55 protein-coding genes and 1 tRNA gene (2 of these 56 only partly in view) are annotated in these 55,983 nt (G+C 66.9%); 33 read left to right on the top strand and 23 right to left on the bottom strand.

From position 1 onward, the window contains the following. A protein-coding gene (locus FS388_RS01575) for an alpha/beta fold hydrolase (RefSeq protein ID WP_146339057.1) crosses the window boundary here: on the bottom strand, positions 1–88 show its 5' end (the start). Its footprint begins 704 nt before the window's first position; 88 of the gene's 792 nt are visible here — the first part of the coding sequence; it begins with the start codon at positions 86–88; its stop codon lies off the left edge, out of view. 4 nt (positions 89–92) lie between these two features. After that, complete coding sequence (locus FS388_RS01570) at positions 93–749, bottom strand: VOC family protein (RefSeq protein ID WP_146339055.1); 657 nt, start codon at positions 747–749, stop codon at positions 93–95. Between the two features lie 115 nt (positions 750–864). Between FS388_RS01570 and FS388_RS01565 the strand changes: the two genes are divergently transcribed. The 6 genes from FS388_RS01565 to FS388_RS01540 all read left to right on the top strand — a co-directional run bounded on the left by FS388_RS01565 (position 865) and on the right by FS388_RS01540 (position 9,079). After that, entirely contained in the window at positions 865–1,734 is an 870-nt protein-coding gene (locus FS388_RS01565; RefSeq protein WP_146339053.1) for an SURF1 family cytochrome oxidase biogenesis protein, read from the top strand. After that, positions 1,727–2,257 carry a DUF3817 domain-containing protein gene (locus tag FS388_RS01560; protein ID WP_146339051.1) on the top strand — a complete coding sequence of 177 codons (531 nt, stop codon included), beginning with the start codon at positions 1,727–1,729 and terminating at the stop codon, positions 2,255–2,257. Before FS388_RS01565 ends, FS388_RS01560 begins: the two co-directional genes overlap by 8 nt. Positions 2,258–2,309: 52 nt before the next feature. Next, positions 2,310–3,911: a glutamine-hydrolyzing GMP synthase gene (gene guaA / locus FS388_RS01555; RefSeq protein ID WP_146339049.1), complete on the top strand. Its 1,602-nt coding sequence runs from the start codon at positions 2,310–2,312 to the stop codon at positions 3,909–3,911. Between the two features lie 47 nt (positions 3,912–3,958). Next, the gene (locus tag FS388_RS01550; protein WP_146339047.1) at positions 3,959–7,894 is read left to right on the top strand and encodes a DUF4011 domain-containing protein; all 3,936 of its coding nucleotides are present in this window, start codon (positions 3,959–3,961) and stop codon (positions 7,892–7,894) included. After that, the gene (locus FS388_RS01545) at positions 7,891–8,094 is read left to right on the top strand and encodes a hypothetical protein (RefSeq protein ID WP_146339045.1); all 204 of its coding nucleotides are present in this window, start codon (positions 7,891–7,893) and stop codon (positions 8,092–8,094) included. Before FS388_RS01550 ends, FS388_RS01545 begins: the two co-directional genes overlap by 4 nt. Before the next feature lie 340 nt (positions 8,095–8,434). Continuing rightward, the gene (locus FS388_RS01540; RefSeq protein ID WP_168198556.1) at positions 8,435–9,079 is read left to right on the top strand and encodes an RcpC/CpaB family pilus assembly protein; all 645 of its coding nucleotides are present in this window, start codon (positions 8,435–8,437) and stop codon (positions 9,077–9,079) included. Here the strand turns inward: FS388_RS01540 and FS388_RS01535 are convergent, their stop codons facing one another. From FS388_RS01535 to FS388_RS01525, 3 genes are read right to left on the bottom strand one after another with little or no spacing between them, the layout of a single operon-like run. Beyond that, positions 9,080–9,403, bottom strand: a complete 324-nt coding sequence (locus tag FS388_RS01535) for an FmdB family zinc ribbon protein (protein WP_146339041.1) — start codon at positions 9,401–9,403, stop codon at positions 9,080–9,082. Between the two features lie 23 nt (positions 9,404–9,426). Beyond that, on the bottom strand, positions 9,427–10,131 hold the full coding sequence (locus FS388_RS01530; RefSeq protein WP_146339038.1) for a 5-formyltetrahydrofolate cyclo-ligase: 705 nt from the start codon (positions 10,129–10,131) through the stop codon (positions 9,427–9,429). Next, the gene (locus tag FS388_RS01525; protein ID WP_246836258.1) at positions 10,101–11,723 is read right to left on the bottom strand and encodes a dolichyl-phosphate-mannose--protein mannosyltransferase; all 1,623 of its coding nucleotides are present in this window, start codon (positions 11,721–11,723) and stop codon (positions 10,101–10,103) included. Before FS388_RS01525 ends, FS388_RS01530 begins: the two co-directional genes overlap by 31 nt. 19 nt (positions 11,724–11,742) lie before the next feature. On the opposite strand from FS388_RS01525, the gene rsmI reads away from it, so the two are divergent. From rsmI to FS388_RS01510, 3 genes are read left to right on the top strand one after another with little or no spacing between them, the layout of a single operon-like run. Further along, positions 11,743–12,693 (top strand): 16S rRNA (cytidine(1402)-2'-O)-methyltransferase, encoded by a 951-nt coding sequence (gene rsmI, locus FS388_RS01520; protein WP_210410215.1) that lies wholly within the window; start codon positions 11,743–11,745, stop codon positions 12,691–12,693. Between the two features lie 58 nt (positions 12,694–12,751). Next, a complete protein-coding gene (locus FS388_RS01515) occupies positions 12,752–14,635 on the top strand; it encodes a long-chain fatty acid--CoA ligase (protein WP_246836257.1) in 1,884 nt (627 codons plus the stop codon). Between the two features lie 28 nt (positions 14,636–14,663). Continuing rightward, positions 14,664–15,560 carry a VOC family protein gene (locus FS388_RS01510; RefSeq protein ID WP_146339034.1) on the top strand — a complete coding sequence of 299 codons (897 nt, stop codon included), beginning with the start codon at positions 14,664–14,666 and terminating at the stop codon, positions 15,558–15,560. Here the strand turns inward: FS388_RS01510 and FS388_RS01505 are convergent. The 5 genes from FS388_RS01505 to FS388_RS01485 all read right to left on the bottom strand — a co-directional run bounded on the left by FS388_RS01505 (position 15,557) and on the right by FS388_RS01485 (position 20,102). Then, positions 15,557–16,615 carry a 4-(cytidine 5'-diphospho)-2-C-methyl-D-erythritol kinase gene (locus FS388_RS01505; protein WP_146339032.1) on the bottom strand — a complete coding sequence of 353 codons (1,059 nt, stop codon included), beginning with the start codon at positions 16,613–16,615 and terminating at the stop codon, positions 15,557–15,559. The genes FS388_RS01510 and FS388_RS01505 overlap by 4 nt on opposite strands. A 70-nt stretch (positions 16,616–16,685) precedes the next feature. After that, positions 16,686–17,657 carry a 16S rRNA (adenine(1518)-N(6)/adenine(1519)-N(6))-dimethyltransferase RsmA gene (rsmA, locus tag FS388_RS01500; protein WP_146339030.1) on the bottom strand — a complete coding sequence of 324 codons (972 nt, stop codon included), beginning with the start codon at positions 17,655–17,657 and terminating at the stop codon, positions 16,686–16,688. Beyond that, entirely contained in the window at positions 17,654–18,610 is a 957-nt protein-coding gene (locus FS388_RS01495; protein ID WP_246836256.1) for a TatD family hydrolase, read from the bottom strand. The genes rsmA and FS388_RS01495 overlap by 4 nt, the downstream gene beginning before the upstream one ends. A gap of 47 nt (positions 18,611–18,657) precedes the next feature. Beyond that, positions 18,658–19,413, bottom strand: a complete 756-nt coding sequence (locus tag FS388_RS01490; protein ID WP_168198555.1) for a sulfite exporter TauE/SafE family protein — start codon at positions 19,411–19,413, stop codon at positions 18,658–18,660. Next, positions 19,410–20,102, bottom strand: coding sequence for an MBL fold metallo-hydrolase (locus FS388_RS01485; RefSeq protein WP_146339024.1), 693 nt, complete (start codon positions 20,100–20,102; stop codon positions 19,410–19,412). Before FS388_RS01485 ends, FS388_RS01490 begins: the two co-directional genes overlap by 4 nt. Positions 20,103–20,199: 97 nt before the next feature. On the opposite strand from FS388_RS01485, the gene FS388_RS01480 reads away from it, so the two are divergent. Further along, the gene (locus tag FS388_RS01480; RefSeq protein ID WP_146339022.1) at positions 20,200–22,011 is read left to right on the top strand and encodes an ABC-F family ATP-binding cassette domain-containing protein; all 1,812 of its coding nucleotides are present in this window, start codon (positions 20,200–20,202) and stop codon (positions 22,009–22,011) included. Positions 22,012–22,014: 3 nt separating this feature from the next. On the opposite strand, the gene FS388_RS01475 is transcribed toward FS388_RS01480, so the two are convergent. Beyond that, positions 22,015–23,094: a glycoside hydrolase family 26 protein gene (locus tag FS388_RS01475; protein WP_246836255.1), complete on the bottom strand. Its 1,080-nt coding sequence runs from the start codon at positions 23,092–23,094 to the stop codon at positions 22,015–22,017. A 443-nt stretch (positions 23,095–23,537) separates the two neighbouring features. On the opposite strand from FS388_RS01475, the gene FS388_RS01470 reads away from it, so the two are divergent. The 3 genes from FS388_RS01470 (at position 23,538) to FS388_RS01460 (ending at position 26,067) form a co-directional block, all read left to right on the top strand. Further along, a tRNA-Gln gene (locus tag FS388_RS01470) sits at positions 23,538–23,608 on the top strand. Between the two features lies 1 nt (position 23,609). Continuing rightward, positions 23,610–25,094 carry a bifunctional UDP-N-acetylglucosamine diphosphorylase/glucosamine-1-phosphate N-acetyltransferase GlmU gene (glmU, locus tag FS388_RS01465; protein ID WP_256369556.1) on the top strand — a complete coding sequence of 495 codons (1,485 nt, stop codon included), beginning with the start codon at positions 23,610–23,612 and terminating at the stop codon, positions 25,092–25,094. After that, positions 25,087–26,067: a ribose-phosphate diphosphokinase gene (locus FS388_RS01460; RefSeq protein ID WP_146339020.1), complete on the top strand. Its 981-nt coding sequence runs from the start codon at positions 25,087–25,089 to the stop codon at positions 26,065–26,067. The genes glmU and FS388_RS01460 overlap by 8 nt, the downstream gene beginning before the upstream one ends. A 12-nt stretch (positions 26,068–26,079) precedes the next feature. Here FS388_RS01460 and FS388_RS01455 read toward each other — a convergent pair whose 3' ends face one another. The 3 genes from FS388_RS01455 to FS388_RS13165 all read right to left on the bottom strand — a co-directional run bounded on the left by FS388_RS01455 (position 26,080) and on the right by FS388_RS13165 (position 28,675). Further along, complete coding sequence (locus FS388_RS01455; protein WP_146339018.1) at positions 26,080–27,276, bottom strand: 4-hydroxybenzoate 3-monooxygenase; 1,197 nt, start codon at positions 27,274–27,276, stop codon at positions 26,080–26,082. Between the two features lie 122 nt (positions 27,277–27,398). Further along, complete coding sequence (locus FS388_RS01450; protein ID WP_246836254.1) at positions 27,399–28,478, bottom strand: MFS transporter; 1,080 nt, start codon at positions 28,476–28,478, stop codon at positions 27,399–27,401. Positions 28,479–28,522: 44 nt separating this feature from the next. Further along, entirely contained in the window at positions 28,523–28,675 is a 153-nt protein-coding gene (locus FS388_RS13165; protein WP_246836253.1) for a hypothetical protein, read from the bottom strand. A gap of 203 nt (positions 28,676–28,878) precedes the next feature. Here FS388_RS13165 and FS388_RS01445 point away from each other — a divergent pair, with 203 nt between their 5' ends. From FS388_RS01445 to FS388_RS01400, 10 genes are all read left to right on the top strand, one after another. Beyond that, positions 28,879–29,652, top strand: coding sequence for an IclR family transcriptional regulator (locus FS388_RS01445; RefSeq protein WP_246836252.1), 774 nt, complete (start codon positions 28,879–28,881; stop codon positions 29,650–29,652). Between the two features lie 83 nt (positions 29,653–29,735). Continuing rightward, positions 29,736–30,539 carry a protocatechuate 3,4-dioxygenase subunit beta gene (gene pcaH / locus FS388_RS01440; RefSeq protein WP_146339016.1) on the top strand — a complete coding sequence of 268 codons (804 nt, stop codon included), beginning with the start codon at positions 29,736–29,738 and terminating at the stop codon, positions 30,537–30,539. A gap of 2 nt (positions 30,540–30,541) precedes the next feature. Continuing rightward, complete coding sequence (pcaG, locus tag FS388_RS01435) at positions 30,542–31,141, top strand: protocatechuate 3,4-dioxygenase subunit alpha (protein WP_146339013.1); 600 nt, start codon at positions 30,542–30,544, stop codon at positions 31,139–31,141. After that, positions 31,141–32,511, top strand: a complete 1,371-nt coding sequence (locus FS388_RS01430; RefSeq protein WP_146339011.1) for a lyase family protein — start codon at positions 31,141–31,143, stop codon at positions 32,509–32,511. The genes pcaG and FS388_RS01430 overlap by 1 nt, the downstream gene beginning before the upstream one ends. Continuing rightward, positions 32,508–33,305, top strand: coding sequence for an alpha/beta fold hydrolase (locus FS388_RS01425; protein ID WP_146339009.1), 798 nt, complete (start codon positions 32,508–32,510; stop codon positions 33,303–33,305). The genes FS388_RS01430 and FS388_RS01425 overlap by 4 nt, the downstream gene beginning before the upstream one ends. After that, positions 33,302–33,724 (top strand): 4-carboxymuconolactone decarboxylase, encoded by a 423-nt coding sequence (gene pcaC, locus FS388_RS01420; protein WP_146339007.1) that lies wholly within the window; start codon positions 33,302–33,304, stop codon positions 33,722–33,724. Before FS388_RS01425 ends, pcaC begins: the two co-directional genes overlap by 4 nt. 52 nt (positions 33,725–33,776) lie before the next feature. Further along, positions 33,777–35,231: a benzaldehyde dehydrogenase gene (locus tag FS388_RS01415; protein WP_146339005.1), complete on the top strand. Its 1,455-nt coding sequence runs from the start codon at positions 33,777–33,779 to the stop codon at positions 35,229–35,231. Positions 35,232–35,298: 67 nt separating this feature from the next. Then, positions 35,299–36,507, top strand: a complete 1,209-nt coding sequence (locus FS388_RS01410) for a thiolase family protein (protein WP_146339003.1) — start codon at positions 35,299–35,301, stop codon at positions 36,505–36,507. A gap of 3 nt (positions 36,508–36,510) precedes the next feature. Continuing rightward, on the top strand, positions 36,511–37,218 hold the full coding sequence (locus tag FS388_RS01405) for a 3-oxoacid CoA-transferase subunit A (RefSeq protein WP_146339001.1): 708 nt from the start codon (positions 36,511–36,513) through the stop codon (positions 37,216–37,218). Beyond that, positions 37,215–37,853 carry a 3-oxoacid CoA-transferase subunit B gene (locus tag FS388_RS01400; protein WP_146338999.1) on the top strand — a complete coding sequence of 213 codons (639 nt, stop codon included), beginning with the start codon at positions 37,215–37,217 and terminating at the stop codon, positions 37,851–37,853. The genes FS388_RS01405 and FS388_RS01400 overlap by 4 nt, the downstream gene beginning before the upstream one ends. Here FS388_RS01400 and FS388_RS01395 read toward each other — a convergent pair. Both FS388_RS01395 and FS388_RS01390 read right to left on the bottom strand, forming a co-directional pair. Continuing rightward, the gene (locus FS388_RS01395; RefSeq protein ID WP_146338997.1) at positions 37,843–38,421 is read right to left on the bottom strand and encodes an MFS transporter; all 579 of its coding nucleotides are present in this window, start codon (positions 38,419–38,421) and stop codon (positions 37,843–37,845) included. The two genes, FS388_RS01400 and FS388_RS01395, sit on opposite strands and share 11 nt — an antisense overlap. Next, a complete protein-coding gene (locus tag FS388_RS01390) occupies positions 38,391–39,074 on the bottom strand; it encodes an MFS transporter (RefSeq protein ID WP_168198554.1) in 684 nt (227 codons plus the stop codon). The genes FS388_RS01395 and FS388_RS01390 overlap by 31 nt, the downstream gene beginning before the upstream one ends. A 131-nt stretch (positions 39,075–39,205) precedes the next feature. Here FS388_RS01390 and FS388_RS01385 point away from each other — a divergent pair, with 131 nt between their 5' ends. The 4 genes from FS388_RS01385 to FS388_RS01370 are packed head-to-tail and all read left to right on the top strand — an operon-like array spanning position 39,206 to position 43,070. Then, the gene (locus FS388_RS01385; protein ID WP_246836251.1) at positions 39,206–40,021 is read left to right on the top strand and encodes an ABC transporter permease; all 816 of its coding nucleotides are present in this window, start codon (positions 39,206–39,208) and stop codon (positions 40,019–40,021) included. Then, a complete protein-coding gene (locus tag FS388_RS01380; RefSeq protein WP_210410213.1) occupies positions 40,018–40,806 on the top strand; it encodes an ABC transporter permease in 789 nt (262 codons plus the stop codon). Before FS388_RS01385 ends, FS388_RS01380 begins: the two co-directional genes overlap by 4 nt. After that, the gene (locus tag FS388_RS01375; protein WP_146338989.1) at positions 40,796–41,641 is read left to right on the top strand and encodes an ABC transporter ATP-binding protein; all 846 of its coding nucleotides are present in this window, start codon (positions 40,796–40,798) and stop codon (positions 41,639–41,641) included. Before FS388_RS01380 ends, FS388_RS01375 begins: the two co-directional genes overlap by 11 nt. A 25-nt stretch (positions 41,642–41,666) precedes the next feature. Further along, on the top strand, positions 41,667–43,070 hold the full coding sequence (locus tag FS388_RS01370; RefSeq protein WP_146338987.1) for an aminomethyl transferase family protein: 1,404 nt from the start codon (positions 41,667–41,669) through the stop codon (positions 43,068–43,070). A gap of 66 nt (positions 43,071–43,136) precedes the next feature. On the opposite strand, the gene FS388_RS01365 is transcribed toward FS388_RS01370, so the two are convergent. Together FS388_RS01365 and FS388_RS01360 are read right to left on the bottom strand one after the other, a co-directional pair. Then, positions 43,137–44,159 (bottom strand): ABC transporter substrate-binding protein, encoded by a 1,023-nt coding sequence (locus FS388_RS01365; RefSeq protein ID WP_246836250.1) that lies wholly within the window; start codon positions 44,157–44,159, stop codon positions 43,137–43,139. A 96-nt stretch (positions 44,160–44,255) separates the two neighbouring features. Beyond that, complete coding sequence (locus FS388_RS01360) at positions 44,256–45,065, bottom strand: IclR family transcriptional regulator (protein ID WP_146338985.1); 810 nt, start codon at positions 45,063–45,065, stop codon at positions 44,256–44,258. A gap of 166 nt (positions 45,066–45,231) precedes the next feature. On the opposite strand from FS388_RS01360, the gene FS388_RS01355 reads away from it, so the two are divergent. From FS388_RS01355 to pth, 4 genes are all read left to right on the top strand, one after another. After that, positions 45,232–46,095 (top strand): methylenetetrahydrofolate reductase, encoded by an 864-nt coding sequence (locus FS388_RS01355; RefSeq protein WP_146338983.1) that lies wholly within the window; start codon positions 45,232–45,234, stop codon positions 46,093–46,095. 72 nt (positions 46,096–46,167) lie between these two features. Continuing rightward, positions 46,168–47,046 (top strand): formyltetrahydrofolate deformylase, encoded by an 879-nt coding sequence (gene purU, locus FS388_RS01350; RefSeq protein ID WP_146341808.1) that lies wholly within the window; start codon positions 46,168–46,170, stop codon positions 47,044–47,046. Between the two features lie 128 nt (positions 47,047–47,174). Then, entirely contained in the window at positions 47,175–47,816 is a 642-nt protein-coding gene (locus FS388_RS01345; RefSeq protein WP_146338981.1) for a 50S ribosomal protein L25/general stress protein Ctc, read from the top strand. A 20-nt stretch (positions 47,817–47,836) separates the two neighbouring features. After that, positions 47,837–48,412: an aminoacyl-tRNA hydrolase gene (pth, locus tag FS388_RS01340; RefSeq protein WP_146338979.1), complete on the top strand. Its 576-nt coding sequence runs from the start codon at positions 47,837–47,839 to the stop codon at positions 48,410–48,412. 63 nt (positions 48,413–48,475) lie between these two features. Here the strand turns inward: pth and FS388_RS01335 are convergent, their stop codons facing one another. Further along, positions 48,476–48,982 carry a DUF2505 domain-containing protein gene (locus tag FS388_RS01335; RefSeq protein WP_146338977.1) on the bottom strand — a complete coding sequence of 169 codons (507 nt, stop codon included), beginning with the start codon at positions 48,980–48,982 and terminating at the stop codon, positions 48,476–48,478. A gap of 79 nt (positions 48,983–49,061) precedes the next feature. Between FS388_RS01335 and FS388_RS01330 the strand changes: the two genes are divergently transcribed. Further along, complete coding sequence (locus FS388_RS01330; protein ID WP_146338975.1) at positions 49,062–50,285, top strand: calcium/sodium antiporter; 1,224 nt, start codon at positions 49,062–49,064, stop codon at positions 50,283–50,285. 94 nt (positions 50,286–50,379) lie between these two features. Here FS388_RS01330 and FS388_RS01325 read toward each other — a convergent pair whose 3' ends face one another. The 3 genes from FS388_RS01325 to FS388_RS01315 form a co-directional block, all read right to left on the bottom strand. Beyond that, on the bottom strand, positions 50,380–51,231 hold the full coding sequence (locus tag FS388_RS01325; RefSeq protein ID WP_146338973.1) for a MetQ/NlpA family ABC transporter substrate-binding protein: 852 nt from the start codon (positions 51,229–51,231) through the stop codon (positions 50,380–50,382). An 83-nt stretch (positions 51,232–51,314) separates the two neighbouring features. Continuing rightward, entirely contained in the window at positions 51,315–51,998 is a 684-nt protein-coding gene (locus tag FS388_RS01320; protein WP_146338971.1) for a methionine ABC transporter permease, read from the bottom strand. Beyond that, a complete protein-coding gene (locus tag FS388_RS01315; protein WP_146338969.1) occupies positions 51,985–53,040 on the bottom strand; it encodes a methionine ABC transporter ATP-binding protein in 1,056 nt (351 codons plus the stop codon). Before FS388_RS01315 ends, FS388_RS01320 begins: the two co-directional genes overlap by 14 nt. Positions 53,041–53,304: 264 nt before the next feature. On the opposite strand from FS388_RS01315, the gene FS388_RS01310 reads away from it, so the two are divergent. Further along, the gene (locus tag FS388_RS01310) at positions 53,305–53,514 is read left to right on the top strand and encodes a hypothetical protein (protein ID WP_146338968.1); all 210 of its coding nucleotides are present in this window, start codon (positions 53,305–53,307) and stop codon (positions 53,512–53,514) included. On the opposite strand, the gene mfd is transcribed toward FS388_RS01310, so the two are convergent. Then, a protein-coding gene (gene mfd, locus FS388_RS01305) for a transcription-repair coupling factor (RefSeq protein WP_146338966.1) crosses the window boundary here: on the bottom strand, positions 53,507–55,983 show its 3' portion. The gene runs 1,150 nt beyond the window's last position; the window shows 2,477 of its 3,627 coding nt (coding positions 1,151–3,627); the start codon falls outside the window, past its right edge; the stop codon is at positions 53,507–53,509. The two genes, FS388_RS01310 and mfd, sit on opposite strands and share 8 nt — an antisense overlap.

The raw sequence follows: 55,983 nt of genomic DNA, 5'->3' as shown, positions 1-55,983 counted from the left end.
AGTTCTTGCCCTGGCCGAAGAGGCCGGGCAGAAACACCACGGGGGCGCCGTCGTCGCCCACCGTCTGGGTGTTCAGGGAGAACGCCATGGGTTCAGAGAGTGACCTCGCCCTTGGGCGTCTGGAAGGTGACGCTCATCAGGCCGGGAGTGCCTGAGGGGGCGACCCATTCCACGTCGACGTCGTCGAAGGGGTCTGCGTCGGGGGAGCCCAGCCAGTCGGCCACACGCTCCCGGGAGCCGGCGATGGAGAGTCGGGTCAGGCGCGCCTCGGGGGAGAGGCCGTCCTTCTCGTATGCGCGGGAGGGGTGCAGGTGGTCAGTGCCGTCGTCCCAGCGCAGGAGATAGGGCACCTGGGGATCAGCGATGAGCCCCTTGATGCCGATCTGCTCCCACGTCAGCTCCTGGCCGTCGGGGAACTTGCGGTTTCCCGGAACGGCTTTGCGTCCCAGGCGCTCCTCGAACGGGGAGAGCTCATCGACGGCGACGCACCATCCCATCCAGCCTCCGCCGACCTGTGACCTGTTGCGGACGGCCTGCCCGAAGGGTGCCTTGTCCGCGCTGGGGTGGTCCAGAACCTGCACAATCTCGAAGTATTGGCAGTTCTCCAGGGGAATGATCGCATTCGTGGTTCCGAACCGGGGGTGAATTCCGCCCTTGACGCGTTCCACGCCCAAAGCCTCGGTGATGGTGGCCACCGTGGCGTCCATCCCGTCGGGTCCAACTGCGTAAGAGACATGATCCAGCCGCATAGGCCCATCTTGGCACCGGGGGCGTGATACCCGAAATCGAGGAGCCGCAGAACGGCGCCGGCCCTTCTTCTACCGCGTGTAGAAGTGAAGGAGCGTGCGCGCGTAGAATCGACGGGTGCTCCACACCGCCCTGCAGCCGAAATGGATCGGAACGCTGATCCTCGCGCTGCTGCTGGCGACCGTCTTTGTGGTCATGTCGGCGTGGCAGTTCGGCGAGTCACGCAGCGAGGACGAGATCGTCAGCACCGAAGAGCTCAACACGCCCGTGGCGCTGACCGAGGTCTACGAGCCCCAGCGCAGCATGACGATCTACGAGGCGGACCGCATCGTCACCCTGGACGGCGAGATCGTCCCCGACACTCAGGCGCTCATCGCCTCCCGCATCCAGGGTGAGCAGGAGGGCTACTGGGTCGTGGCCGCGATGCGCGTGGACGGTGCGCCCGACGGCGAAGTCATACCGCTGGTGCTCGGATGGACCGACGACCCCCAGTGGGCCGCGGAGGCCGACGAGTTTGCGGAGGGGCAGAGCCTCCCAGAGCTGAGCGCCCAGGGGCGCCTGCTGCCGCCCGAGGCGCCGGGCCCCGGTTCGCGCGAGGGCCTGCCGCCCCGCGGCCTTCCGACCCTCTCGACCGCGGAGCTCATCAACCTGTGGGAGGAGGACTCCTACTCCGGCTTCGTGGTCGCCTTCGACATGGAGTTCGCGGGCGACGTCGTGGAGCCCGAGTCGATGGGGCTGGAGCAGGTGTGGGTGGACACCCAGCCGGAGACCTCGAACATCAATTGGCTGAACCTCTTCTACGCCCTGGAATGGACGCTCTTCGCCGGCTTCGCCTTCTTCATGTGGTGGCGACTGGTCAAGGACGCTCATCTTCGGAGGCTCGAGGAGGAGAGGCTCGACCGAGAGTGGGAGGAGAAGTGGCGCGCCGAGCAGCTGGCAGCGCTCCACGCCTCCGAGACATCACAGCAGAAGGACAGCAATGACTGAGCAGCACAGAACTGAGCCGAACGCCGCCGATCTCGGGACCCCGCCGCCTCGGCCCGGCAAGGGGCAGCGCCGCTACCTCGGCACGCACGAGCAGATTCGGAGCGCGTTCAGCTTCTACCGCGTGATGGCCTTCATCACCGGCATCTTCCTGCTCATCATGGTCGCCAAGATACTGATCAGCGGGTCCCTCTTCGGGTGGCACATGTGGCCGGGCTGGGAGATCTACATCGGAGGCACCACTCAGGCCGGCGAGAGCAACAGCATCGGATTCCACCGTCCGGACACTGTGGTCGACGCCCGGTCGGTCTCAACGCTCATCGCCCAGGCCCACGGCGTGGCCTACATCGTGTATCTGGTGGCGGGCTTCCGCCTCTGGTACATGCTGCGGTGGGGAGCAGCCCGCATGCTCCTGATCATCTCCGGCGGGCTCATCCCCTTCTTCAGCTTCTTCGTGGAGCGCAAGGTGGCGAGCCTGGTGACCAAGGATCTTAAGGAGAACCCGGACGCTGTCTCGCGATACTGAGCAGGGCCGTTCCCGGGGGAGCAGCAGGCTCTGCGGACGATAGGATGCGTGGGTGAGTTTCGAGACCCCGGCGCGGGAGCGCGCACAGGATGATGCACAGACAGTTCTGGTCGTCGACTACGGCGCCCAGTATGCCCAGCTGATCGCCCGGAGGGTCCGCGAGGCCCGGGTCTACTCCGAGGTGGTGCCGCACACCCTCTCCGCGGCCGAGATCATTGCCCGAAAGCCATCAGCCGTCATCCTTTCCGGGGGGCCGTCCTCCGTCTACTCCGACGGGGCGCCGGGAGTGGACGAAGATCTCTTCGACGCGGGCATCCCCGTGATGGGCATCTGCTACGGCTTCCAAGCCATGGCGCATGCGTTGGGCGGAGAGGTGGCCCGCACCGGCCAGCGCGAGTACGGCAAGACCGAGGTCCGTGCCACCACGGCCCCCCACGGGCTGCTCTCCGGCACGGATGAGCTTCAGACCACGTGGATGTCCCACGGCGACGCGGTCACCGCGGCGCCCGAAAGCTTCGAGGTGCTGGCCTCCTCCGAGGCCGCGCCGGTCGCGGCCTTCGCCGACGATGAGCGTCGGCTCTACGGCGTCCAATGGCACCCCGAGGTTCGGCACTCCCCGCAGGGGCAGCGCGTCATAGAGAACTTCCTCTACCAGGGCGCAGGACTGACGCCGGAGTGGACGGCCGGGAACATCGTGGAGGAGCAGGTCGCCGCGATCCGCGAGCAGGTCGGCGACGCGAAAGTCATCTGCGGCCTGTCGGGAGGCGTGGACTCCGCCGTCGCCGCGGCCCTGGTGCAGAAGGCCGTAGGGGACCAGCTCACCTGCGTCTTCGTTGACCACGGCCTGCTTCGCGCAGGAGAGGCCGAGCAGGTCGAGCGGGACTTCGTCGCCGCCACCGGAGCCAAGCTGTACGTGGCCGACGAGAAGAAGCGCTTCCTCAGCGCACTGGCCGATGTCAGCGACCCCGAGGAGAAGCGCCGAATCATCGGCCGCGAGTTCATCCGTGCCTTCGAGGAGGCGGAGCGAAACATCCTCGAGGAGGCGCAGGCCGAGGGAGCCAAGGTCGAGTTCCTGGTCCAGGGCACTCTGTACCCCGACGTGGTGGAGTCCGGAGGCGGTGAGGGAGCTGCCAACATCAAGTCCCACCACAATGTCGGCGGCCTCCCCGAGGACCTCCAGTTCAAGCTTGTCGAGCCGCTGCGCGCCCTGTTCAAGGACGAGGTGCGTGCCGTGGGAGCCGCACTGGGCCTGCCGGCAGAGATCGTGCAGCGGCAGCCGTTCCCCGGCCCAGGCTTGGGCATACGCATCGTGGGGGCGGTGACGGAGGAGCGCCTGGAGATCCTTCGGACCGCAGACCTGATCGCCCGGGAGGAGCTGACGGCGGCGGGCCTGGACCAGGACGTCTGGCAGATGCCCGTGGTGCTGCTGGCCGACGTCCGCTCGGTGGGCGTGCAGGGGGACGGGCGCACCTACGGGCACCCGATCGTGCTGCGGCCGGTCAGCTCGGAGGATGCCATGACCGCGGACTGGACCCGTATGCCCTACGACCTCTTGGCCCGCATCTCCAACCGGATCACCAATGAGGTGGAGGAGGTCAACCGAGTAACCCTCGACGTGACCTCGAAGCCCCCGGGGACCATCGAGTGGGAGTGACGGTAGCCTTCCGGACAAAGCGCGTCCGTGTTCGGGAGGAATAGCCGTTGAGCGAAGTCGACGACGTCGTCACCGAGAGTGGCGGTGATGGGGCTGAGGTGCTGAGCTGGATCGAATCCTTCGGCACCGGCACTGAGAACGACACCATGCTGCGATTCACGCCCTCGCAGCACAACGCAGTCGATCTCACCGACGCCAACTCGTCCGGGCTGATGCAGCTGCTGGGCGGGAGGCGCACGAGACTCTCGACCCTGCTGAACGATTCCGCAGTCTTCACCCCCGCGGCGAAGGCCGCGGCCAACATCCGTGCGAAGATCCGCGAGATGCGCGACGACCGCGGCATCGAGACCGGGTACATGGCATGCGGCATCGCCTCGTGGACAGAGCACGACGCCTCGGGCGGGTCCACCTTCACCGCGCCCGTCATGCTCATCCCAGTCACCCTGGGGACGCGAAGCGACAGCGGCGACTACGACCTGCAGTTCACCGGCCCCGCCCGGCTGAACCCAGCCCTGGCTCGTCACATGGCCACCGTCCACGGCGTGGTCCTCAGCCCGGAGGAGTTCTACGCCGCCGGGTACGTCACGGCGCGCTTCGACTACCAGCGCACCTCGGCGCTGCTCCAGAAGACCGTCTCAGCGGCGAGCAGCGACGAGCAGACGCAGGCTGAGGGTCCTGCCGGTGACCTCGAGTCCCTCCAAGTGTGGAACCAGATCTACGTCTCGACATTCGCCGACCTCGCCGACCTCGGCAACCCGCAGACGCTGAGCCTCGACCACCCCGTCATCTCGGCGATGGCCGCCGGTGAGCCCCTCGGCCAGCGGGACGCCGAAGAGGCCCAGGCGGCGATGCCTGCTCCTGACGACCGTGCCCCCGAGACCGAGCGGCTCGTGACCGACGCCGACGCAGACCAGCAGGAGGCGCTGGACGCGATCATGGCCGGCACGTCCGTGGTCGTCTCTGCGCCCCCCGGCACCGGTCAGACCCAGACCGCCGTCAACGCGGCCGCCGGACTGGCCTGGGCCGGCAGACGTGTTCTGGTGGTCGCGGAGCGCACAGGGACGCTGTCGGAGTTCAGCCGGCGCCTCTCCGCCGCCAAGCTGGGAACCTTGGCCGTGCACGTTCCTGCGGCAGCCGACCCCTCAGCGCTGCGGGATCAGGTCATACGAGCCATCAAACGGGCCGAACGAGCCGAGCCCCCTCGCCTCTCGGCGGTGCACAGGAAGCTGACCAGCGCGCGCCACCAGCTGAGAGATCACGTCGCGAGCCTGCACAAGGTCCGTGACCGGTGGAGCTGCTCTCCATACCAGGCCATGCAGGCACTCGCGGCGCTCACCAGCCTGAATCCGGCCCCGGCCACCTCGGTGCGCCTGCGCCGCTCCGTGCTGGACAACACGGTCGAGCGCTCGCCCGCGGCAGTCAAGCTCAAGCGGGCTGCCGAGTTGGGGGCCTTCTCGGAGTCCACGCGCACCAGCCCATGGTTCGACGCCCGTCTGAGCAACCGGCAGGAGACGAAGGACGCGCATGACCTCGTCAAGCACCTGCGCGATGAGCTGCCGGAGCTGAAGGCCCAGATGGAGAATGCGTGCCGCAGCGCAAGCATCCGTATGGGGGATTCGTTCGCGGACTGGCACGCCCAGGTCCTGCTCTTCCAGCAGGTCCAGGAGTCGCTCGGCAAGTTCAGCCATGACGTGTACGCCCGCGACGTGCATGACCTGATCGCGGCGACCGCGCCCGGCTGGTGGAGGCGCCAGCACGGTGTGGAGATGAGCTCCATGAACCGGTCACGGCTGCGCCGGGTCGCCAAGGAGTACATCCGGCCCGGTGTGTCCATCAACGATCTGCACGGCTCACTGGTCGATGTGCAGGCTGAGCGCGAAAGCTGGCTGAAGCACGCCCAAGGAGACTCGCTCCCCAAGGTGCCGCCCAAGCTGGACGCCCTGGTCGACGGCGTGGGGGAGGTGCAGACCCGTCTGCAGAAGCTCGTCTCCGGCTTGGCTCCTGCGGGTGAGGACGAGCAGACTCTCTTCGACCTGCCTGCCGAGGAGCTCTTTGCGACCGTGGAGGCTCTCGCGGAGGACGAGCGGTCCCTGCACACCCTTCCTGAGCGCACGCTTCTCACCGAGCAGCTCCGTGAGCAGGGCTTCGGGGAGCTGATCGACGACTTCGCCTCGCGCGAGGTCGAGTCCGGCCGGGTGGCCGACGAGCTGGAGCTGGCATGGTGGCAGTCCGCACTGGAGGCGATGATCTCCGGCGACGAGTACCTGGCCATGACGGCCGGCGAGAACCTGCGCACCATCGAGGCGGAGTTCGCGGAGGCTGATGCGGCGCACATCGCCACCGGGGCCCAGCGGCTCACCCACGATCTCGCCACGCGGTGGAAGGCAGCCCTCGAGGACCATCCTGAAGAGGCGGGGCAGCTGCGCGGCCTGCTGAAGAACGCAACGCCGTCCGCCGAGTCGCTGCAGCAGATTCCGGCCTCTTTGGTTCAGCCTCTGGTGCCGCTGTGGACGACGTCCCCCCTCGGGCTGGCAGAGCACCTGCCCGCCGGCTCCGCGGACGCACCGGGCTTCGACGCGGTGATCCTCCTCGACGCGGAGACCCTCGCCGTGCCGGCCGCTCTGGGAGCCATCTCCCGCGCCGATCAGGTGGTGGCGTTCGGAGACCCCGTCTCGGGTGCGCCCAAGCCCTTGGCCGTGTCCGCGGACCCCATCGCGCGGGCTGCGGAGGCGCACGTTCCCGGCTCGATCTGCACCGAGCTGGCCAGAGTGCTGCCGGTGCACCGCCTGCGCCAGGTCCATCGAGGCGTCGACCAGGAGCTCACTGCGCTGCTCTCGGACCAGCTCTACGACGGCGACCTCGTGCGGCTGCCCGATGCTTCGCAGCTGACAGGACTCAGCAGGCGCGTATCTGTGGAGCACGTCAGCGCAGCCGCCTCAGGCGGCCGCGAGACGGTGGAGTCGCCCACAGCGGAGGTCAACCGAGTGGTGGACCTCGTCTTCGAACACGTCCGTCGGAATCGAAACCGCTCCCTGGCCGTGGTCACCGGCTCGGCATGGCACGCCCAGCGAGTTGCCGATGCCATCAGGCTGCATCTGGCGAACCATGCCTGGGCATCGTCCTTCTTCGAGCACGGTGCTGCAGGCGTCCCGGGCGGATCCGGCGCCGGGGCAGCAGGCGAAGGCACAGGAGAGAGCTTCGTCGTGGCGCCGGTGGAGCGTGCCCACGCCGTCGTGCGCGACGACGTCATCTTCTCCCTGGGCTTCGGCAGAACGCCCCAGGGCAAGCCGGCAGCAGAGCTCGGCGAGCTCTCCGGACCTCGAGGGCGTGAGTACTTTGCGCAGGCGGTGACACGGGCTCGGGGCCGGCTGACGGTCGTCGTGTCCCTGAGCGCTGACGAGCTCCGCGAGACGGACCTGGACCAGGGCGCGGCCCTGCTTCCTGAGCTGCTGAGCCTGCAGACTGACTCTTCAGAGGCAGCCAGAGGCTCCGATGAGCTCACCGACCCGCTCGTGCTGGACCTGGTGGACCGGATTCGGGCGCGCGGCGGGCGTGTCGAGGACGCGTTCCGCGGGACGATGGACCTGGCCGCCTGTCCGCGAAAGATCTCGCCGGCCGCCCAGGTGACACCGGTGGCGATGATCTCGGACGGCACCGCCGCGTACGCGGCACAGTCCGTCCGCGAGCGTTCTCGGCTGATCCCGCAGCGGTTCCGGAGCCTCGGGTGGGAGTGCATGGTGCTGTGGACCATCGAGGTGTTCTCCGATCCGCGTCGCATCACCGAGTTGGTGGCCGAGAAGGTCGGCCTGTCGTCCGGACCCGAATTCGCAGAGGGCGGGCGTGCCAGACTTCCTCGACTCCGCGCCTCCGCCGGCACCGGCCCGCTGACATTCGGCGGCGCTGCGGATGCGTCGAATTCCTCCAGCCGTGTGCCGCAGCGTCAGTGGCTGAGCCCGCGGCAGCGCGGCAACCTCAGCCGATGACGGGCGATGAGGGCCGGGAGCGGCAGAGGAGGACGGGCCGCGGACGACGTCGCGTCACGGTGCCAGGCACCTCGGGGCAGTCGGAAGCGGCGGAGTCCCAGCCCTGGGTGCCGCTGACGGCAGAAGCGGTCCTGCCTGCGCGGGAGACCGATGAGCGGGCGGAAGCGCTCAAGCGCGAGCGTCCTCCCCACTGGGGCTGAGTCTTCCACCGACTCAGGTGCCGCCGCCTCGGCGCGCCGGTCGCGTCAGGAACCGGGTTCCTGCTGCGCGTGACGGCAGACGCTGCGACAGTGTGGAGCCATGATTGCCAGCTCGCGGACGCGCGTGAATGATCGCCGCACATCGCCCACGTCGGCTCGGCACGCGGCGCCTGACTCCATGCCCTTCGTGCCGCGCCGGCCGCGTGCGCCCCAGGTGCGCTCCGCTGCGATGCCCGCACCGGTCAGCCCCGCCCGCCGAGGCGTAGCGTCACCGCGCAGAGGCGGTTCGCCCAGCCCTCGCAGACCTCCACGCGTGCGACGCAGAATGCGCGGATCGGGGGTGCCGCGAGCGCTGCGACGCTTCCGCGCCCCGCTGGCCCTGCTCATGGGGGCCGCGGCGCTGGTCGCCGTGCTCATGGGCCAGCAGGGCGGGGCCTCGGACACGGTGACAGCCGTGCGGGTCACCGTCGACGTGCCGGCGGGCGAACTCCTGAGCGCCTCTATGCTGGAGGAGGATCAGGTCGACGCAGGGTCGCTGCCTGAAGGGTACGCCCACACGGCCGAGTCGTTCGAGGGGGAAGCGATGGCTGCGCCCCTGCCCGCAGGAGCGGTGCTCCACCCGGCCCAGCTGGTGGGCCCGGGCCTTCTCCAGGGCCATCCGGCCGGCACGGTGGCGGTTCCTGTCCGTCCTGCAGACACAGCAATCCTGGGCTTCATGTCCGCGGGCCAACGCGTCGATGTGCTTGCCTCATCGGACGCGCCCGAGGGCGAGTCTGCGGCTGCTCGAGTGGTCGACGCCGCGCCGGTGCTCTGGGTTCCGCAGGGAGGAGACGAGACCTGGCTCGGCAGCTCGGCCGACAGCAGCGATGTGGTCATCCTTGGGGTGGACGCTCAGACGGCAGAGGATGTCGCCGAGGCCGGATATCGCGGCAGGCTGGACCTCGTTCTCACCAGCGCCTCGGGCGAGGCCTCGGAAAGCTCCTGATCAGGAGGCAGTCGCTGCGGCCGACGAGGAGGCGGAGCTGGATGACGACGAACCGCCTGAGGACGTCTCTGAGCCGGAGCTCGAGGCGCTGGAGCCGCTGGCGGAGTCAGACTTCTCCGAGCTGGCCCCGGCAGAGTCGGAGCTCCCGCCGCGGGCGTCGTTGCGGTAGAAACCGGCGCCCTTGAAGGCGACCCCCACATTGCCGAACTTCTTGCGCAGCACCCCCGAGCATTCGGGGCATGCGGTCAGGGCATCATCCTCGAACGACTGGTAGATGTCGAAGGCATGGCTGCATTCCTTGCAGGCATAGGCGTACGTCGGCATTGAAACTCCATACTCGGCTCTCGCTAGGTGTGAGCACTCGGATTGTCCGAGTGCCGATTATATGCCTCGCCCAGCGCTTCGAGGCCCTTCTCGGTCACGGCAGCCTGCACCCGCAGATCATGGGCCTCCACAGGAAACGATCCAGCCCTGAGCAGCTCGTCGTGGTGGACGACGCCGATGACCTCGCAGCTCAGCTCAGGGTCTGCGGCGCGCAGCTGCGACAGCGAGCTGAGCGTGGTGTCGTAGAAGCCGCCGCCCTGCCCCATTCTGGCACCCGACTCATCAATGGCGAGCGCCGGCACCAGCAGGGCCACGGGGCCGGAGGCCAGGCTGGGCAGGTCTGCGAGGCTCATCTCTGATCCGGGGGGAATGTCGGGCTCGCGCAGAGGCAGCACGGGATGCTCCCGAAGGGGCGTCTCTGGGGTCCATCGCCCCCATTGCAGCTCCCGGCTCCCGTCGTGCGGGGTGAGAGGAAGAACGACGATTCCGCCACGCTCAGCATGCCGCCGGAGGAACGGAAGCACGTCGGGCTCTCCGGCGAACGGCAGGTAGCCGACAGCGAGGGCCGATGGGTCAACGTGAGACTCCAGAGCGTCGGACATCAGGCGTGCCCGTTCGGCCGTCTCCTCGTCGGTGATCTGGGCTCTGCGCGCACGCAGCCTCCGCCGGGCCTCCGCTTTGCTGTCAGAGGCGCCGCTCAGATCCATGAGTCGATCCACATCCGCCATTGCCACTCATCGTAGGGGATCAGCTCAGCCGTCCACACCGGCCAGAAGAAGATCGAGACGGCGATGCTCAGCAGCGTGAAGCAGGACACGAGCACCGTGTTGCGCTGCCGCACGGAGGGCCGCGTCGTGTCCCCCCACCTGAGGACGAGGGCCGCAAGGATGGTCACCGCAAGGATCAGGAACGGGTGGAAGCTGATCGTGTAGAAGAAGAACATCGTGCGGTCGGGGAAGAGGAGCCACACCGCATAGCCTGCGGCGAAGCCTGAGAGCACAGCTCCGCTGCGCCAGTCCCGTCGTCCGAGCCACAGAAGCAGGACAACGGCAGCGGCGACCGCTCCGGTCCACCAGATGAGGGGGTTGGCGAGGTCGACGACAGCGGAGGAGCAGCGATCTGCGCCGCAGGTCTCTCCGGTGTGCTCGTAGACCTCACCCTGCCCGACCCCCTGATAGTGCATCGAGACGGGGCGGCCCATGAAGAGCCAGGTCCAGGGAGCGGAGGCGTAGTCGTGTCCTGTCTCGAGCCCTGTGTGGAAGTCTGCGGCAGCCGCGTGGTAGTTCCACAGTGAACGCAGAGCACCGGGCACCAGCGTCGCCACCCCCTCAGCGGGGTTCTCCTCGTGCCAGTTTCTGCCCCACCCGCCGCTGGTGGCAAGCCACCCTGACCAGCTCAGAACATAGGTCAGGAGTGCCAGCGGCAGAACAGTGGCCACCGCGGGAAGCCCGTCACGCACCAGACCGCTGGCCAACCACCGCCGGACTCCCACGGTGCGGCGCGCCTCGACGTCCCAGAGCACCACCATGATGCCGAATACCGGAATGAAGGCGAGGGCTGAGAGCTTCACCGCCACGGCGCAGCCCAGCAGGACTCCAGCGGCCAGGCGCCAAGGCCGCAGGGCCAGCCGGGGCCCCCACGCACGCTCAGCAGCGCTGAGCTGCTCACGATCCCGCGAGGCCCACTCCGCCAGCCTCCGACGCGTGCTGTACCTGTCGGCCAGCAGGGCGCCGAATGCTGCCAGGACGAAGAGCATCAGAAAGATGTCCAGCAGCGCGGTGCGCGACATCACCAGGTGGTGGCCCTCCACCGCCGTGAGCAGGCCTGCGAAGCCGCCCAGGAACACGGAGCGGAACATTCGCTGCGCGATCAGGGCGATGAGCAGCACTGCCAGGGCACCCGCCACCGCGGAGGAGAAGCGCCACCCGTAGGCGGTCTCGGTGCCGAAGATCCTCAGACCGATCGCAATGAGCCACTTGCCCAGGGGCGGGTGAACCACATAGGAGCCTTCATCGGACGGGCGAGGGTCCCCGGCGATGAACTGGGCATCGTGATTCTCCGGCCAGGCCAGCTCGTGGCCTGCGGTCATGAGCGCGTACGCATCCTTGGCGTAGTACGTCTCGTCGAAGATGAGAGCCCGAGGGTTGCCGAGGTTCCACAGCCGCAGGGCACCGGCCAGCAGGGCCAGCAGCACCGGCACGACCCATCCCCACAGGCCTGGGACGTACGGCGCTGCGCTGAGCCGCTGCTCCCACAGGGCGCGCCGCCGAGCCTCCGTGCCCCCGGACGGGGGTGGTTGGGACCGGGTCAGAGCTGTCACTGTGGGTATCCTACTTTCGATGAGCATCGCTCCGGCCGACCCCGGCCACACCGACCCCGACGACCAGCTGTGGGACACCCCTGTGGTGCTCGCCGCCACCCCGATCGGAAATCTCTCCGACACCACCGACCGGCTGCGGGAGCTGATCCGCACCGCTGAGGTCATTGCCTGCGAGGACACGCGGCGCACCAGGCACCTCATCAGCGGTCTGGGCCTCAGCACACGGGCGAAGCTGGTGAGCCTCCATGAGCACAATGAGGCCGCACGGAGTGAGGAGCTCGTGCGCCAGGCAGGCGAGGGAGTCAGAATTCTTGTGGTCTCCGATGCGGGAATGCCCGCGGTCTCGGACCCCGGATTCAGACTGATCGCAGCGGCAGTGGAAGCGGATGTGGCATTCACCGTGGCGCCCGGCGCATCGGCTGTGACAACAGCTTTGGCGCTCTCGGGGCTGGCGACGGATGCGTTCACCTTCGGCGGGTTCATTCCGCGCCGAGAGTCCCAGAGGCAGCGGCTCTTCGACCGCCTCCGGTCGGAGGAGTGGACGACGGTGCTCTTCGAATCGCCGCATCGCATCTCTCGCAGCGTCGACGCGCTGGCACAGGCGCTGGGCCGTGAACGGCGCGCCGCGGTCGCTCGTGAGCTTACCAAGCGCTACGAGGAGGTTCTGCGCGGGACTCTGGGCGAGCTCTCCCGTGAGCTGGAGGAGCGCCAAAGTGCAGGCGGCATCAAGGGCGAGATGGTGCTCGTGCTCGCCGGGGCCGCGCCGGGCGACGACGGATCGGCTCAGCTGACCGAGGCGGAGCAGGTGGAGGCGCTCGCGAGCGTAGTGCTGCGTCGGTGCGAGGAGGGGACGAGGCTCAAGGATGCCGCTAAGCAGGTCGCGGCGGAGCAGCCGGCGGGCGAGCATCGCATCAGCAGCCGAGACCTGTACCAGGCCGTCCTGCAGCGGCGCGAAGCTACCGAGCAGTAACAGGCGACGGGCTGTTCTGGCCCGCCGCTGTGCGGAATCTGATGGTTAGACTGACCAGGTGAATGCGACCAGTGACGCCCCAGTGAACCCTGCTGCGCCGAAGAGCCCCATCTCTGAGGCGGCCACCGAACAGGTCGTGCACCTGCCGGACGACTCCAACGTCACCGACGGTGTGCTCGCGCTGGCTGAGCGCCGACCCGAGCATGCGGTCTACGCAGTCCGCAACGGTGCCGGCGGGTGGCTGGACATTTCGATCGCGGGCTTTCTGAGCACCGTCCGAGGTGTGGCCAGGGGCTTCATCGCGGCGGGGGTCGAGCCTGGTGACAGGATCGCGATCATGTCCCAGACCTCCTATCCGTGGGCTGTGGTGGACCAGGCCGCGTGGTTCGCGGGTGCAGTCTCCGTTCCGATCTACGAGACTGCGTCCACGCATCAGGTCTCTCATGTGCTGGCCAACTCCGGCGCCAAGCTGGTTCTCGTCGGCGAGGAGTCGCTGAGCGCGAAGGTGCGCAGCGCCGCAAACATGGTGCGCGCCGATGTGACCATCCGCTCCATGGGCAGTGTGGCTGCTCTGCATGAGCTCGCCGAGGGCGGGGCGTCGGTCACTGACGCCGAGCTCGAGCAGGCGCGCACAGCACGCACTCTCGACGACGTCGCGACGATCGTCTACACCTCCGGCACCACCGGCAAGCCCAAGGGTGCGCGCATCACGCACCGCAACCTCGCAGAAGGCGTGGCGAACCTGCTCGACTTCTCCCGAGACATACTCGGTCACGGGGAGTCCAGAACGCTGCTGTTCCTGCCGCTGGCCCATGTCCTCGCCCGCGCAGTTCAGCTGGCGTGCATCCATCGCGGCATTCAGGTCGCCCACACCGGAGACACCAGCACCCTGATTGAGGACCTCGGGACCTTCCGGCCCACCTGGCTGCTGGCTGTGCCGCGCGTCTTCGAGAAGGTGTATCACTCTGCGGCGGCCAAGGCTGAGTCCGAAGGCAAGGGCGGCATCTTCCATGCCGCTCGGCGGACCGCCATCGCCTACTCGCAGGCCCGACAGGATGAAGCCGATGGGGCGGGTCGCGGTCCCTCGGCCGCGCTGCGGGCCAAGCATGCGGTGTTCTCGAAGCTGGTCTACGGCAAGCTGCATGACCGCATGGGCGGATGCGTCACCCACTTCGTCTCGGGCGCCTCTCCGCTGAACTCCGAGATCGGCCACTTCTTCACGGGCATCGGGCTTCCGGTCCAAGAGGGGTACGGGCTGACCGAGTCCACGGCCCCGATCACGCTGAACACCCCGGGGGCGACCCGCATCGGCTCGGTGGGGCTGCCGGTTCCGGGCAACAGCGTGCGCCTGGCCGAGGACGGCGAGATCCTCCTGCGGGGCCCGGTGATCTTCGACGGCTATCACCGCGATGAGGAGGCAACCTCGGAGACCTTCGACGAGGAGGGCTGGTTCCGCTCCGGCGACCTCGGCACCTTGGATGCTGACGGGTTCCTGACGATCAGCGGACGCAAGAAGGAGCTCATCGTCACCGGGAGCGGCAAGAACGTGTATCCGACGCCGATGGAGGAGACGGTTCGCGCTGATTCGCTCGTCGCCCAGGCCATTGTGGTGGGAGACGGCAAGCCCTTCGTGGCCGCGCTCGTCTTCCCGGACCCGGACAACCTGGCGGGCTGGGCGGAGCGGCACGGATACGGCTCCGGACTGTCCATCGGTGAGGTGCTGGAGCACGAGGAGGCCGGCCCGGCACTGCGTGCCCAGGTTCAGGCCCGCGTGGATGAGGCGAACGACCACGTGTCACGAGCGGAGTCGATCAGGAAGTTTGAACTGGTGGATGCCGAGCTCACGGAGGCATCGGGGCATCTGACACCCAGCATGAAGCTCATCCGCCAGAAAGTGGTGGCGGACTACGCGGACACTGTGGAGTCCCTCTACGCGGAATGAGACACTCCGGCGAGTAAAGTGTGGTCCCGTGGATATTCAGCACCTGTACTCCGAATACATCGGCCGCGCTCAGCAGGTCCTCTCGGCCTTGGGCCTCGAGGGCGACGTCGTCCAGCTGGACACGGTCTGCCTGGAGGTGAGCAGCCACGAGCGGTACGACCAGCTCAAGGCTCAGCTGACAGAGGAGGATGCGCGCCTGCTGTCCGAGAAGGAGATCAGCGGTCGACTCATTGCTGTCTTCGCGCCCGGCGCTCCGGTCGGAGGGGCCGGCAGTCGGTGGTTCGCCAGCTTCGTGGAGATCCCGCAGCCGAAGAGCGGTGCTGAGCCGGACGCCGAGGGCGTGAAGCACGTGCAGTTCGTCACGCGCACCGGCATTGAGGCTTTTCGTGAGAAGCACGAGCACATTCGCTTTGTGGAGCGCGGCAGCTCCGCCAATCGGCTGCTGGAGACCACTCATCAGGGGACGGTTCTGCGTTTCCATGACAAGAATCTGGGGGCCGTCATCGAGCAGGAGAAGGCTGCCGCTCTTCTGCCCCCGGTGGAGTTCGCAGTCCCTGGTCCGATGAGGGAGGCTCTGGTGAGTGCCGTGGAATCCGGCGAGAAGACTGCCACGACGTCGCTGCTCGCCGAGTATCAGGCCTTCGGAGAGGCGCTTCCTGCGGTCGGGGATCGAGGTGTGGTGGTTGACTCGGACAACCAGCCGGCCTGCGTCATCGAGGTCACCGACGTGCAGGTCGTCCCGCTGAAGGACGTCTCCCGCGCCCACATCACCGCCGAGGGAGAGGGCTTCGACGATCCGGGCCAGTGGCGTGCGGCCCACCGGGAGTTCTGGGACTCGGCCGAGGTCCGCGAGCACATCGGTGAGGACCTGGAGATCAGCGAGAGCACACTGGTGGTCCTGGAGCGATTCCGCACTCTTCCCTAGGAGGCATGGGCTCCTCCCGCGCTCCTCTGCTTCTGAGTGAGGAGCCGGGCCCCGCCGGCTGGGGCAGTCACAGGAAGGGCCCACACCTCTGCGCGCTCCTCCAGCGACGTGGCGAGCTGCGAGGCGTGAGCGGCGTCGTGGGCAAGAAAGAACACAGTCGGGCCGGAGCCTGAGACGATGCCCTGCATGGCTCCCTCTGAGAGCCCCAGATCCAAAAGGTCGTCCAATTCTGGAAGCTGGCTGACGGCAGGGGCCTGGAGATCGTTGACCATCAGGGCGGAGAGCGTCTCGGCGTCCGCCTGGGAGACCGCTCGCACCAGGTCCGGGTCAAGATCGGGATCCTCGGCGCGCACGCCGGCCTGCTCGCGCATGGAGTCCAGGGTGCGGTAGACCCCGGGGGTCGAGAGCCCCACCGAGGCTGGTGCGATGACCAGATGCAGCGTTCCGCGGTGCAGCAGCGGCGAGAGCTCGTCTCCCACGCCCTGACCGGCGGCTGCCCCGCCCATCAGGGCGAAGGGCACGTCTGCGCCCAGTTCGGCACCGATCTCGGCGAGCTGCTCTTTGGACAGCCCGGCGTTCCACAGTGCCGAGCATGCGACCAGGGTGGCTGCCGCGTCCGCGGAGCCGCCCCCCATGCCCCCGGCGACGGGCACGTTCTTCACCAGGGACAGGTCGACGCCGTAGCTCGGCGGCTCGCTGCCCAGCCACGGCCCAGAGAGCACCCCTTCGCGCTGCTGCCTGACGCGATCGCGCAGCAGTGCGGCAGCCCGGTAGGCGAGATTGCGCTCGTCCAGGGGTATCTCAGCCGGCACTCGCTCACCGGTGCTCTCATCGAGCAGATCCACGCCGGAGAATACGGAGCGTTCGGAGATGCTGACAGTGATGGCCTCGTCCTCGCGAGGCGAGGCTGTGACTCTCTCGTACATAGACACCGCGCAGTAGAGGGTGGCCACCTCGTGGTACCCGTCCGCGCGCACAGGGCCCACGCGGAGGCTGAGGTTGACCTTCCCGGGGGCTTCCGCCGTCACATGCCCGAAGAGCTGACTGTCTCGCATAGTGCCCCCAACCCTAGACGCAGGGCCTGACAAGGTTCCTGACCCCACGCTGGCCCTCGGCTGGGAGAAGTCACAGCTCGCGCAGAGCGGCAGCCAGATGAGCGAAGGCTTCGACGTTCAGGGTCTCACCCCGGGCTTGGGGGGAGATGCCTGCCTTCACCAGCGCCTGCTCGGCGGCACCGGGGGAGCCGGCCAGCGAGGACAGGGCCGCACGCAGCGTCTTGCGACGCTGGGCGAAGGCCGCGTCGATGACGGCGAAGACCTCGTCGCGGCGCACCTGTGCGCTGACCGGCTCGCGCCGGTCGAAGCGCACCAGGCCGGAGGAGATCCGCGGCTCCGGCCAGAAGACACGCTTGCCGACCACTCCGACCTTCCTCGTGTCAGTGTCCCACGCGGCCTTCACGCTCGGCACTCCGTAGATCTTCGAGCCCGGCTCGGCGGCCATGCGGTCGGCAACCTCCTCCTGCACCATCACCAGCCCCTTGGTGAGCGAGGGCAGAGCCTGCAGCAGGTGGAGCACGACGGGTACGGCAATGTTGTAGGGCAGGTTGGCCACGAGCACCTCCGGCTCGCCCAGGGCCACGGGAGGCCCGGCCTCGCCGGCGGCGGCATCGCCGAAAGAGGAATGGTGACCTATCACCCTGCCGCTGAGCGTTCCTGCACGGATCTTCATCGCGTCCTGCCGCACCACCGTGAGGTGATCGGCGCTCTCGGGACGGAAGGATCGGATCGTCTCCGGAAGCTGGGCGGCGAGCTTGGGGTCGATCTCCACGGCCGTGACATGGGCGGCCTCGTCCAGGAGCCCCAGGGTCAGCGAGCCCAGGCCCGGGCCCACCTCCAGCACGTGCTCATCGCCGCGCAGGTCCGCCAGTCCGACGATGCGTCGAATGGTGTTCGGATCGATCACAAAGTTCTGGCCCCACTGCTTGGTGGGGCGGATGCTCAGCCGGGCAGCCAGCTCGCGGATGTGCGCCGCCGAGAGCAGAGGTCGGGGAGACTCGGAGGGAGCGGAGGCGACCGCATCGGCGCTGGACCCGCTCATGTCCACGTCCCGTAGGCCTGGGCGGTGTTGAGCATGACCTGCTGGCACAGCCCGGGCAGGGCAGCCTCGCGCACCTGAGCCATGCGTCGCATGGTCTGCGGAATCATGTAGGGAGCGTTGGGCTGACCGCGGTAGGGGTGCGGGGTGAGGAAGGGGCAGTCGGTCTCGACGAGGATGAGCTGGGGGTCAGCCTCGCGGAGCCCGTCCCGTATGCCTTCGGCGTTGTTGAACGTCACGGTGCCGGCGAAGCTCATGTACCAGCCGTTCGCGTTGCATATCCTGGCCAGCTCGGCGTCCCCGGAGTAGCAGTGGAAGACGACTGCCGGCGGCAGCGCCGGGGCGTCCTTCAGCACGCGGACGACATCGGCGTGCGCCTCGCGGTCGTGGATCTGGACGGGAAGCCCGCGCTGAGCGGCAAGCGCCAGGTGGTCGTAGAAGGACTCCTTCTGCGCGGCCCGTCCGGCCTCTGCGGTGCGGAAGAAGTCCAGCCCCGTCTCTCCCACAGCGACCACATGCTCGGCCTCCGCCAGGGTCGTAATCTCCTCGAAGGCGGAGGCATACTTGCCCTTCTCCGCCAGCTGCGGAGCATCGTTGGGGTGCAGGGCCACCGCGGCTTTGGCGCGCGGGTCGGTCCGAGCGGCCTCGACGGAGAAGCGTGAGCTGGCGACGTCGTACCCCACCAGCACGGCGCCGCTGACGCCGACCTGCTGGGCGGCATCGAGATGCTCTGCCACGGTCACCTGGACCTGCCCGTCCCGGAAGTCCAGGTGAGCATGGTTGTCGATTACGGGAACAGGGAGCGGCTCCGGCGCTGGAGGGTAGTCGAGGCGCCGCTTCCGGCCCGACTTCTCCTCGGCCGGCTCGCGCACCGGCCCGCGCTCGCCGAGCGGCTCCGCCGCAGCGGGACGATAGGCGGCAGGGATCTCACCGGGGGTCACAGCTGATGGGCTCACACCGCCGGAGTCTACCGAGCGGGCGGCCGCTGCCGCTTGATGAGGAGTCATACGAGCTGGACCAGCCCTGTCACCAGCGCCATGACCGCGCCGAGGAAGGCCAGCGCGATCACAAGCCTGCGCACAGTGCCCGCCGCGACGCGCCTGCTGAGATGCCCGCCGATCCAAATGCCGACCAGGATTGCTATCAGGCAGCCCAGCCATACGGTCCAGTGGAACTGGGGAGTCTGATTCCCGCTGAAGGTGAGCTTGCTGCTGAGCGCGCCCGCAGAGATGGCCACCCACAGCGGCTGGAGCGTCGCGGCCATACGGTGGGGGTTCCACCGGGCAAGCACCGCGTAGATCGTCATGGCAGGGCCGCCCACGCCGGCCAGCACGGTTCCGGCGCCTGCGCCTGCGCCGGCCAGGATGCGCGCTGCGGGGCCGTCGTGCGGCTTCCTCCCCACCCAGGAGGCAATGATTCCGGCTGAGAGTCCCAGGATCACCAAGGTGGCCACCACCACGTAGAGCACACCTACGTGGGAGCGTTCAGCGACCCATGCGAAGAGCGGGGTGACGAGAACCGCCGGCGGAACGATCCACGCGATGCGCCGCCATTCGATGTCTCTCCACACGGCGGCGAGCATGATCAGAGGCATGGCCCCGCCGAGGATGTTGGTCAGCATCACACCGGAATGGGGGCCGAGCATCACGACGAAGAAGGGGGAGACGACCATGGCGAAGCCCAGGCCGGTCACGCGCTGCAGAGCCGAGGCCACCACCACAAGCCCGACGACGGCCGCCGGTATGAGCAGCTCGCTCACCCGGAGACGAATTCTTGGGTGGAGATATCCCGTTCGGGCTCGGAGACCGTGATCTCGTAGGGGCCGCTCTCGCGCAGCCAGGTCAGCTCGTATCCGGTCAGGTTGGTGATCTGGCGGGTGAACAGTTCGCGCCCACGGTCGGCGAGGAGCTCGTCGTGAATGGGGATGACGGTCTTCAGCCCGTCGAAGCCGCGCACGAACTCCACCTGCTCCTTCATCGCCGACCAGGGGGCCATGATCGGCAGTGCGAGGACATCGATGGAGGGCGGGGTGCTCTCCAGGGCATCGCCCGGGTGGAAGAGGGTCGGCTCCTCCGGGTGGGTGATCACGTAGCCGACGTTCCTCACGCGCGGGATGTCGTCGTGGATGACGGCGTGATCTCCTCCCACGACCTGCACCTGCAGCCGGCCGACGGCGAACTTCGCCCCGGGAACCACGTGCTGGACACCGGAGAGACGGACAGCCTCGTCCGTGTCAGTGGGCGCGCGGACGGCGGCGTCCGGGTTGGCCTCCACCAGAGCGGCAGCATGCTCGGGGTCCAGGTGGTCCGGATGCCGGTGGGTGATGAGGATGCCGTCCAGCCCCTCTGTGCCGTGCCACGCATCGGAGAACGCCCCTGGGTCCAGCAGCACGCGAGTGTCTGCGGCTTCGATCAGCAGGCATGAGTGTCCCAAGTGTGTGATCTGCATACGACTGATCCTACGTGTCGGCCTGAACGTCCGCCGGGCGATGAGCTGAGTCTGGACTGATTACCGACTGCGGGCGTCGAGTCAATACCCTGTTTCTGTGGCACATCTATTGGGCGCCGAAGCCCTGCATCTTCAGTATCCGACGCACACTGTGTTCGAGTCGGTCACCATCGGGGTCAATGAGGGCGATCGGATCGGGATCGTGGGCCGCAACGGCGGAGGAAAGTCGAGCCTGATGGCGATGCTCTCGGGCCAGCTGCAGCCCGACGCCGGGCGCGTGACACGTCGCAGCGGCGTGCGCTTCGGCGTGCTCGACCAGTCCGACGATCTGAGTGCGACAGACACCGTGGGCTACTCCATCGTCGGGGACCAGGCGGACCATGAGTGGGCATCGGACGCGAAGATCCGTGATGTGATCTCCGGCCTGGCCTCGGACCTCCCGTGGGATCGTCCGGTGGCGGAGCTCAGCGGGGGGCAGCGCAGGCGGGTCGCTCTGGCGAAGCTCCTGGTCGGCGAGTGGGACCTGATGGCCCTCGACGAGCCCACGAACCACTTGGACGTCGAAGGCATCGCATGGCTCGCCGGGCACCTGAAGCGCCGCTGGGCGAAAACCTCCGGCGGACTGCTGGTCATCACTCACGATCGCTGGTTCCTCGACGAAGTGTGCACCACCACCTGGGAGGTCCACGACGGCATCGTCGAGCCCTTCGAGGGCGGCTACGCGGCCTACGTGCTGCAACGCGTGGAGAGGGACAAGCATGCCGCAGCGGTGGAGGCGAAGCGCCAGAACCTGATGCGCAAGGAGCTCGCCTGGCTGCGTCGAGGGGCCCCGGCCCGCACCTCGAAGCCCAAGTTCCGTGTGGAGGCGGCCAATCAGCTCATCAACGATGTTCCGCCCCCGCGGGACAGTGTGGAGCTGAAGAAGATGGCCACGGCGCGCCTGGGCAAAGACGTGGTCGACCTTCTCGGCGTCTCGGTGGCCTTCGACGGGCGCACCGTGCTCAACGATGTGACATGGCGGATCGCGCCGGGGGAGCGGACAGGCATTCTGGGAGCCAACGGTGCCGGCAAGTCCACCCTGCTGGGGCTCATCGCCGGAACCGTCGAGCCCACCGAGGGTCGGATCAAACGCGGGAAGACGGTGAAGGTCGGCATCCTGGACCAGCAGTTCTCCCAACTGGCTGAGATCGAAGCCGACCGGGTTCGTGAGGTCCTCGCCCGAGAGAAGACGGTTGTTGAGGTCGAGGGCAAGGAGACGACGCCCTCCCAGCTGCTCGAACGGCTGGGATTCTCCAAAGCGCACCTGTCATCGCGGGTGGGCGATCTGTCGGGCGGTCAGCGACGGCGGCTTCAGCTGCTGCTGGTGCTGCTGAGCGAGTGCAACGTCATGATCCTCGACGAGCCCTCCAACGACGTCGACCTCGACATGCTGGCAGCCATCGAGGACCTCCTGGACTCCTGGCCGGCCACGCTCATCGTCGTGTCGCACGACCGGTACCTTCTCGAACGCGCCACCGACCAGCAGTACGCGATCCTCGGCGGATCGCTGCGGCACGTGCCGGGAGGCGTGGACGAGTACCTGCGGCTCCGTGATCAGCAGCAGGCACCGTCCGCCGCCGCGGGGAGCCGCGGGGAGTCAGCGCCTCTGAGCCCCAGCGGGCCGAACCAGGAGAAGGACTCCGGCGTCTCGGGCGCAGATCGGCGAGCTGCGCAGAAGGAGTCGTCATCGATCGAGCGCAAGCTGGAGAAGCTGCAGGCCCAGGTGTCCGAGCTTGATGAGCGTCTGGCCGCTCACGACCAGAGCGACTTCGAGGGCCTGGCCGCCATCACCGCTGAGCGGCAGCAGGTCCAGGCCCAGGCCGACGAGCTGGAGAACAGGTGGCTGGAGCTCGCGGAGATCACGGGATAGTCCTCAAGGGCCCTGCGGCTCCAGGTCGTCACTGGTGAGGACCCAGTCCGGAAGGTCCGCGCGGAATGCTTCGGCAGTCGCCTCGTCGGTGGTCAGCGACCATCGCACGAGGCCATCGACCTCAGCCTCATACTTGTCCCAGTTGAACCAGCTGATCAGCCGGATGTGCTCGAAGCTCTCGTGCACCTCGTCGGAGAAGACCTGCTTCCACCAGCTGCGCTTGATCTCCAGGCTGAGGTCAGCATCAGCGTCCGCCGAGACGAACGCCGCCGTCTCAGGGATCGCCATGGGCTTGTCGCGCTCCACCGCGTACTCCGTGTAGAAGTCCGGGAAGACGGTGTCGTCTCCGCCGAGCCCGTCGTAGGAGCCGGTCAGCTGCTGCGTGAACTTGTCCGGCTCCGGCATGCTGTCGGTGCCCCAGGGGTAGGAGTCGCCCCAGTGGTAGATGGTCATGCCCACCCAGTCGACCACGTCGTCGCCGGGGTAGTAGGAGGCATAGGGGTCGTCGCTCTCGGTGAGGTCGCCGTCGCCGTCAGTGTCGAGGGCTTGGTGGTCTGCTGAGCCCGGCTGGGCTTCGTATGACCCGCCTGAGTACGGGTATCCGCCGGCGTAGTTGGGCGCCCAGAGCATCTCAGTCGCCGGGGCGGCCTGGACGGCCTCGGCGACCTCCCGGAAGCTGCGCACGTATTCCTCGGGCTGCTGCCCCCATGCATACCAGGAGCCGTTCATCTCGTGGGCGTATCTGAGCAGGACCGGCACTCCGGATTCGTTGATGCTCCGGAGTACGCTCACCAGCTCCTCGATCACCTCAGGGGTGACGGCGCCCAGACCATCGACAGGCTCCACAGTCAGCATCAGCACGCCGTTGAACTCCGCGATCTGCTCTGCTGCTGCTGTGACGTTCTCCACGTCCCCCTCGTCCCATGGGAGCTCGACGAAGGAGACCGCGGCGCCGGGTCCGACCCCGGTCGTCTCGGCGAACTCGCCGAGGGTCTCGACGCCCCAGTCAGGGTTCAGCCCGAACACAGTGCGTCCCTCGGGAAGCAGCGAGGAGGGGGGAATGGCCGAAGCATGTGTGTTCACTTCGTTCTCTTCCTGCATTGCGGCGTCGGTGTTCTCGGCCCCGGGCGTGCATGCGACGGCACAGGCCATGATGGACAGCGGCACGAGCGAGCGGCGTACGACGATGATGATCCTCCTGCTGGCGTTCTATGCGGACAAGTGCTCCGCGACAGCGGATTACATTCCACCGGGCGGTGCAGAGCAGTTTGCTCTGAGGGCCGCGGTGGCCGCTACCCTGACAGGGAGCGCATCCATACTGGCACAGCTGAGCTGGCCAGGACGTCGTCATCTGCCCCGGAGGAACTCGTGCACATCACCCCCGCCAAGCGGCTCATCGCCGTCCTGCTGGCCCTCATGCTCTTCCTCTCAGCAGGCGCAGGGCTGCTCGCCACACTGGCCGACGCCGCAGCCGCCTGAGGCCTCGGTGCGTCTGTTCCCTTGGTAGTCTTGTCGGGCTTGATTCATCCGCCATGGTGTAAGGGCAGCACACCGGTTTTTGGTACCGATAGTCTAGGTTCGAATCCTAGTGGCGGAACGTGAGAACACCAGTGCGCCCGACCGCAGTGATCGTGCTTGCCGCAGGCGCCGGCACCCGCATGAAGTCATCGCTGCCCAAGATCCTCCATCCCCTGGCCGGCACGAGCCTCATCGGCCACGCCCTGAACACCGCTCGAGCCATCGAGCCTGACCATCTCGTGGCGGTGGTCCGCCATGAGCGGGAGGAGGTCGCCAGGCACATTAGCGAGCACGACGCCGACGTGGTGCTGGCCGATCAGGATGACATTCCTGGGACCGGCCGTGCGGTGGAGTGCGGGCTGGCGGCTCTTCCTGAGGAAGCGCTGGCCGGCACCGTCGTGGTGACCTACGGCGATGTTCCGCTGCTGACCCCGGCGCTTCTGAGCGACCTCGTCTTTGAGCACGAGGGCAAGGGCAGTGCGGTCACCGTACTCTCCGCCGAGGTGCAGGATCCCACCGGGTACGGCAGGGTCCTTCGCCAGGGCGATGAGGTCGTCGGCATCGTGGAGCACAAGGATGCGGACGAGTCGCAGCGGGCCGTGCGCGAGATCAACTCAGGCATCTACGCCTTCGACGCAGCCGTCCTGACTCGGGCGCTCCAGCAGGTCTCCACGGAGAACGCTCAGGGTGAGAAGTACCTGACGGATGTGCTTGCCATCGCTCACCGGGAAGGCGGCAGAGTCTCCGCCGTCGTCGCGGAGGACCGCTGGCAGGTGGAGGGCGCCAACGACCGGGTCCAGCTGCAGGCCCTCGGCGTCGAGCTCAACCGTCGCGTCGTGGAAGCAGCGATGAGGGCAGGCACCACCGTGGTGGACCCCGCATCAACGTGGATCGAACCGACCGTCACCCTCGAGCAGGACACCACCATCCTCCCGGGCACACAGCTGCACGGCGCAACCCACGTCGCCGCCGGTGCGGCCATCGGCCCAGACACCACACTCACCGATGTCACGGTCGGGCAGGGGGCCAAGGTCATCCGCACCCACGGCGCCGGTGCGGTGATCGGCGCGGGCAGCAGCGTGGGCCCATTCACCTACCTGCGTCCGGGCACGGTGCTTGGGGAAGCGGGCAAGATCGGCGCGTTCTACGAGACCAAGAACGTCCGCATCGGGGACCGCAGCAAGCTCAGCCACCTCGGCTACGCCGGTGATGCGGAGATCGGCGAGGACTCCAACATCGGCTGCGGCAACATCACCGCCAACTACGACGGGGTGGACAAGCACCGCACCGTGATCGGCGACCACGTGCGCACCAGCTCCAACACCGTCTTCGTTGCGCCCGTAGAGCTCGGCGACGGCGCGTACACGGGCGCCGGCGCCGTGGTTCGGCAGGACGTGCCGCACGGCGCGCTGGCCATCACGGCAGCGCAGCAGCGAAATCTTGAAGGATGGGTCGAGCGAAGGAGGCCCGGCTCCGAAGCGGCACAGGCAGCGGAGAGGGCTGCTCGCGCGTCCGCCGAACAGTCAGAGAACACCGAAGGGGCAGGGGAGCACCGCAATGGATGAGATCAGGGTCCACACCGAGAAGACCATGGTCGTCGCCTCAGGCCGGGCGCACCCTCAGCTGGGGGAGGAGATCGCGGCCGAGCTGGGCACCGAGCTGCTCCCCATGGACGCCTACGACTTCGCCAACGGCGAGATCTATGTGCGATCGGCGGAGTCCGTCCGGGGCAAGGATGTGTTCCTCATCCAGTCGCATCCGGCTCCGCTGAACAACTGGCTCATGGAGCAGCTGATCATGATCGACTCGATGAAGCGGGCCTCCGCCAAGCGCATCACGGTCGTCAGCCCCTTCTACCCCTACTCGCGTCAGGACAAGAAGGGCCGCGGACGCGAGCCGATCTCCGCGCGCCTGGTCGCCGACATGTACCGAACCGCCGGCGCGGACCGGATCATGACCGTTGATCTGCACACCGCGCAGATACAGGGCTTCTTCGACGGTCCCGTCGACCACCTCTTCGGGATTCCACTGCTGGCCGACTACATCCGTGGTGAGGTCTCCGAGGACGAGGTGACGGTGGTGTCCCCGGACACTGGTCGCGTTCGGGTCGCTGAGCAGTGGGCGGACCGGCTCGGAGGAGCGCCCCTGGCGTTCGTCCACAAGACGCGTGATCTGACCCAGCCCAACCTGGCTGAGGCCAAGCGCGTCGTCGGTGACATCGAAGGCCGCACCTGCGTTCTGATCGACGACATGATCGACACCGGCGGGACCATCTCAGGTGCGGTGAAGGTGCTCAAGGACGCCGGCGCCAAGGACGTGATCATCGCAGCGACCCATGCCATTCTCTCGGAGCCTGCGGCTGAGCGGCTCGCCAACTGCGGGGCCCGTCAGGTTGTGGTCACGAACACGCTTCCGATCCCCGAGGAGAAGCGCTTCGAGAACCTGAAGGTCCTCTCCATCGCTCCCATCCTTGCCCGCGCGATCAAAGAGGTGTTCACCGACGGGTCGGTGACCACACTCTTCGACGGCCAGTCCTGAGCGTCGCGGCGGCTACGCCCAGCCGGTGTAGCCGTCCGCGAAGTAGGCGCGGCCCTCCGGGGATCCGGTGATCGCATCGAACTCTCCGCGACGCCGCCGGTACGCGAACGCGTCGTCGTTCGGCCGGTTGTGCATCAGGGAGGTGGCCCAGTAGGAGAAGTGCTGAGCTTTCCACACCCGGTCCAAAGCGGTCTGTGAGTACTGCTCCAGGGCGGCTGTGCCTCCGTCCGGCGCCGCGAGAAACTCTTCGACCCTCGGAATGAGCGCCCGCACATCCGTGAAGGCCAGGTTCAGGCCCTTGGCCCCGGTGGGAGGCACCGTGTGGCCCGCATCGCCTGCCAGCACCAGTCGCCCGTAGGTCATCGGCTCGCAGACGTAGGAGCGGAAGGGGAGCACATTCTTGCTGATGATGGGTCCGCGCTTCAGCTGCGTAGCTGACCCGAGGACGCTCTGGATGCGGTCGAAGATCGCCTCGTCGTCCCAGTCGTCCGGGTTCGTCTCCGGGTCGCATTGGAAGTACATCCTCTGCACGGTGGCGCTCCGCTGGGAGATCAGGGCGAAGCCGTCCTGGGAGTTCGCGTAGATGAGCTCCGGCGCCGTGGGAGGGGCCTCGCAGAGAATCCCGAACCATGCGAAGGGATACTCGGTGAAGTAGTCGGTCCGCACATCCTCCGGGATGCTCCTGCGGCACACTGATCGTGAGCCGTCGGCTCCGATGATCATCTTGGCCTCGATGCGCCGGGCGCGTCCGTCGCTGTCGGTGAAGTCGATGGCCGGAGTGCTGGTCGTGAGGCCGCTGACGGCTGTGTCGCTGACCGACCAGTGGACCTCTCCATCCTCCTCCTGCCACGCGCGAGCCAGGTCGGTGAAGACCTCATTCTGCGGGTAGAGCCACACCGAGCGGCCGACGGCCTCCTTGAGCGGGATGCGCACCTGCGTGCCGTCGAAGCTGAGGATCGTGCCGGTGTGCTCGTGGCCCTCCGTGAGGACGCACGAGCCGATGTCAGCCTGGACGAGCATGTCGACCGTGCCCGCCTCCAGGATGCCGGCGCGGTGTGTGGTGCGGATCTCCTGCTCGCTGCGCTGCTCGATCACAGCAGCGGTGATCCCGCGCCGGGCCAGCAGGATGGCGGACATTAGTCCGGCGGGGCCGCCGCCCACGATGCCCACGTCGACGGTGCTGATATCTTCGGTTTTCGCAGCAGACATGGGACTCCTTGCTGGACGGGGCGCTGACCTGTCCAGTCTCGAGAACAATAGTGACCCGTGCCACATGTGATCCATTCAATGGAATGGCGCACGCGGGTGCCCTGTGTGCGGATGGGCCTTGTTCAGCGCGGGGTCTCGGCGGCCGCGCGAAGCTCGGGGGTCACGGATGCGCCCGTCTCATCCCCATGCTCCGGCGCCCTCTGGGGCATCTCGAGCCGGAGCATCAGGCCGGCCCCTGCGGCGAAGAGTATGAGCAGTCCGACTCCGGTGTAGAGCGCAGCAGGGGTCCATCCTGAGTCAAGCAGGCCGCCGACGATCGTGGGTGCCAGGATGGCGCCGCACCGACCGACTCCGAGCGCCGCTCCTACTCCCGTGGAGCGCAGGGTGGGGGAATAGGTCATGGGCGCCAAGGTGTACAGACCCGAGATGCACCCGTTGACGATCATGCCCAGGCCCACACCGGTGATCAGGGCGAGCGCGTAGACGTTGGTCGAGGCGATGAAGACGACGAACATCGTCCCGGACAGGGCGGCGAAGACGGCCAGCACGGCGCGGGGATCCCATGTGGCCGTGCACACGCCGTAGAGGACTGCCCCCACGGCTCCGCCGAGCATGAGCATCACACCGCCCATGATCCCCTCCTCGGGGGTGAACCCGACCTCGGTGAGCAGCTGCGGCGTCCAGGTGTTTGCGAAGTAGAAGGCGAACATGACGATGAAGAAGACTGCCCACAGGAACAGGGTGTTCCTCCGATTCTGCGGGGAGAGCAGTGCGGCGTAGGAGCTGCCGCCCTCCTCAGCGCCGCCCTGGTCGGCGGCGCTGAGGCTCGATGTCGAATCGGCCTGCAGGCCCAGGCCTGCTGCGATGCGCTCTGCGGCCGCGTCGGCGCCGGCGATGCCGCGGCTCTTCTGAACAGCCAGAAATTCCAGGGACTCAGGCATGGCCGCGGCGGTGAGCACGATGGCCGCGACGGTCAGGGCACCGCCGAGGACGAACACCGACTGCCACCCGAAGCTCTGGATCAGCGGCATGGCCATCAGGCCGCCCATGGTGGCGATGACCGGATACCCGGCCGCGTAGATGCTCAGCGCCAGCCCTCGATGCTTCGCGTTGGAGTACTCGGATACCAGCACGGTCCCGGAGGCGAGGATGCCCCCGACTCCCAGCCCAGTGATCACGCGCCAGAGCATCAGCTCCGGCATGGAGGATGCCGTGGCGGAGAGGAAGAGGCCGGCGCAGTTGACGATCAGGGCATGTCCTGGGAGACGGCGTTGGCGGTGAATGCCATCGCCTGCACATCGTAGCCGTCCAGGCCCATGAGAAAGGTCGCCAGGGCGACGATGAACCACTGATAGCGGCTCATGGGCCGGGCATCGAGCTGCTCGCGCATTGAGGTCATGCTCGTATTCCTTCTCTGAACGGGGGATGCGGTGTGCTGTGAATCACAGCCGCAGTGACCGTACTGAGGAGGTGGTGCGGGCCACAAAAGGCGTCCCACGCTGGGTCCATTGAATGAGACTCGCGTACGGCCTCGCGGTCTGCGCCGCGTCATACTGGCCAGCAGACGATGTGCTGCTGAATATGAAGGAGGCGCCGCAGCGGATGGCAAACTCGCGCTCAGGCGACGCCCTGCTGGACCGCGTGATGCGCATACTCGGCGCTCTCGAGCGGGACCCTGTCCTGTCTCCCGGTGAGCTGGCAGAGGCTGCAGAGCTGCCGAGGACCACCGCATACCGGCTGATCACCGACCTCGTCGAGCGCGGGATGCTGGCGCGCACGGCTGTGGGAGACATCGAGCTGGGCCAGCGGCTGTGGGAGATCGCTCAGCACACCGTGCTCTCCCGCACCCTGCGTCACGCCGCCCTGCCCTTCATGCAGGACGTCAACTACGTTGTGCAGCAGACCACGCAGCTGGCTGTGCTGGACGGCGCGGATGTGCTGATCGTCGAGCGGCTCTCGCGGCGCGGGGCCGTCTCGAATCCTGCCGAGGTGGCCAGCCGCATGCCCGTCCACCTCACCTCCATGGGCCACGCACTGCTCGCCTTTGCCGCACCGGGGCAGATGGACCGGGTGATGAGTGTCCACGGTGAGCGCATCAGGCGTGAGCGGCCCGAGTTCCTCAGGGAGCTCGGGGAGGCACGGTCGAGGGGCCATGTGAGGCTCGGAGGGCTGATCAACACCGACACGGCCGGAGCATCGGTGCCCATTCTGGATGCGCGAGGACATGCCATAGCTGCGCTCACCATCGTGGTGCCCCTCGCGTGGGATCGCCTGCCTCAGGCGCTGATGGCGATGCAGACCGCCTCGCGAGGGATCAGCAGAGCCTTGGCGGCCGGAGGCCGTCCCCCGACGCATCGGGGGCGTCCCGTTGAATGAAAAGGCAGTCGCAGTGATCCAGCTCACTAACAGAGACTGTCAGCACGATCACCAGCGGCCCTATCAAAGGAGCGGTCAGGCACATGACGTCGTCCCCCAACACCAATCCCGACGCTGCCGCAGCGACGCAGGATGAGATGACCGCGGAGATCCGCGAGGTCCATAAGGAGTACGAGCACGCACTGGCTCACGGCGGGCCCGAGGAGACAACTGCTCGGCTGACCTTCCCGCCCTATCGCAGCTCCCTGCTGCGCCACCCCACCAAGAGCCTCCACCACACTGATCCGGAAGAGATCGAGCTGTGGAGCCCGGCCTTCGGGGAGCGGGACGTGCATCCCCTGGAAGCCGACCTGACCATTCAGCACAACGGCCAGCCCATCGGTGAGCGGATCATCGTCACCGGACGCGTCGTGGACGGTCAGGGCCGGCCGGTGGCCGGGCAGCTGATCGAGGTCTGGCAGGCCAATGCTGCCGGGCGGTACATCCACAAGCGCGATCAGCACCCCGCGCCGCTGGATCCCAACTTCACCGGAGTGGGGCGGGCCATCACCGGGCCCGACGGCGAATACACCTTCACCACCATCAAGCCGGCGCCCTACCCGTGGAAGAACCACAACAACGCGTGGCGGCCGGCCCACATCCACTTCAGCCTGTTCGGCACCGACTTCACCCAGCGCATCATCACCCAGATGTATTTCCCGGGCGATCCGCTGTTCTCACTGGACCCCATCTATCAGTCCATCGTGGACCAGCAGGCCCGTGACCGACTGGTGGCCTCCTACGACCACTCCGTCTCCCAGCATGAGTGGGCAACGGGCTACCGCTGGGATATCGTCCTTTCGGGGTCGAACCGCACCTGGACCGAGCCTGAGGAGGGCGATCACTGATTATGCAGGACCTCACTCCTACCCCCGCCCAGACAGTGGGCCCCTTCTACGGGTACGCGCTCCCCTTCGAACGGGGCGGCGAGCTCGTGCCGCCCTCCCGGGAGGGATCCATCCGGTTCCACGGCACCGTGCGCGACGGTGATGGCAAGCCCATCCCTGACGCCCTGATCGAGATCTGGCAGCCCGACGCCTCGGGTTCCATCTCGCGGCAGCCCGGTTCTCTCAAGCGTGACGGCTACACCTTCACCGGATGGGGGCGCACCCCCGTGGACGACGCCGGGCACTTCACCTTCACCACCGTCGACCCCGGCCCCACGCGTGAGGGCGGCGCTCCGTTCATCCTGGTCTGTGTGTTCGCCCGCGGCCTCCTCGACCGGGTCTTCACCCGGGCCTATCTCCCGGAGAGCGATGCATTGGGAGAGGACCCGCTGCTGAGCAGCGTGGAGGAGTCCCGCCGGGGCACCCTGATCGCCCAGCGGGAGCCCGACGGGGGGCTGCTGTTCAACATCACCCTGCAGGGGGAGGACGAGACGGTCTTCCTGTCGTACCCGCAGACTCCGGCCCTGAACGGTCCAGCAGCAGCGGAGCAGAACCGGTCCTGATGGCGCCCTCGAGTCTGTTCACCCCGGCGTGGGCGAACACGCGTGCTGCGGAGACGCTCTCTGAGCAGGCCTTCGTGGACGCGCTGCTCGATGTGGAGGCCGCCTGGGGCGCGGTGCTGGCGGAGCACGGCTTCGCCGAGCGTCCTGATGCCGAGGAGCTGACTGCGATCGCCGCTGATCGCCGTCAGCTCCCCGCGCTGGCTCCTGAGCAGCTCGCCGAAGCCGCCGCGGGCGGCGGCAATCCGGTCATTCCGCTGCTGAAGGCTCTGCGCGCCGAGCTCGCTGAGCGCGGCGCAGGGGACTCGGCGCTGCACCGGGGTGCCACCAGCCAGGACATCCTGGACACCGCTGTTGTCCTGCTCTGCCGGCGAGCCGCCCGGCACGTCGTCGAGGACGCACGGGCGGCGGCCGCGTCCTTGGCCGATCTGGCCGAGCGGCATCGGGGCACGCTCTGCACGGCGCACTCTCTGACCCAGCACGCCCTGCCGACCGTCTTCGGCCTCAAAGCGGCTGTCTGGCTGGACGGGATCAGCTCAGCGGCGGAGACGCTCGCCCACGCTGCGGCATCGTTGCCCCTGCAGTGGGGCGGCGCGGTGGGGACTCAGGCGGCGCTCGTGCAGATCGCAGGCCGAGGCAAGGCCGCGGAGCTGACGGAGGCGTTGGGGGAACGCCTGGGCCTGAGCGTTCCCGACCTTCCGTGGCACGTGCAGAGGCAGCCCGTCCTGAGCCTGGCCTCCGCCCTCTCAGGAGTCACCGCGGCGCTGGGCAAGTCCGCCGTGGACGTCCTCACCCTCCAGCGTCCGGAGTTGGGGGAGCTGCGCGAGCCCTCTGCCGCGGGCAGGGGCGGCTCCTCCGCCATGCCGCAGAAGCAGAACCCCGTGCTGGCCACGCTGATCCGCTCCGCATCGCTCGCGGCGCCCGGCCACCTGAGCACCCTGCATCAGGCTGCGGCGGCCGCCGATGACGAGCGTCCCGACGGTGCCTGGCATGCGGAGTGGGCTGCCCTGACAGAGCTGGCTCGCCTGACCGTCGGAGCTGCGGATAGAGCCCGAGAGCTCTTCGCCGGCCTGATCGTCAACGAGAAGGCGATGGCGGCCAACCTGAGCAGCGCAGGGGATCTTCTGCTGTCCGAACGCCTGATGCTGACGATGGGCCAGAGGCTGCCCGGCGGCCGATCCCAGCTGCAGGCCCTGATCCAGGCTGAGGCGGCCGGCGCCGGGGAGCTGCGTGCCGGTCTCACCGAAGCGCTCGGAGATTCCCAAGCCGTCGATGAGGCGCTCGACCCATCCGGATACCTCGGGCGTGCAGACGAGTTCATCGACGCTGCCGCAGACGCCCACCGTCGCAGATCAGGAGAGAACCCCCTATGAGCCTGTCCCTGACCCCCAGCCTGCTCACGCCGGAGGCAGAGGGCCCTCGCCCCCTCCTGATGGTCGGCCCCTCGCTGGGCACCTCGGTGACGGCCCTCTGGGGCCCTGCCCTGCCCTTCCTGGCCGATCGCTTCACGGTGGTGGGCTGGGATCTGCCGGGGCACGGCAGCTCGGCTGCGCACCCGGGGCCCTTCAGCCTGTCGGACCTGGCGTCCGCAGTGGTTCGCGCGGCCGATCACGCAGCAGCTGAACACGGTGCCGTCGACGCTGCCCTCCCGCGGTTTCACGCCGGCGTGTCGATCGCAGGAGCCGTCAGCCTGACCCTCGCAGTCGATCACCCCGGCACGTTCCGCAGCCTGGCGGTCCTGTGCTCGGCAGCCAAGCTCGGAACCCCCGAAGGATGGCGCGAACGAGCGGACCTCGTCGCCCAGGCGGGGACTCCGACCATGGTTGAGGGCTCCGCCAAACGCTGGTTCGCACCGGGCTTCCTGGAGAAGCACCCCGAACGGGTCACCCCGCTGCTGCATGCGCTGCAGCAGACAGACCGCCACTCCTACGCAGCAGCCTGCCGGGCACTGGCCGACTACGACCTGACCGAACGCCTGGGCGAGGCGTCAGACCCCCTCCTCGCCCTCGCCGGCGAGGAGGACACGGTCTGCCCCCCGGCTGACGCGGACACCATCGCCAAGGGCGTGCCGGAAGGGCGCGCCGTCACCCTTCGAGGAGTTGCCCACCAGGCCCCCACGGAGGACCCCGAGAACACTGCCGAGATGCTGAAGGACTTCTTCTCATGACCAGCCCCGAACAGCACGAGCCGCGCACCGGCGAACAGATCTACGCCGATGGAATGGCTGTTCGTCGCGAAGTCCTCGGCGACGAGCACGTCGACCGGGCCACCGCCGCCTCCGACGCGTTCACCGAAGAGTTCCAGTCCATGATCACCCGGCACGCCTGGGGCACCATCTGGACCCGGCCGGGGCTCGACCGCAGATCACGCTCCATCATCACCCTCACCGCCCTCATCTCGGGCGGCTACTGGCACGAGCTCGAGATGCACGTCCGAGCCGCGCGCCGCAACGGCCTCGAAGCGGAGGAGATCAAGGAAGTCTTCCTCCAAGCAGCCATCTACTGCTCCGTCCCCGCCGCCAACGTGGCCTTCGGCATCGGCCAGCGCGTCCTTGCCGAGGAAGCCGCCGGAGACGAGAGCGCCTAGCGCGACACCGCAGTCCGATTCGCCCTCCCGTTCGTAGGAAAGGACCACCGTCATGACTCTGCTCAACCCCGACATCTGGTCAGGAAAGCTCTTCACCGGCACCTGGAGCTCTTCAGGCGAGACAGGCACTGCCACAGATCCGGCCACACAGGCCGAGCTCGGCAGCTGGGGCATGCCTTCCGCAGACGATGTGCGCGCCTCAGCTCAGAGTGCCGCCCGAGCCCAGCGTGACTGGGCCGCTCGTCCGCCGTCCGAGAGGGCCGCGGTGCTTCGGAAGGCCGGCATGCTCTTCGAGGAGCACGCCGCCGAGATCGAACAGTGGATTGTTCAGGAGTCGGGCGCTATTGCGCCCAAGGCTCAGCTGGAGACGCACATCGCGGCGGAGGAGTGCTACGAGGCCTCCGCACTGCCCACTCACCCCATCGGGGAGGTGCTGTCCACGGACAAGCCTCACTGGTCCATCGCTCGACGCAGGGCGGCTGGAGTCGTGAGCGTCATCGCTCCCTTCAACTTCCCCCTGATCCTGTCCATCCGCGCCGTTGCGCCTGCTCTGGCCCTGGGCAACGCCGTGCTGCTGAAGCCGGATCCGCGCACCGCGGTCTGCGGCGGCGTGGTGCTGGCCCGCATCTTCGAGGAGGCGGGGCTGCCCGAAGGGCTGCTGCACCTGCTGCCAGGCGGCGCGGAGATCGGCCAGGCCACGATCACGGCTCCCGAGACACGAGTGGTGGCCTTCACCGGCTCCACGCCCGCAGGCCGGAAGATCGGCGCCCTCTGCGCGGAGCACCTCAAGCGAGCCCATCTGGAGCTCGGGGGCAACAACGCCATGGTGGTCCTGCCCGGCGCGGACATCGAGAAGGCCGTCTCCGCTGCCGCGTTCGGATCGTTCATGCATCAGGGGCAGATCTGCATGACCACCGGCCGCCACATCATCCACGAGGACATCTACGACGAATACGCATCGGCTCTGGCCGAGAAGGCCGACGGAATCATGGTCGGCAGGCCTTCGGAGTCGGGTGTGATGATGGGGCCGATCATCGACGAGAACCAGCTCAAGAGGGTCGACTCCATCGTCCAGGACGGGCTCGTGCAGGGCGCCCAGCTGCTGGCCGGCGGCACGCATGATGGCCTCTTCTACCGACCGACGGTGCTGGGCAATGTGGCCTCCGACAACCCCGCTTGGTGCGACGAGATCTTCGGCCCCGTCGCACCCCTGGCCCCGGTGTCTTCCGTCGAGGAGGCTGTTCGTCTGGCCAACGATTCGCAGTTCGGGCTTTCACTGTCCGTGCTGGGCCCCGTCAGTGAGGCCATCGCTGTGGCGGACGCCTTCGACTCCGGAATCGTGCACATCAACGAGTCCACGGTGGCCGACGAAGCCACGGCTCCCTTCGGAGGGACCAAGGACTCCGGCAACGGCTCCCGTCACGGGGGTGCCGCGGCGAACATCGAAGCCTTCACAGAGACGCAGTGGCTTACGGTGTCCGGGAACATCCCTCCGTACCCCTTCTGAGCCGCGGGATTCCATTGAATGAGAGACCTTGCGACTGTGACACAAACCACGAATTACGGTTCCACATATGACTGACGCGTTTGTTTTTGATGGTGTGCGCACTCCTTTCGGCAAGGTGGGCGGGGCGTTGTCGGGGGTGCGTCCGGATGACCTCGCGGAGGTGGTGATCAGCGAGCTGCTGGCTCGGGCTCCGGGCGTCTCCGGTGAGGACGCCGGCGATGTGGTCGGTGAGGTGATCTTCGGCAACGCCAATGGTGCTGGCGAGGAGAACCGCAACGTCGCTCGTATGGCCTGGCTGTTGGCTGGGGGTTCGACGTCAGTTCCTGCCAGCACGGTGAACCGGCTGTGCGGGTCTTCGATGGACGCGGCGATTCAGGCTGCCCGCCAGGTGAGGCTGGAGGAGTCTGATGTGGTGCTGGTCGGGGGTGTGGAGTCGATGTCGCGGGCGCCGTGGGTGCTGCCGAAGACGGAGCGTCCCTTCCCGATGAAGAACCTTGAGCTGGTGAACACTGCGCTGGGGTGGCGGCTGATCAATGAGCGGATGCCTGCGGAGTGGACGGTCTCGTTGGGTGAGGCCACTGAGCAGCTTCGGGAGAAGTACGGGGTCTCTCGGATCCGTCAGGACGAGTTCGCCGCCCGGTCCCATCGCCTAGCGCTGGAGGCTTGGGATGCTGGAAAGTATGAGGGACTGACCGTGGAGGTTCCCGGCGCGGACCTGACCCGGGACGAGACCCTGCGGCAGGGCGTCAGTGCTGAGTCGCTGGCGAATCTGTCTCCGGTGTTCCGCAAGGAGGGCGGCACGGTGACGGCCGGGAATGCGTCACCGCTGAATGATGGGGCGTCGGCTGCGTGGATCGGGTCCCGGGCCGGCGGGGAGAGGCTGGGCCTGAAGCCTCAGGCTCGCATCGCCGGCTGGGGCGCGGCTGCCAACGAGCCCCAATTCTTCGGCTATGCGCCTGTCGAGGCCTCAAACAGGGCTTTGGAGCACGCCGGCCTGACGTGGGACCGTGTCGAAGCTGTGGAGCTGAATGAGGCGTTCGCGGCTCAATCTGTGGCGTGCATCGATGCGTGGGGGATCGACCCAGAGATCGTCAATGCGTGGGGCGGAGCGGTCGCGATCGGGCATCCGCTGGGAGCGTCAGGGACCCGGTGCTTGTCGACGTTGGCGGCCCGCATGCAGGCTGACGGGCAGCGGTGGGGCGTGGCGACACTGTGCATCGGTGTGGGTCAGGGCCTGGCTGTTGTTCTTGAGAACGTCGACGCGGAAGGGGAGTGAGGCATGTCGGTGAATATTGCGGCTGACCCTGCTGAGGCTGTGGCTGGAGTCGGTGATGGGGCGACGGTGCTTCTGGGTGGGTTCGGCAATGCTGGGCAGGCTCATGAGCTGATTGATGCGCTGCTGGACTCTGGCGCCAAGGAGTTGACGGTGGTGAGCAACAATGCCGGTCAGGGTGATGCGGGGTTGGCGCTGCTGGTCAAGGAGTCCCGGGTGGGGAAGATCATCTGTTCGTTTCCGCGGCAGTCGGATTCGTGGCATTTCGATGAGGCTTACCGGGCTGGTCGGATTGAGTTGGAGCTTGTGCCTCAGGGCAATTTGGCTGAGCGGCTGCGCGCAGCGGGTGCGGGCATTGGGGCTTTCTTCACTCCCACCGGCTACGGAACCACGCTGGCCGAAGGCAAAGAGGTCCGGGAGATTCAGGGCCGGAACTACGTGCTGGAGTACCCCTTGGGCGGTGATGTGGCGCTGATCAAAGCGCTGGCAGCTGATGAGATGGGGAATCTGGTGTATCGCAAGACGGCCCGGAATTTCGGTCCGGTGATGGCCGCTGCGGCAGCGCGCACAGTGGTCCAGGTGGAGCAGGTTCTGCCGGCTGGGTCCATCGACCCTGAGTCGGTGGTCACGCCGGGGCTGTATGTGGACACTGTGGTGGAGGTGCCCACCGCGTCCGGTGAGGCTGCGAGCAGGGAAGGAAGGCTTCGGCGATGAGTGAGACGTTGTCTCGGCAGCAGTTGGCTGAGTTGGTGGCGGCTGATATTCCGGCGGGTTCGTATGTGAATCTGGGGATCGGTCAGCCTACGACGGTGTCGGATTATCTGACCCCGGAGCAGGGGGTGACTCTGCATACCGAGAATGGGATGTTGGGGATGGGTCCGGCGGCGCAGGGGGATGAGGTCGATGGTGATCTGATCAATGCGGGCAAGATCCCGGTCACGGAGCTGCCGGGGACCAGCTATTTCCATCATGCTGATTCCTTCGCGATGATGCGTGGGGGGCATTTGGATGTGTGTGTCCTGGGTGCTTTTCAGGTCTCTGCTGGTGGGGATCTGGCCAATTGGTCCACTGGTGCCCCGGATGCGATTCCGGCGGTGGGCGGTGCGATGGATCTGGCGATCGGGGCTAAGGATGTGTTTGTGATGATGAGCCTCTTCGCCAAGGACGGTACGGCGAAGATTGTTCCGCAGCTGGGGTATCCGGCGACGGGGCTGGGGTGTGTGAGTCGGGTCTATACCGATCATGGGGTCTTCCACATCGAAGAAGGTGGGGTCAGGCTGCGTCAGGCCTACGGGCTCAGCGCCGAGGAGATCCAGGATCGTCTGGACTTCGAGCTGCTCACCGACTGACCCCCTCCCCGAACAGACCCACATCCCGTCCGGTCCACATTCCCATCGCGGTGTACACCGCGATGACCCCTAGGCTCAGCACAAGGGGCACTGTCCAGGTGCCGCTGACCTGGAAGAGGTACCCGGCCGCGAGGGGGGCAGTGCCGCCGATGATGTAGCCCACTCCTTGGGCCATGCCTGAGAGCTCGCCGGCCTGCTGCGGCCCCTCCGCGCGCAGGCTGATCATCGTCAGTGCCAGGAGCAGAGAGCTGGCCGAGAAGAAGCCGCTGACGACGGCCCACAGCAGCATCAGCTCCGGCAGCAGCACCATCCCCAGGCTGCCGACAGCCATTCCCGCTCCGGTGACCCCCACCACGAGCCGGTGGTCCCGGGCTTTCTGCAGAATGCGGGAGATCAGCAGCATCGCCGCAATGCCCGTCGCCTGATAGATGCCCACTCCCAGTCCCGCCGTCACGGCGCTGAACCCGTGATACGTGTGGATGGCGGCAAGCCACGTCAGGAAGAAGTAGAACATCGCTGACTGGAAGCCGAAGAAGATCATGACTCCCCAGGCCAGGGAGCGGACCACACGGAGCGGGATGAGTCCTCGCGCCCCGTCCTGCTGCTGTCGACGGCCTCACCGGGGCCGCTGCGGCCCAGGCGCCACCCCCAGAGGAGCGCAGCGAGAAGCGAGAGAGCAGCTGCTGCTGCCAGGGCAAGCTCCCAGTTCAGCGCGCCTGACAGCGGGACGGCCGTGCTTGAGGCGAGCGCGGCCACACCGGTCATCACCGCCGTGTAGGCGCCCGTCATCACGGGCACCCGATCTGGGAAGTCCCTGCGCCCCACTGCTGGGAGCACCACGTTGAGGACCGCCACGGCCGCAGAGAGGATGAGCGTTCCGACGAACAGCGGCACCGCCTCGCCCCCCGCGGATCTGGCGACAGTGCCCAGCGTCAGCACGGTCAGGGCGGCAAGCACGGTGCGGTCCATGCCCCACCGCCGAGACAGCAGGTGGACGAAGGGGGAGACGAGGGCGAAGGTGAAGACGGGCAGTGCGCCCAGCGCCCCCAGGGCAGTGGGCCCTGCGCCCGTCTCATCTCCTATGGTCTCCAGCAGCGGCCCGACGGCGCTGATGGCAGGCCGCAGGTTTGCCGCGGCAACGAAGACGAGAGTCGCAAGTGCAAGGTGTGATGATGCTCTGCTCCCTGACAACGGCCCCTCCATGTATGTGGCGTAGGCCACAGTCTTGTGGAGAGACTGCAGTCCAGCCCTGCAAGTCCCACTGAATGAGTCCGAGCCAAGCAGAACTGTGCCCTGTGTCACATGATGGCTGAACAAGGACGACTCAGCTGCACCCACAGGAGGCACACATCGTGGCACCCGAAACCTCATCCCGGCGAAGGCCGACCTCTGGTCGGTCCTGGGGCTCACCCGTTCTGGGCCTCACCGGGATCCTCGCCTTCCTGGCGATATGGGAACTGCTTCCCAGACTAGGCCTCGCTGACAGCCGATACCTGCCGCCCGCCACCGAAGTGCTGATCACAGCGGCGGGCAATCTGGCCGACGGCGGCTTCTGGTCCTCCGTAGGCGTCACGATGCAGGCCTGGGCAATAGGACTCTTCATCGCCACAGCAGCCGGCACCATTCTCGGCCTCGTGATCGGCATGAGCAGCTTCCTGCGCCGCTACACCCACTCGACCATCGAGTTCCTGCGGCCCATCCCTTCCGTGGCACTGATCCCATTGGCAGTGCTGCTCTTCGGCATCGGCCTGGACTCCGCTCTGCTGCTCATCGTCTACGCCTGCTTCTGGCAGGTGCTGATTCAGGTCCTCTACGGAGTCGGCGACATCGACACGGTGGCGATGAACACCGCACAGTCCTACCGATTCAGCTACTGGCAGCGGATTCGCGACGTCGTCATCCCGACGATGCTCCCCTATCTGATGACCGGACTGCGTCTGGCCGCGGCTGTCGCACTGATCCTCGCGATCACCGCAGGTCTGGTGATCGGCACCCCGGGTCTGGGCAGCGACATCGCGCTGTCGCAGCAGGGCGGTGCCATCACCAACATGTACGCCCTCATCCTGGCGACGGGGGCCCTGGGCGTCGTGATCAACTTCGGTGCTCGCCTCCTGGAGCGCCGCGTCCTGTCATGGCACACATCCGTCCGAGGGGAGCTCGCATCATGAGGATCTTCAAGCGCTATATCTCGCCGGTGCTGGCGCTCTTCGCCCTGCCGGTGCTGCTGATCGCAGCGTGGTGGGCGTACGCGACCACCAGCCCAAGCTTCTTCGTCCCCGAGCCCATTCCGCTCGCTGAGACGTTCGTCGACACCTGGATCACCGGCGAGCGTCTCACCCGGGATGTCCTTCCCAGCCTCCAGCGACTCCTCATCGGCCTGGCCCTCGCCCTGATCCTCGGGGTGGTGCTCGGACTGCTCATCGGCCTCAACCGCGTGATCCGGCAGCTCACCGAGCCCGTGTTCGAGTTCTTCCGGGCCCTTCCCCCGCCGGTGCTGATCCCCGTCCTGATGCTCCTCATCGGAGTCGGCGCCCCCATGCAGGTCGCGGTGATCGTCTCGGGCTGCATCTGGCCGATCCTCCTCAACACCATCGAGGGCGTCCGGGCCATCGACCCCGTCCAGTCCGAAACATCACGCAGCTACGGGCTGAGCGGCTTCAACCGTGTCAGGTACCAGCTGCTTCCAGCGGCCGCCCCAACGATCATGGCCGGTGTTCGCCAGAGCCTGTCGATCGGCCTGATCCTGATGGTCATCTCCGAGATGTTCGCCACGTCCTCGGGACTCGGATTCACCATCGTGCAGTTCCAGCGCTCCTTCGCGATCTCCGAGATGTGGTCCGGGATCGTAGTCCTGGGACTCATCGGCGTGACCCTGTCCTTCATCTTCCGATTTGTAGAGCAGCGCCTCCTGCGCTGGTACCACGGCCTGAAAGAGGTAGAAAATGCAGCCTGACACCGCCGCCCAGCTCCCCGAGGGCAAGACCCTCCCCGACGATCAGACCCTGCTGAGGATTCGGGGACTCAAGAAGACCTACCGGTCCGATGCCGGACCCATCGAAGCTGTCCGCAGCATCACCTTCGACCTGGCCCGCGGCGACCTCGCCTGCCTCGTGGGGCCCTCAGGCTCGGGCAAGACCACGCTGCTCAAGTGCATCGCCGGGCTCCTGGAGCCCACGGACGGCGAAGTGATCCTCCACGGTGAACCGGTTCACGGACCTCCCAAGAACATGGCCGTCGTATTCCAGGAGTATGGCCGGTCCCTCTTCCCGTGGCTTCGGGTCGATTCCAATGTGGAGCTGCCGCTGAAGAATGCCGGTGTGCCCAAGAGCGAGCGCAAGAAGCTGGTGGAGGACGCTCTGGAAGCCGTGGGGCTCAGCCACGTGCCCCGGTCATACCCCTGGCAGCTCTCCGGGGGCATGCAGCAGCGTGTGGCGATCGCCCGGGCGATCGCCTACCAGCCCGAAGTCCTCCTGATGGACGAGCCGTTCGCGGCTGTCGACGCTCAGACTCGTGCCGACCTTGAGGATCTGATCCGAAAGCTCTGGATGGAGCACGGGCTGACGATCCTCTTCATCACCCACGACATCGACGAATCCGTGTACCTGGGGCAGCGGGTCCTGATGCTCTCCTCCTCGCCGACCGTGGTGCAGGACGACATCGACATTGACCTGCCCCGCGAGCGCACCCAGCTCGAAACACGATCGGAGCAGCGCTTCACAGAGCTCCGCCACCACGTGTACCAGCAGATCCAGAAGGCTAAGCACGACGCCAGCGCCTCATCGGCCTGAAATCCACGAGAAAGGGAAACACACCATGTCACATCGCTCACTCCAGGACGTGCTCGACGGGGCCGACAGCACCGTCGACCTGCTCCGAAACTCACAGCTCGGGGCCTACGTCTACCCCGTCGTCCCCACGGAGTTCTCCAACTGGCGCACCGAGCAGAAGGCCTGGCGCGAGGCGGCGGTGCTCTTCGACCAGTCCCACCACATGGACAACCTGTTCATCACGGGTCCCGACGCGCTGAAGCTCATCTCGGACACAGCCATCAACTCGGTGGCCAACTTCGAGGTCAATAAGGCCAAGCAGTACGTGCCGACCACTCCCTCGGGACACGTCATCGGTGACGGCATCATGTTCCGCCTGGCCGAGGAGGAGTTCGTCTACGTCGGGCGCAGCCCTGCAGCGAACTGGCTCCTGTTCCACGCCGAGACCGGCGGCTACAACGTCGAGGTCGAGGTGGACCGACGCTCGCCCTCCCACCCGATGGGACGCCCCGTCTCGCGCCGGTACTACAGGTTCCAGATCCAGGGCCCGAACGCCTGGAAGGTCATCGAGAAGCTCCACGGCGGCTCCCTCGAGCAGCTGAAGTTCTTCAACATGTCCTCCATGAACATCGGCGGCAAAGAGGTCCGCACCCTCCGGCACGGAATGGCCGGAGCTCCAGGCCTGGAGCTGTGGGGACCCTACGAGGACTACTTCGAGATCCGCGACACGATCCTCGAGGCCGGCGCCGAGTTCGGGATGGTGCCCGTGGGTTCGCGAACCTACTCATCCAACACCATCGAGTCTGGCTGGATCCCATCACCGCTGCCGGCCATCTACACCGGCGAAGAGCTGCGCGGCTACCGTGAGTGGCTCGGCGCCGACAGCTACGAGGCTGTCAACGCGCTCGCAGGCAGCTATGTGGGCGGCTCGATCGAGGACTACTACCTCACGCCATGGGAGCTGGGCTACGGCGGCTTTGTGCGGTTCGACCATGACTTCATCGGTCGTGAGGCGCTCGAGCAGGTGGACCCGGCGACCCAGAAGCGCAAAGTGACGCTGGCCTGGAACGCAGAGGACATGAAGAAGATCTGGGGCTCGCTCGTCGATGTGGACGGCCCGCAGTACAAGTACTTCGACCTCCCCATGGCCCAGTACGGCTCGTCGAACTACGACGCCGTCCTCGACGCAGAGGGGACCACCGTGGGCCTGTCGATGTTCACCGGCTACACCGCCAATGACCGGACGGTGCTCTCGCTGGCCACCGTCGATGCCAATGTGCCCGAGGGTGCTGAGGTCAAGGTCCTGTGGGGCGAGCCCGGCGGAGGAACCTCCAAGCCCACCGTTGAGCCGCACGAGCAGATTGAGGTGCGGGCTGTGGTCACCCCTGTGCCCTACTCGTTGGTTGCGCGCAAGGAGTACGCAGGAGGCTGGCGGACCAGCCAGTCCTAGGCTGAAGCCACAAAGAAGGGAGGGGGCCCGGATCGGGCTCCCTCCCTTCTTTGTGCGCGCGAACGATCAGTCGCGCAGCGAGTACTCGTTGAAGAGCTCCTCGATGTCGATCGGCTCGGGGATGATGTCGCTGTCCGCGGAGATGTCGTTGATCTGCTGGAGCGAGTCCTCGTTGACTGCTGCCGGGTAGTGCGCCAGCGTCAGCTCCTCGAGCACCTGCTCATCGCTGTCCATGTATGTGGGCAGCGTCTCGCGGACCACATCGTGATTCTCATCGGCGAACGTCTGGGCCTCACCCATAGCCTCTGTGAAGGCCTCCGTGATCTCAGGGTTCTCCTCTGCATATGTCCCAGCGGTGAACCACACGGCCACGGTGAGGTCCTCAATCGGGTTGGCATAGTTGGAGAAGACTGACCGTGCACCGTCGTTCCTGGTGATGGTCTGGAACGGCTCCACGGACGCGGCCGCGTCCACCTGGCCGGACTCCAGCGCGGCCGGCATGTCCGGGAACGGCATCTCGACGAAGTCGATGGCGTCAGAGTTCCCGCCTGCCTGCTCCACCGCTTCGCTGATCGTGGAGTCCGAGATGTTGCTGAGCGTGTTCACCGCGATGGATGCGCCCTCCAGGTCTTCGATCTCCTCGATGTCGGAGTCCTCAGAGACGACGACCGAAGCGAAGTCCTCATCCGGATCGCCGGTGGTTGCGCTGCCGCCGGCGAGAATGTCGATGTCCAGTCCCTGGGCGTGAGCGATGACCAGCGAGGTGACGTTGCTGAACCCGAAGTCCATGTCTCCGCCGGTGACGGCGGGCAGCAGGGCAGCGCCGCCCTGGGCCTGCGTGATGGTGACGTCCAGGCCGTGGTCCTCGAAGATGCCCTCTTCCACGCCGACATAGAGCGGCGCGGTGTCGACGATGGGCAGTGCGCCGACTTCGATGGGAGTGAGCTCGCCGTCGTCGCCGGGCTCAGCGCCGCCCTCGGCGTCGCCGTCGCCGTTGCAGGCGCTGAGGGTCAGCGCTGCGATGCCTGCGGTGAGCAGCATGGTCTGGCGGGCGGGTGCCCACCGTCGGGTGGAATCGGTCCTAAGCATGGGGGTTCCTCTCGTGCGGTGTACTCGTGTGTGAGTCATATCACACTCGCTGATCTCGTCCGCGGAGCAAAATCGGGTCCCATCCAATGGGCTGATCTACGCAGCGGCAGCTGAGGCGGGTCGTGACGGAGGAAGGTGATAGGACCGCAGGTGCTTGGAGATGCTCCGCGCCGCTGCCTGCAGCGAGCTCACGTAGAGGCCGAGCTTCGAATCGTCGCTCGGGACCACCAGCGTCAGTGCGGCCACCGCGCTGGCATGCTCATCGATCACGGGTGCGGAGATTCCCATCGTGCCGGTGTGGATGGCCTCGTTGATGCGTGAGAATCCGCGTCTGCGTGTATCGGCAAGCTCCGAGCGCAGCTGCGGGCGCTCGGAGGCGATGCGGTGCTGCTGCTGCCGGATGACTGACTCGGCGGTCTCTCGGGGGGAGTAGGCGAGCAGCACGTGCCCCATGGAGGTCAGGTGGACTGGCATGTGAGTGCCCACTTCCGCGGGGTTGGTGACGGCGCCGGTGCGGGACAGGCGTTCGACGATCAGCACCTGAGCGTCCTCGAGGACGGCGAGCTGTACGGTCTGCCCGACGAGGCTGTTGAGCTCCTGCATCTGGGGCAGGGCGGCCTGGCGAAGCATGGCTGCCAGGGGAGTGTGCTGCGCCATGCCCCAGATCCGCCTGCCCAGGGTCACCTCGCCCCGGGCGTCCCGCTGGAGGAGCCCCCTGCGCGCCAAATCATCGATCAGGCGGTATGCGGTGCTCTTGGGGAGCCCGGTCTGGCGGGCCAGCTGCCCGGCGGGCAGGTGCTGCTCCATCTCCACGATGCTGAGTATGCGCATGACGCGGTCGAGGACAGCTTCGCCTGAGGCTGAGTTCGCCATTTCTTCGTCCTTCCGCTGAGGGGTGCTGGTCACGCTCCTCTCATAGTGTGATACGAGTCACAGACACCGCCAAACTGTGCGGCCAAATGGTCGCGTTATCCCGGTGAATGGGAGAAACTCTGACGGAGGCGACGAGTGAGGGCATCATCTGTGTGATGCAGGGCACACAAGTCCCGCTCAAGGGTAGAAGGAGTGTTTGATGGCACGATCACTGGCGACGAACGAGGACGAGCGGCGCACGCTTCACACCCTGGCGCACAATCTCAGCTACGAAGTGATGCCGTTCAAGACGGCGGTGGAGAAGGTGCGGGCCCACGTACCCACAGAGGTCCCGCTCACTGTCACCGCCACCGGGGGCAAAGGCCTCGAGCCCACGCTGGACGTCTCCGCGCAGCTGGCCGGAAGCGGCTATTCCGTGGCACCCCACGTGCCGGCGAGGCTGGTCTCCGGACCCGACGAGCTCAACACCATCGTCGAGCGGCTCGAGGCGGCCGGAATCGATCGCCTCTTCGTCATCGGCGGCGACGCTGAGGAGCCTGCGGGGGAGTTCCACGAGGCTCTCGACCTGCTCCGAGCGCTCGACGAGAGAGGTCACCACTTCGTCGACATCGGCATCGGCGGCTACCCCGAGGGACACGCCTTCTTCGACGATGCGGTGATCGGCGAAGCCCTGCGCCGAAAGGCCGCGCACTCCCACAGGATCCTGACGCAGATCTGCTTCGACCCCGACGCCTACATCAAGTGGGGCACCCAGCTGCGGCAGGAGGGCGTGGATCTTCCCGTCTACGCCGGTGTGCCCGGTCCCGTGAGCCGCCAGAAGCTGATGCGCATCTCGGCCAGCCTCGGGCTGGGACCCTCGGCAAACTTCCTCAAGAAGCAGCAGAACATGCTCTGGAAGTTCTTCACCCCCTCCGGATACCGGCCGACGGCGCTTCTGCGGGGGCTGGTGCAGAAGCTGCACACCGCGGACACCCGCATCGCCGGTCTCCACATCTACACGTTCAATGATCTCGAGCGGACCGAGGCGTGGCGGCAGGAGCTGCTCGCACAGGCCCGCGGCTGATCTCGGCACCATCGTCAAAGGAATCCTGATATGACAGAAGCGTCCCCCCGTGAGAGTTCGGCACCCCTGGCGATGGTCCAGGCGGCCTCAGACCCGTCCCTGCAGGACGTCGGCCGCCTCATCGTCCAGGGCACGGACAGCCCTGGGCTCGTCGCAGCGATCAGCGGCACCCTGGCCGAGCACGGAGCCAACATCGCAAGTCTCGACCAGCACACCTCGGACCCCAGCGGCGGACGCTTCTTCCAGCGCACCGTCTTCACCCTGGACAGCCTCTCGGCTCATGCTCCGCAGCTGCGGGAGGCACTGGAGAAGAAGCTGGAGGGCTTCGATGTGCAGCTGCGCCTGACGGAGGCCCGCCGCCTCAAGAGGGTTGCGGTGTTCGCCTCCAAGACCGATCACTGCCTGCTGGACCTGCTCTGGCGTCAGCGCCGCGGGGACCTCGACGTGAACATCACCATGGTCATCTCCAATCACCCGGATCACAGCGAGGATGTCAGAGCCTTCGGGATTCCCTACTTCTACATTCCGGTGGACAAGGATCGCAGGGAGGAGGCCGAGGCGCGCCACCTGGAGCTGCTGCGCGACAACGTGGATCTCGTCGTCCTGGCCCGGTACATGCAGATCCTCAGTGAGCGCTTCATCGAGGAGGTCGGCGTCCCGGTGATCAACATCCACCACTCGTTCCTGCCGGCGTTCATCGGCGCGGGACCGTACCGCAAGGCTAAGGAGCGGGGCGTGAAGCTGATCGGCGCCACGGCCCACTACGTCACCAAAGACTTGGACGAGGGGCCGATCATCTCCCAGGACGTGGTCAGCGTGACCCATCGGGAGACGGCCGATGACCTGAGGCGGCGCGGAGCCGATGTCGAGCGGCGCGTGCTCTCCTCAGCGGTGGAGGCGCACTGCCAGGACCGTGTCCTGCGCGACGGCAACGCCACCATCGTCTTCTGAGCTCGCTGCAGCGTCCCGTCTCGGGTACAGTTATTCGCTGTGCCTTCGGCACGCTGTACACACATTGAGGCGAGGGAGCGGGCAGCTCAGCTGCAACGCTCCGTCATCGACTAAGCATAAGGACTCTCATGGCTGACAAACTCCTCCTGCGCGCAGAGGTGCGCACCGAATTCGGCAAGGGCGCCGCCCGCCGAGCCCGCCGCGCGAACCAGATCCCCGCAGTCATCTACGGCCACGGCGACGACCCGCGCCACGTCCTCCTCGAGGGCCACGCCACGATGCTGGCAGTCCGCAACCCCAACGCTCTGATCACCCTCGACATCGAGGGTGAGGACCAGATGGTGGTTCCGAAGGACATCCAGCGTGAGGCGCTTCGCCCCTTCATCGTCCACATGGACCTTCTCGCGGTGCGAAAGGGCGAGAGGATCGTCGTCGATGTCCCCGTCGAGGTCATCGGTGAGCCCGCACAGGGCCTCGAGCACATGCTCGACCAGGTCACCGTGCCTGTTGAGGCGGATGCCACGGCGCTGCCCGAGTCCGTCAGCATCGACATCACCGACCGGGACGAGAACGCTCTGCCCGAGCACCTCATCCTGCCTGCCGGCTCCGAGCTGCAGCTCGACGACATGGAATCTCCCATCGTCACCATCTACGAGCCGCAGGAGCAGGACACTGAGTCCGACACCGAGACGACCGGCGATGAGCCCCAGGAGGGTGACGAAACCTCTGAGGGTGACGCCGGCGAGGAAGACGCCGACGACTCCGAGTGAGTCTTCGGCAGCCTGACTGAATGGCGTCAGAAGCCTGGCTGATAGCGGGCCTCGGGAACCCCGGGGCCCGCTATCAGCGTACCCGGCACAATGTCGGGCAGATGGTCCTCGATGAGCTTCTCGACCGGCTCGGCGCGTCCTACAGCCGCACCAAAGTAGGTGCCAAGGCAGTAGGTGCGCAGCTGCCGGACGGCCCGAAGCTGGTCTTCGCCGTCAGCGAGGGCTACATGAACGAGTCGGGGAAGCCCCTGCGCGGACTGATGGACTATTTCAAAGTGGATCCGCATCGGCTGGTCGTCGTGCATGACGAGGTCGACCTGCCCTTCGGCCGTCTGAAGCTCAAGCGCGGCGGTTCCGAGGGCGGTCACAACGGTCTGAAGTCCATCACGCAGCATCTGGGCGGAAACAGAGACTACATCCGAGTGCGGGCGGGAGTCGGCCGCCCCCCGGGCCAGATGGACACGGCTGCCTACGTTCTGCAGCCCTTCAGCGCGGACGAGGGGCGAGACCTCCCCGAGTTCGTGTCCCGCACGGCAGACTCGGTCGAAGCGATCGTCACCGAGGGCCTCGACCGGGCAATGAACAGCTTCCACTAGGTCAGGCCGCGAGGGCGCCCCGGCTCTGTCCGCCATGGCGGACGAAAGCCGGGATCGCGGGCCTCAGGGCTGGGATTCGATGTACTTGGCGACCTCTTTTGCCTGAATCTCCACAAACCGGCCCACGTAGGGCTCCGCTGCGGACTTCACCTTCCCGCCGATGAGCGGGATCTTCACGGTCACGTCGCCGCGGACCACAGACTTGGTCTCCTGATCGCCACGTGCGTGGAGGGTCTGGGAGGCGTTCCCGGTGACCGGCACACCCGCGATCTCCACAGTGGTGTCCGCCCGGCGGGACCCTGATTCGTCCGGTGCGCCCCATGTGTCGGTCACGGTGACTTTCACGGTGCCCCCGCGCACGACCTTCTTTGCGATCTCCGGGAGCTTGTCGGTGCTCATTGCCTGCTGCGTGATGACGGTGAACCCAGACTCGGGTGATCCCTGCACGTCGAAGGAGGTCAGTTCGGAGCCGAACTTCTTGGAGAGGTGCTCCTGGAACCCTCGGCTTGCGTACGCGCCGACGATCTCGGAGGCAGAATGCGGGATGATCTTCTCAGCTTCGATGGCCATGCCCTCATCCTAACCAGCTGGTGCGACGGCGCTCTGGCTCATGTATACAACTTTCGTATAGCAACGTAGGATCGGCATAGTGACTCTTCTGAACCTCATCTTCCTCGTGGGCGGCTTCGCCCTTCTCGTTGCGGGAGGCGAAGCCCTGGTCCGCGGTGCCGCGTCGATCGGCAAGAACTTCGGCCTCTCGTCGCTGATCATCGGGCTCACGATCGTCGCCTTCGCCACCTCGGCGCCCGAGCTGGCCGTGAGTCTGAGCTCCGCGGCGGCAGGCTCACCCGGGCTGGCCGTAGGGAATGTGGTCGGGAGCAACATTGCCAACATCCTGTTCGTCATGGGGCTCACCGCTGTCTTCGGCGCTCTCTTCGTGAAGATTCAGCTGATCAAGGCCGATATACCCGTCATGATCGGCTTCTCCGTCCTCGCCCTGATTCTCGCTCTTGACGGCGGCTTCAGCTTCGTCGACGGCGCCATTCTCTTTGCCGGGCTGCTGGTCTACCTGGTGGCCACCCTCTTCTTCGCGCGTCGCAGCGGCTCCTCGGCCGACGAGATGGGGGTCGACGACGTCTTGGCCGAGGGAAGCGCCGGACGTGTGACAGCGTGGCTGCGCGCCACCAAGCTGCGCGCCACGACCGTAGATATCCTTCTGATCGCAGTGGGCATCGCGCTGCTCGTCGGGGGCGCCCAGATGCTGGTGGTCGCGGCCACCGGCATCGCGACGGCTTTGGGCGTCTCAGACCTGATCATCGGTCTGACCATTGTGGCCATCGGTACCTCTCTTCCGGAGCTGGCCACAAGCGTCATCGCCGCAATCCGCGGCGAACGGGACATGGCGGTCGGCAACCTGGTCGGCTCGAACATCTTCAACATCGGCGCCGTGCTCGGCCTGACCGCCCTCGCTTCCCCTGCGGGGGTGCAGGTGGATCCCGCAGCGATCAACTTCGACATACCCGTGATGCTCGCGGTGGCGCTGGTGCTCGTTCCGCTGGCTTTCACCTCAGGCGCCATCCGGCGATGGGAAGGCCTGCTTCTGTTCATGATGTACGTGGCCTACGTCGTGTACCTCGTCCTGTCTGCAGCCCAGCACGCCGCGCTCGAGCCCTTCAGCGCTACGATGCTGTGGTTCGTGCTGCCCATCACAGCTCTCTGGGTGCTCTCGCTGGCTGCCTATGAGATGGGGTCCAGCCACAGGGAGAAGTACGACGAGCCTGAGGCGTTTGAGGAGTTTGAGGATTTCTACACCTCGCCCAAACCCGTGATCCTCTCCTCGGACGCCGACTCCGTGCGCGAGAAGCAGCCCTGACGAGCACCGTCGACTGCACCGAATACGTGTGGGGCCGCCCGGGAACTCCCCGGGCGGCCCCACACGTCGGTCCTCTCACGCGTCAGGCGAGCGATCAGAAAGCCGGCAGCACCTCGCCGTCGGTCCAGTTCTCCTCGATGTAGTCACGGACCTCATCGGAGGTGAGCAGGTCCTGGAGAGCCTGGACGCTCTCATCATCCTCGTGCTCGGTGCGCACCGCCAGGAAGTTCGCGTGGGGGTTATCGTCGCCGTCCTCGACCAGCAGTCCGTCCTCGGTGGGGGAGAGGTCCGCCTCGAGGGCGTTGTTGCCGTTGATCACCGCTGCATCCACGTCGTCCAAGGTGCGAGTGAGAGCAGCCGCATCAGCTTCGATGAACTCGAAGCTGCTGGGGTTCTCCGTGATGTCGTTGAGCGTCAGAGCCTGGGCGTCGACATCCTCATCGATCTCGATGAGACCCGCCTCGGCCAGGAGCACAAGCCCGCGGGCCTGATTCGAGGGGTCGTTGTTCAGCGCAATCGTTGAGCCTTCGGGCAGATGGGCCGTGTCATCGTGCTGGCTGGAGTACAGCGCGAACGGCTCGATGTGCACGCCGTCGAAGTGAACGATGTCGTAGCCGTTCTCCTCGACCTCTGCGTCGAACCATGGCTCGTGCTGGAAGTAGTTGGCATCCAGGTCGCCGTTGTCCAACGCCTCATTGGGGAGGTTGTAGTCGTCGAACTCCTGAACCTCAATGCTCAGGCCGGCCTCCTCGGCAAGCTCATCGTCGATGAACTGGAGGATGTCGGCATGGGGCACGGGAGAGGCCCCGACTGTCAGCTCGACGGTGCCGTCCTCGGCCTCCTCGCCGGCGGGCTCGCCGGTCTCGCCCTCGTCGCCGCAGGCGGAGAGCATCAGTGCTGCAGCAGCGGCTGCGGCGACTGAGAGGTTGAGCGGGGTGTGCTTCATAGCGGGTTCCTTTCGGTGGTGGGCAGCGCACAGCTCAGTGCGCTGCAGGTTCATGGGTGGGCGGGAGCAGCCCGGGGGCGCGCTCAGCGGCGGTCTAGGCGGCGTGCGGCGTAGTTGCCGCTGTACTGCACTGCGGTGACGATGAGCACCAGCAGCAGCACGCACACGAGCATGACGTCGCCCTGATAGCGCTGATAGCCGTAGTTGATGGCCAGCTGCCCGAGGCCGCCGCCGCCCACGGCTCCGGCCATGGCGGTGAAGCTGATCAGCGTCACGGAGGTGATCGTCAGCCCCCCGATGATCCCGGGCAGGGCTTCGCGCAGAAGCACCTGGATCGCAACCCGCAGATCGGAGGCACCCATCATGCGCACGGCTTCGACCTTGCCCCAGGAGACCTCGCGCAGAGCGTTCTCCACCATGCGTGCGAAGAAGGGAATGGCTCCGACGGTCAGCGGCACGACGGCCGCCTCCCATCCCACGGCGGTGCCCACAATCATCCGCGTCACGGGAATCATCCAGACCATCAGCACGATGAACGGCACCGACCGGCCGAAGTCGACGACCAATGACAGCACGCGGTAGAGCAGCGCCATTGGCTGCAGACCCTTGGGGCCGGAGTTGTGCAGCAGCAGGCCCAGCGGGAGCCCCACCAGGACGGTGACGAGAACGGTGGTCCCCGTCATGTAGAGCGTCTCAAGGATGGCGTCCCCGAGCTGGTTCTGGAAGACCGGGTTGTCCAGCCAGCGGGCCTCATCAGCGGCGAGCATCGGTGGCCTCCTGGTCGGCGTCGTGGTCCTCGCGGGCGGCGGCGTCTGCGGCGAGCAGCTCGGCTGTCGTCAGCTCGGCGTGCAGCCCGGCGCCGCTGAGCACCTCAACAGCGCGCTGAGCCACGTCCGCATCGCCCGGACGCAGATGCAGCCGACCCACCTGACGGCCGCTGATGGTCTCGATGGTTCCGGCCTCGATCCGCGTGGGCAGGCCGTGCTCGGTCAGGAGGCCGAACAGGTCGCCCAGGCTGCGGACTCGCTCAGTCTCGGCCACTCGGACCTCGACGAGCTGCTCACCGGGGCTGATGCCTGCGGTGGGCGGCAGCGAGATCAGCTCCTTGGACAGCGGGGAGCTGGTATCGGAGATGACGTCGAGAAGCTGGCCGCTGCGCACAATTCTGCCGTCCTGCAGCAGGGATACACCGTCGCAGATCTCGCGGACCACCGACATCTCGTGAGTGATGATGACGACCGTGATGCCCAGCCGGTCACGAAGCTCACGGATGAGCTGGAGGATCTGGCGGGTGGTTGATGAGTCCAGCGCGGAGGTGGGCTCGTCGCATATGAGCACGCGAGGTTCGGCTGCCAGGGCGCGCGCGATGCCGACGCGCTGCTTCTGCCCGCCGGAGAGCTGGGCGGGGTAGTTGCCGGCGCGATCGGAGAGCCCGACCAGCTCGAGCAGCTCCGCCGTTCGGCGCCTGCGCTGAGCACGCGGCATCCCGGCCACCTCCAGAGGGTGGGCGATGTTCTGCTCGGCGGTGCGGGAATCCAGCAGATTGACATGCTGGAAGACCATGCCGATGCTGCGACGTGCCTGCCGCAGGCGGCGTCCGTGCGCACCGCCGATGTCCGTGCCGTCAATGCTGATGGAGCCGTGGGTGATGCGTTCGAGCCCGGTGAGGCAGCGGATCAGTGTTGACTTTCCTGCGCCGGAGCGGCCGACGATCCCGTGTATCTCTCCGGCCCCGATGCGCAGGGACACCTCGTCCAGTGCCGTGACCCCGCCGGGGTAGACCTTGCTGACGTCAGCCAGGGTGATCAATGTGAGGCGTCTCCTCTGATGCTCTTGCCCATCCCAGTCGTCCTTCTTTGGAGAACAGGCCGCTTCAGTCCCGGAACCACCCGTGAACATGGGGTTGGTGTGCGGCCTATGCCGGGTTTGAGGAGAGTCATCTCCTTCTGCCGCACTCGCGAAGCTCCGACAGCCTACCGGGCAGGGTGAGGATGACGAAACGTCACATTCACATTTCGTCACCTGTACCGTGGAGAGCCCAGGAGAAACGGCAGACCGAAGGAGGCAGCAGCCATGCTTGCGCTGATGTGGTGGTTCACGGTGGCCGCTTCCCTGGGCACCCTCACCGTCTACGGGCTGCTGAAGGCATTCGGCTCGCTGGTGGAGAGATCCCAGGGCTCGTCGAACCAGGTTCGGGCGGCGGCCATATGGCTTCCTGCTCTGATCGTGGTCGCTGTGGTGATGATCCTGGTCGGCATCATCGCGCTCTCGGTGCTCAGCTGACCGAGGCGGGGGCCTGCGTGGGCTTCAGCAGCGCGTCATAGACCTGGTGGAGCCACTCGAGGAGGTCCGCGTCCACCACCTCGCCGCCGCCTATGGCAGCGGTGGACGGTTTCGGGATCAGCAGGTGCTTCATCGATGCCTTGTGCTGAGCTCCGCGGTGCATACGCTCCATCCGCAGCTGGCGCGATTCCGGAAGCTCCTCAACCGGGGAGAACCGGATGAACCTGCCCTGCACGCCCACGTCGGTGATTCCTGCGTCCCGCGCCCTGTTGCGGAACCGAGCAACCTCCACCAGGTTCTGGGCAGGCTCGGGCAGCGGTCCGTAGCGGTCCTGCCACTCCTGGACCACGGCGTCGACCTTCTCGTCGGAATCGGCGGCTGCGAGCCGCCGGTAGCCCTCCAGCCGCAGCGGCTCCGAGGGCACGAAGCCGTTTGGGAGGTGGGCGTTGATGGGAAGCTCGATCTTGACCTCAGCGGGGTGGGCGTCCTCCTCGCCGCGGTAGTCGGCCACGGCTTCGCCCACCATTCGCAGGTAGAGGTCGAATCCGACGCCCTCGATGTGTCCGGACTGCTGGCCGCCCAAGAGGTTTCCCGCACCGCGCAGCTGCAGGTCCTTCTTGGCCAGCTGGAATCCGGCGCCGAGCTCATTGTGCGCGGCAACAGCCTTCAGTCGCTCCAGGGCGTCCTCGCCCAGCGGCTTCTCCGCGGGATAGAGGAAGTAGGCGTAGGCCCGCTCCCGGGAACGGCCGACCCGTCCGCGCAGCTGGTGCAGCTGGGAGAGTCCGAACGAGGAGGCCTTGTCCACGATCAGCGTGTTGGCATTGGAGATGTCCAGCCCGGTTTCGATGATCGTGGTGGAGACCAGCACGTCGAAGCGGCGCTCCCAGAAGTCGTTGACGATCTGCTCCAGGCGGGCTTCGCCCATCTGGCCGTGGGCCACCTCGACGCGCGCCTCAGGGACGAGCTCACGGACTCTCGCGGCCACCCGATCAATATCGGAGACCCGGTTGTGCACATAGAAGACCTGACCCTCGCGCATCAGCTCTCGACGCACGGCCGCGGAGACCTGCTTGTCCGAGTATGCGCCCACGTAGGTCAGGACAGGGTGCCGCTCCTCGGGCGGGGTGTTCAGCTCGGAGGTCTCCCGGATGCCGGCCAGTGACATCTCGAGGGTACGAGGAATGGGTGTGGCGGTCATCGCTAGCACATCGACGTTGGTGCGCAGCTTCTTCAGCTGCTCTTTGTGCTCCACCCCGAAGCGCTGCTCCTCGTCGATGACGATCATGCCGAGATCCTTGAACTGAACCTCGCCGCCGAGCAGCCGGTGGGTTCCGATGACGATGTCGATGCTGCCGTCCTTCAGCCCGGCCATGACGTCACGGGATTCCTTGGTGCTCTGGAACCGCGAGAGAGCCCGCACCGTGACCGGGAATCCGGCGTAGCGCTCCTTGAACGTCTCGTAGTGCTGCGAGACCAGCAGCGTCGTGGGGACGAGCACGGCGACCTGCTTGCCGTCCTGGACGGCTTTGAAGGCTGCCCGGATGGCCAGTTCGGTCTTGCCGAACCCCACGTCGCCGGATATCAGACGGTCCATCGGGACGTCCGACTCCATGTCGCGCTTGACCTCTTCCATCGCAGAGAGCTGGTCGGGCGTCTCCACGTAGGGGAAGGCATCTTCGAGCTCGCTCTGCCAGGGGGTGTCGGGGCTGTACGCGTGTCCGCGCGATGCCATGCGAGCCGCATAGAGCCTGATCAGCTCCGCTGCGATCTCCTTGACCGCCTTCTTCGCCCTGCGCTTGGTGGAGGCCCAGTCCGAGCCTCCCATCTTGGACAGGCTCGGCTGGTCGCCGCCCACGTACTGCGAGACCTGGTCGAGCTGGTCGGTGGGCACCATCAGGCGGTCCTGGGGCGAGCCGCGCTTGGACGAGGCGTACTCGAGCACCATATACTCGCGCATCCCGGCGGTCCCGGCCCTGACGGCCTGCGGGGAGCCCACCGGCCGCTGAACCAGCTCCACGAACTGTCCGATGCCGTGCTGCTCGTGGACGACATAGTCGCCCTTGGCCAGAGCCAGGGGGTCAACGGCATTCTTGCGCCGGCGCGTCCGGGCCCTGCCGTCGCGGCGACCCTCCTGCCGGATGGAGCGGCCCAGCATCTCGGACTCTGTGAGAAGTGCGAGCTGAAGACTGTCGAGGGCGAAGCCCTCAGCCACGTTCGCGGTGGTGACGGTGACCCGCCCTGCCGCCGGCGCGTCCCCGAGAGATTCGACGCGCTCGTGGGGCACATGGTGCTCCTCCAGGAGCTCAGCCACGCGGGCCGCGGAGCCGGAACCGGCTGTGGTGACCACGACGGCCCAGGAGTCCCGCGCCCGCCCGGCGAGAAACTCCATGACCTGCTCGACCGAGCCCCGGTAGCCGATGGGCTCCCTGGAAGCGATGGACAGCATGTCCGCGTCCTGCTCGAGCTCCG

The organism is Nesterenkonia sp. NBAIMH1, assembly GCF_007922635.1.
GTDB classification, from domain to species: domain Bacteria; phylum Actinomycetota; class Actinomycetes; order Actinomycetales; family Micrococcaceae; genus Nesterenkonia; species Nesterenkonia pannonica.
This window is presented reverse-complemented; position numbering and strand designations above follow the sequence as displayed.

What these genes read in the sequence shown, in the direction of transcription:
- FS388_RS01570 (WP_146339055.1), bottom strand. Translation starts at nt 749, where the DNA reads ATGCGGCTGGATCATGTCTCTTACGCAGTTGGACCCGACGGGATGGAC.
- FS388_RS01560 (WP_146339051.1), top strand. Translation starts at nt 1,727, where the DNA reads ATGACTGAGCAGCACAGAACTGAGCCGAACGCCGCCGATCTCGGGACC.
- FS388_RS01545 (WP_146339045.1), top strand. Translation starts at nt 7,891, where the DNA reads ATGACGGGCGATGAGGGCCGGGAGCGGCAGAGGAGGACGGGCCGCGGA.
- FS388_RS01535 (WP_146339041.1), bottom strand. Translation starts at nt 9,403, where the DNA reads ATGCCGACGTACGCCTATGCCTGCAAGGAATGCAGCCATGCCTTCGAC.
- FS388_RS01530 (WP_146339038.1), bottom strand. Translation starts at nt 10,131, where the DNA reads ATGGCGGATGTGGATCGACTCATGGATCTGAGCGGCGCCTCTGACAGC.
- rsmI (WP_210410215.1), top strand. Translation starts at nt 11,743, where the DNA reads ATGAGCATCGCTCCGGCCGACCCCGGCCACACCGACCCCGACGACCAG.
- FS388_RS01505 (WP_146339032.1), bottom strand. Translation starts at nt 16,615, where the DNA reads ATGCGAGACAGTCAGCTCTTCGGGCATGTGACGGCGGAAGCCCCCGGG.
- rsmA (WP_146339030.1), bottom strand. Translation starts at nt 17,657, where the DNA reads ATGAGCGGGTCCAGCGCCGATGCGGTCGCCTCCGCTCCCTCCGAGTCT.
- FS388_RS01485 (WP_146339024.1), bottom strand. Translation starts at nt 20,102, where the DNA reads ATGCAGATCACACACTTGGGACACTCATGCCTGCTGATCGAAGCCGCA.
- FS388_RS01460 (WP_146339020.1), top strand. Translation starts at nt 25,087, where the DNA reads ATGGATGAGATCAGGGTCCACACCGAGAAGACCATGGTCGTCGCCTCA.
- FS388_RS01455 (WP_146339018.1), bottom strand. Translation starts at nt 27,276, where the DNA reads ATGTCTGCTGCGAAAACCGAAGATATCAGCACCGTCGACGTGGGCATC.
- FS388_RS01450 (WP_246836254.1), bottom strand. Translation starts at nt 28,478, where the DNA reads ATGCCGGAGCTGATGCTCTGGCGCGTGATCACTGGGCTGGGAGTCGGG.
- FS388_RS13165 (WP_246836253.1), bottom strand. Translation starts at nt 28,675, where the DNA reads ATGACCTCAATGCGCGAGCAGCTCGATGCCCGGCCCATGAGCCGCTAT.
- FS388_RS01445 (WP_246836252.1), top strand. Translation starts at nt 28,879, where the DNA reads ATGGCAAACTCGCGCTCAGGCGACGCCCTGCTGGACCGCGTGATGCGC.
- pcaH (WP_146339016.1), top strand. Translation starts at nt 29,736, where the DNA reads ATGACGTCGTCCCCCAACACCAATCCCGACGCTGCCGCAGCGACGCAG.
- pcaG (WP_146339013.1), top strand. Translation starts at nt 30,542, where the DNA reads ATGCAGGACCTCACTCCTACCCCCGCCCAGACAGTGGGCCCCTTCTAC.
- FS388_RS01430 (WP_146339011.1), top strand. Translation starts at nt 31,141, where the DNA reads ATGGCGCCCTCGAGTCTGTTCACCCCGGCGTGGGCGAACACGCGTGCT.
- FS388_RS01425 (WP_146339009.1), top strand. Translation starts at nt 32,508, where the DNA reads ATGAGCCTGTCCCTGACCCCCAGCCTGCTCACGCCGGAGGCAGAGGGC.
- pcaC (WP_146339007.1), top strand. Translation starts at nt 33,302, where the DNA reads ATGACCAGCCCCGAACAGCACGAGCCGCGCACCGGCGAACAGATCTAC.
- FS388_RS01415 (WP_146339005.1), top strand. Translation starts at nt 33,777, where the DNA reads ATGACTCTGCTCAACCCCGACATCTGGTCAGGAAAGCTCTTCACCGGC.
- FS388_RS01410 (WP_146339003.1), top strand. Translation starts at nt 35,299, where the DNA reads ATGACTGACGCGTTTGTTTTTGATGGTGTGCGCACTCCTTTCGGCAAG.
- FS388_RS01405 (WP_146339001.1), top strand. Translation starts at nt 36,511, where the DNA reads ATGTCGGTGAATATTGCGGCTGACCCTGCTGAGGCTGTGGCTGGAGTC.
- FS388_RS01400 (WP_146338999.1), top strand. Translation starts at nt 37,215, where the DNA reads ATGAGTGAGACGTTGTCTCGGCAGCAGTTGGCTGAGTTGGTGGCGGCT.
- FS388_RS01380 (WP_210410213.1), top strand. Translation starts at nt 40,018, where the DNA reads ATGAGGATCTTCAAGCGCTATATCTCGCCGGTGCTGGCGCTCTTCGCC.
- FS388_RS01375 (WP_146338989.1), top strand. Translation starts at nt 40,796, where the DNA reads ATGCAGCCTGACACCGCCGCCCAGCTCCCCGAGGGCAAGACCCTCCCC.
- FS388_RS01370 (WP_146338987.1), top strand. Translation starts at nt 41,667, where the DNA reads ATGTCACATCGCTCACTCCAGGACGTGCTCGACGGGGCCGACAGCACC.
- FS388_RS01365 (WP_246836250.1), bottom strand. Translation starts at nt 44,159, where the DNA reads ATGCTTAGGACCGATTCCACCCGACGGTGGGCACCCGCCCGCCAGACC.
- FS388_RS01355 (WP_146338983.1), top strand. Translation starts at nt 45,232, where the DNA reads ATGGCACGATCACTGGCGACGAACGAGGACGAGCGGCGCACGCTTCAC.
- purU (WP_146341808.1), top strand. Translation starts at nt 46,168, where the DNA reads ATGGTCCAGGCGGCCTCAGACCCGTCCCTGCAGGACGTCGGCCGCCTC.
- FS388_RS01345 (WP_146338981.1), top strand. Translation starts at nt 47,175, where the DNA reads ATGGCTGACAAACTCCTCCTGCGCGCAGAGGTGCGCACCGAATTCGGC.
- pth (WP_146338979.1), top strand. Translation starts at nt 47,837, where the DNA reads ATGGCGTCAGAAGCCTGGCTGATAGCGGGCCTCGGGAACCCCGGGGCC.
- FS388_RS01335 (WP_146338977.1), bottom strand. Translation starts at nt 48,982, where the DNA reads ATGGCCATCGAAGCTGAGAAGATCATCCCGCATTCTGCCTCCGAGATC.
- FS388_RS01325 (WP_146338973.1), bottom strand. Translation starts at nt 51,231, where the DNA reads ATGAAGCACACCCCGCTCAACCTCTCAGTCGCCGCAGCCGCTGCTGCA.
- FS388_RS01320 (WP_146338971.1), bottom strand. Translation starts at nt 51,998, where the DNA reads ATGCTCGCCGCTGATGAGGCCCGCTGGCTGGACAACCCGGTCTTCCAG.
- FS388_RS01310 (WP_146338968.1), top strand. Translation starts at nt 53,305, where the DNA reads ATGCTTGCGCTGATGTGGTGGTTCACGGTGGCCGCTTCCCTGGGCACC.